Annotated in this window: 48 protein-coding genes and 3 pseudogenes (1 of these 51 running past the window's edge); 19 read left to right on the top strand and 32 right to left on the bottom strand. The window is 73.9% G+C overall.

Annotation, left to right across the window (positions count from 1 at the left end; all coding sequences use genetic code 11):
- Positions 1 to 287 precede the first annotated feature (287 nt).
- Positions 288 to 947, bottom strand: coding sequence for a helix-turn-helix domain-containing protein (locus ABZZ79_RS09185; RefSeq protein ID WP_356688085.1), 660 nt, complete (start codon positions 945 to 947; stop codon positions 288 to 290).
- A gap of 94 nt (positions 948 to 1,041) precedes the next feature.
- Between ABZZ79_RS09185 and ABZZ79_RS09180 the strand changes: the two genes are divergently transcribed.
- From ABZZ79_RS09180 to ABZZ79_RS09165, 4 genes are all read left to right on the top strand, one after another.
- Positions 1,042 to 2,250, top strand: a complete 1,209-nt coding sequence (locus tag ABZZ79_RS09180) for a pyridoxal phosphate-dependent aminotransferase (RefSeq protein WP_356688284.1) — start codon at positions 1,042 to 1,044, stop codon at positions 2,248 to 2,250.
- 126 nt (positions 2,251 to 2,376) lie between these two features.
- Positions 2,377 to 3,006: a hypothetical protein gene (locus ABZZ79_RS09175; protein WP_356688083.1), complete on the top strand. Its 630-nt coding sequence runs from the start codon at positions 2,377 to 2,379 to the stop codon at positions 3,004 to 3,006.
- A 70-nt stretch (positions 3,007 to 3,076) separates the two neighbouring features.
- Positions 3,077 to 3,499, top strand: a complete 423-nt coding sequence (locus ABZZ79_RS09170; RefSeq protein ID WP_356688282.1) for an acyl-CoA thioesterase — start codon at positions 3,077 to 3,079, stop codon at positions 3,497 to 3,499.
- Between the two features lie 242 nt (positions 3,500 to 3,741).
- Positions 3,742 to 4,341 (top strand): 3'-5' exoribonuclease, encoded by a 600-nt coding sequence (locus tag ABZZ79_RS09165; protein ID WP_356688081.1) that lies wholly within the window; start codon positions 3,742 to 3,744, stop codon positions 4,339 to 4,341.
- Here the strand turns inward: ABZZ79_RS09165 and ABZZ79_RS09160 are convergent.
- From ABZZ79_RS09160 to ABZZ79_RS09130, 7 genes and pseudogenes are all read right to left on the bottom strand, one after another.
- A pseudogene (locus ABZZ79_RS09160) lies at positions 4,310 to 4,501 on the bottom strand (purine permease); the annotation flags it as partial. The gene ABZZ79_RS09165 and the pseudogene ABZZ79_RS09160 overlap by 32 nt on opposite strands.
- A gap of 234 nt (positions 4,502 to 4,735) precedes the next feature.
- On the bottom strand, positions 4,736 to 6,115 hold the full coding sequence (locus ABZZ79_RS09155) for an 8-oxoguanine deaminase (RefSeq protein WP_356688079.1): 1,380 nt from the start codon (positions 6,113 to 6,115) through the stop codon (positions 4,736 to 4,738).
- Positions 6,116 to 6,247: 132 nt separating this feature from the next.
- Positions 6,248 to 7,177 (bottom strand): factor-independent urate hydroxylase, encoded by a 930-nt coding sequence (pucL, locus tag ABZZ79_RS09150; RefSeq protein WP_356688077.1) that lies wholly within the window; start codon positions 7,175 to 7,177, stop codon positions 6,248 to 6,250.
- Between the two features lie 4 nt (positions 7,178 to 7,181).
- Positions 7,182 to 7,583 carry a hydroxyisourate hydrolase gene (gene uraH, locus ABZZ79_RS09145; protein WP_356688075.1) on the bottom strand — a complete coding sequence of 134 codons (402 nt, stop codon included), beginning with the start codon at positions 7,581 to 7,583 and terminating at the stop codon, positions 7,182 to 7,184.
- Between the two features lie 2 nt (positions 7,584 to 7,585).
- Positions 7,586 to 8,095, bottom strand: coding sequence for a 2-oxo-4-hydroxy-4-carboxy-5-ureidoimidazoline decarboxylase (gene uraD / locus ABZZ79_RS09140; protein ID WP_356688073.1), 510 nt, complete (start codon positions 8,093 to 8,095; stop codon positions 7,586 to 7,588).
- A gap of 158 nt (positions 8,096 to 8,253) precedes the next feature.
- Complete coding sequence (locus ABZZ79_RS09135; protein ID WP_356688280.1) at positions 8,254 to 8,565, bottom strand: helix-turn-helix domain-containing protein; 312 nt, start codon at positions 8,563 to 8,565, stop codon at positions 8,254 to 8,256.
- Positions 8,566 to 8,612: 47 nt separating this feature from the next.
- Positions 8,613 to 8,864: a hypothetical protein gene (locus tag ABZZ79_RS09130; RefSeq protein WP_356688071.1), complete on the bottom strand. Its 252-nt coding sequence runs from the start codon at positions 8,862 to 8,864 to the stop codon at positions 8,613 to 8,615.
- A 255-nt stretch (positions 8,865 to 9,119) separates the two neighbouring features.
- Here ABZZ79_RS09130 and ABZZ79_RS09125 point away from each other — a divergent pair.
- Together ABZZ79_RS09125 and ABZZ79_RS09120 are read left to right on the top strand one after the other, a co-directional pair.
- Positions 9,120 to 9,374: pseudogene (locus tag ABZZ79_RS09125) on the top strand (NAD-binding protein); the annotation flags it as partial.
- A gap of 953 nt (positions 9,375 to 10,327) precedes the next feature.
- Positions 10,328 to 10,561: a hypothetical protein gene (locus tag ABZZ79_RS09120; protein WP_356688070.1), complete on the top strand. Its 234-nt coding sequence runs from the start codon at positions 10,328 to 10,330 to the stop codon at positions 10,559 to 10,561.
- Positions 10,562 to 10,649: 88 nt separating this feature from the next.
- Here the strand turns inward: ABZZ79_RS09120 and gcl are convergent, their stop codons facing one another.
- Positions 10,650 to 12,434, bottom strand: coding sequence for a glyoxylate carboligase (gcl, locus tag ABZZ79_RS09115; protein ID WP_356688068.1), 1,785 nt, complete (start codon positions 12,432 to 12,434; stop codon positions 10,650 to 10,652).
- Positions 12,435 to 12,675: 241 nt separating this feature from the next.
- Between gcl and ABZZ79_RS09110 the strand changes: the two genes are divergently transcribed.
- Positions 12,676 to 13,359 carry a hypothetical protein gene (locus ABZZ79_RS09110; RefSeq protein ID WP_356688066.1) on the top strand — a complete coding sequence of 228 codons (684 nt, stop codon included), beginning with the start codon at positions 12,676 to 12,678 and terminating at the stop codon, positions 13,357 to 13,359.
- Positions 13,360 to 13,485: 126 nt separating this feature from the next.
- Here ABZZ79_RS09110 and ABZZ79_RS09105 read toward each other — a convergent pair whose 3' ends face one another.
- Complete coding sequence (locus tag ABZZ79_RS09105; protein ID WP_356688064.1) at positions 13,486 to 15,153, bottom strand: AMP-binding protein; 1,668 nt, start codon at positions 15,151 to 15,153, stop codon at positions 13,486 to 13,488.
- Positions 15,154 to 15,347: 194 nt separating this feature from the next.
- Here ABZZ79_RS09105 and ABZZ79_RS09100 point away from each other — a divergent pair, with 194 nt between their 5' ends.
- The 3 genes from ABZZ79_RS09100 (at position 15,348) to ABZZ79_RS09090 (ending at position 20,214) form a co-directional block, all read left to right on the top strand.
- A complete protein-coding gene (locus ABZZ79_RS09100) occupies positions 15,348 to 16,211 on the top strand; it encodes a helix-turn-helix transcriptional regulator (protein ID WP_356688062.1) in 864 nt (287 codons plus the stop codon).
- 155 nt (positions 16,212 to 16,366) lie between these two features.
- Entirely contained in the window at positions 16,367 to 19,174 is a 2,808-nt protein-coding gene (locus tag ABZZ79_RS09095) for an AAA family ATPase (RefSeq protein WP_356688060.1), read from the top strand.
- Positions 19,175 to 19,407: 233 nt separating this feature from the next.
- The gene (locus tag ABZZ79_RS09090) at positions 19,408 to 20,214 is read left to right on the top strand and encodes a serine protease (RefSeq protein WP_356688058.1); all 807 of its coding nucleotides are present in this window, start codon (positions 19,408 to 19,410) and stop codon (positions 20,212 to 20,214) included.
- 92 nt (positions 20,215 to 20,306) lie between these two features.
- Here the strand turns inward: ABZZ79_RS09090 and ABZZ79_RS09085 are convergent, their stop codons facing one another.
- The 3 genes from ABZZ79_RS09085 to ABZZ79_RS09075 form a co-directional block, all read right to left on the bottom strand.
- Positions 20,307 to 21,410, bottom strand: a complete 1,104-nt coding sequence (locus tag ABZZ79_RS09085) for a winged helix DNA-binding domain-containing protein (protein ID WP_356688056.1) — start codon at positions 21,408 to 21,410, stop codon at positions 20,307 to 20,309.
- A gap of 171 nt (positions 21,411 to 21,581) precedes the next feature.
- The gene (locus ABZZ79_RS09080; protein ID WP_356688054.1) at positions 21,582 to 21,839 is read right to left on the bottom strand and encodes a LapA family protein; all 258 of its coding nucleotides are present in this window, start codon (positions 21,837 to 21,839) and stop codon (positions 21,582 to 21,584) included.
- Positions 21,840 to 21,905: 66 nt separating this feature from the next.
- Positions 21,906 to 22,379, bottom strand: a complete 474-nt coding sequence (locus ABZZ79_RS09075; protein ID WP_356688052.1) for a hypothetical protein — start codon at positions 22,377 to 22,379, stop codon at positions 21,906 to 21,908.
- Positions 22,380 to 22,587: 208 nt separating this feature from the next.
- On the opposite strand from ABZZ79_RS09075, the gene ABZZ79_RS09070 reads away from it, so the two are divergent.
- The 4 genes from ABZZ79_RS09070 (at position 22,588) to ABZZ79_RS09055 (ending at position 27,434) form a co-directional block, all read left to right on the top strand.
- Positions 22,588 to 23,076 carry a DUF1269 domain-containing protein gene (locus tag ABZZ79_RS09070; RefSeq protein ID WP_356688050.1) on the top strand — a complete coding sequence of 163 codons (489 nt, stop codon included), beginning with the start codon at positions 22,588 to 22,590 and terminating at the stop codon, positions 23,074 to 23,076.
- Between the two features lie 446 nt (positions 23,077 to 23,522).
- Positions 23,523 to 24,059 (top strand): DUF6069 family protein, encoded by a 537-nt coding sequence (locus tag ABZZ79_RS09065; RefSeq protein WP_356688048.1) that lies wholly within the window; start codon positions 23,523 to 23,525, stop codon positions 24,057 to 24,059.
- Positions 24,049 to 25,422, top strand: a complete 1,374-nt coding sequence (locus ABZZ79_RS09060) for a chloride channel protein (protein WP_356688046.1) — start codon at positions 24,049 to 24,051, stop codon at positions 25,420 to 25,422. Before ABZZ79_RS09065 ends, ABZZ79_RS09060 begins: the two co-directional genes overlap by 11 nt.
- Positions 25,419 to 27,434: a SpoIIE family protein phosphatase gene (locus ABZZ79_RS09055; protein WP_356688044.1), complete on the top strand. Its 2,016-nt coding sequence runs from the start codon at positions 25,419 to 25,421 to the stop codon at positions 27,432 to 27,434. Before ABZZ79_RS09060 ends, ABZZ79_RS09055 begins: the two co-directional genes overlap by 4 nt.
- Before the next feature lie 23 nt (positions 27,435 to 27,457).
- On the opposite strand, the gene ABZZ79_RS09050 is transcribed toward ABZZ79_RS09055, so the two are convergent.
- The 13 genes from ABZZ79_RS09050 to ABZZ79_RS08990 all read right to left on the bottom strand — a co-directional run bounded on the left by ABZZ79_RS09050 (position 27,458) and on the right by ABZZ79_RS08990 (position 44,607).
- Positions 27,458 to 29,101 carry a hypothetical protein gene (locus tag ABZZ79_RS09050; RefSeq protein WP_356688042.1) on the bottom strand — a complete coding sequence of 548 codons (1,644 nt, stop codon included), beginning with the start codon at positions 29,099 to 29,101 and terminating at the stop codon, positions 27,458 to 27,460.
- A 1-nt stretch (position 29,102) separates the two neighbouring features.
- Complete coding sequence (locus tag ABZZ79_RS09045; protein ID WP_356688040.1) at positions 29,103 to 31,673, bottom strand: GTPase-associated protein 1-related protein; 2,571 nt, start codon at positions 31,671 to 31,673, stop codon at positions 29,103 to 29,105.
- On the bottom strand, positions 31,625 to 32,827 hold the full coding sequence (locus ABZZ79_RS09040) for a hypothetical protein (RefSeq protein ID WP_356688038.1): 1,203 nt from the start codon (positions 32,825 to 32,827) through the stop codon (positions 31,625 to 31,627). Before ABZZ79_RS09040 ends, ABZZ79_RS09045 begins: the two co-directional genes overlap by 49 nt.
- Position 32,828: 1 nt before the next feature.
- Positions 32,829 to 34,649: an Hsp70 family protein gene (locus ABZZ79_RS09035; RefSeq protein WP_356688036.1), complete on the bottom strand. Its 1,821-nt coding sequence runs from the start codon at positions 34,647 to 34,649 to the stop codon at positions 32,829 to 32,831.
- 2 nt (positions 34,650 to 34,651) lie between these two features.
- Positions 34,652 to 36,802 carry an AAA family ATPase gene (locus ABZZ79_RS09030; RefSeq protein ID WP_356688034.1) on the bottom strand — a complete coding sequence of 717 codons (2,151 nt, stop codon included), beginning with the start codon at positions 36,800 to 36,802 and terminating at the stop codon, positions 34,652 to 34,654.
- The gene (locus tag ABZZ79_RS09025) at positions 36,799 to 38,229 is read right to left on the bottom strand and encodes a hypothetical protein (RefSeq protein ID WP_356688032.1); all 1,431 of its coding nucleotides are present in this window, start codon (positions 38,227 to 38,229) and stop codon (positions 36,799 to 36,801) included. The genes ABZZ79_RS09030 and ABZZ79_RS09025 overlap by 4 nt, the downstream gene beginning before the upstream one ends.
- Positions 38,226 to 38,903 (bottom strand): 4Fe-4S single cluster domain-containing protein, encoded by a 678-nt coding sequence (locus tag ABZZ79_RS09020; RefSeq protein ID WP_356688030.1) that lies wholly within the window; start codon positions 38,901 to 38,903, stop codon positions 38,226 to 38,228. The genes ABZZ79_RS09025 and ABZZ79_RS09020 overlap by 4 nt, the downstream gene beginning before the upstream one ends.
- Positions 38,900 to 39,970 (bottom strand): hypothetical protein, encoded by a 1,071-nt coding sequence (locus ABZZ79_RS09015; protein ID WP_356688028.1) that lies wholly within the window; start codon positions 39,968 to 39,970, stop codon positions 38,900 to 38,902. Before ABZZ79_RS09015 ends, ABZZ79_RS09020 begins: the two co-directional genes overlap by 4 nt.
- Before the next feature lie 2 nt (positions 39,971 to 39,972).
- The gene (locus ABZZ79_RS09010; protein WP_356688026.1) at positions 39,973 to 41,049 is read right to left on the bottom strand and encodes a protein phosphatase 2C domain-containing protein; all 1,077 of its coding nucleotides are present in this window, start codon (positions 41,047 to 41,049) and stop codon (positions 39,973 to 39,975) included.
- Positions 41,046 to 41,807 (bottom strand): hypothetical protein, encoded by a 762-nt coding sequence (locus ABZZ79_RS09005; RefSeq protein ID WP_356688024.1) that lies wholly within the window; start codon positions 41,805 to 41,807, stop codon positions 41,046 to 41,048. The genes ABZZ79_RS09010 and ABZZ79_RS09005 overlap by 4 nt, the downstream gene beginning before the upstream one ends.
- Positions 41,804 to 42,001, bottom strand: coding sequence for a hypothetical protein (locus ABZZ79_RS09000; RefSeq protein ID WP_356688022.1), 198 nt, complete (start codon positions 41,999 to 42,001; stop codon positions 41,804 to 41,806). The genes ABZZ79_RS09005 and ABZZ79_RS09000 overlap by 4 nt, the downstream gene beginning before the upstream one ends.
- Positions 42,002 to 42,146: 145 nt before the next feature.
- A complete protein-coding gene (locus ABZZ79_RS08995; RefSeq protein ID WP_356688020.1) occupies positions 42,147 to 43,268 on the bottom strand; it encodes a macro domain-containing protein in 1,122 nt (373 codons plus the stop codon).
- 481 nt (positions 43,269 to 43,749) lie between these two features.
- Complete coding sequence (locus ABZZ79_RS08990; RefSeq protein ID WP_356688018.1) at positions 43,750 to 44,607, bottom strand: LysR family transcriptional regulator; 858 nt, start codon at positions 44,605 to 44,607, stop codon at positions 43,750 to 43,752.
- A 164-nt stretch (positions 44,608 to 44,771) separates the two neighbouring features.
- Here ABZZ79_RS08990 and ABZZ79_RS08985 point away from each other — a divergent pair, with 164 nt between their 5' ends.
- The 3 genes from ABZZ79_RS08985 (at position 44,772) to ABZZ79_RS08975 (ending at position 46,988) form a co-directional block, all read left to right on the top strand.
- Positions 44,772 to 45,575: an EamA family transporter gene (locus tag ABZZ79_RS08985; RefSeq protein ID WP_356688278.1), complete on the top strand. Its 804-nt coding sequence runs from the start codon at positions 44,772 to 44,774 to the stop codon at positions 45,573 to 45,575.
- A 102-nt stretch (positions 45,576 to 45,677) separates the two neighbouring features.
- Positions 45,678 to 46,445, top strand: coding sequence for a polysaccharide deacetylase family protein (locus tag ABZZ79_RS08980; protein ID WP_356688276.1), 768 nt, complete (start codon positions 45,678 to 45,680; stop codon positions 46,443 to 46,445).
- A gap of 102 nt (positions 46,446 to 46,547) precedes the next feature.
- Positions 46,548 to 46,988 carry an SRPBCC family protein gene (locus ABZZ79_RS08975; protein ID WP_356688016.1) on the top strand — a complete coding sequence of 147 codons (441 nt, stop codon included), beginning with the start codon at positions 46,548 to 46,550 and terminating at the stop codon, positions 46,986 to 46,988.
- 25 nt (positions 46,989 to 47,013) lie between these two features.
- Here the strand turns inward: ABZZ79_RS08975 and ABZZ79_RS08970 are convergent, their stop codons facing one another.
- From ABZZ79_RS08970 to ABZZ79_RS08950, 5 genes and pseudogenes are all read right to left on the bottom strand, one after another.
- A complete protein-coding gene (locus ABZZ79_RS08970; RefSeq protein ID WP_356688014.1) occupies positions 47,014 to 48,165 on the bottom strand; it encodes an XdhC/CoxI family protein in 1,152 nt (383 codons plus the stop codon).
- 85 nt (positions 48,166 to 48,250) lie between these two features.
- Positions 48,251 to 48,568 (bottom strand): annotated as a pseudogene (locus tag ABZZ79_RS08965) (NCS2 family permease); the annotation flags it as partial.
- Between the two features lie 203 nt (positions 48,569 to 48,771).
- The gene (locus ABZZ79_RS08960; protein WP_356688012.1) at positions 48,772 to 51,156 is read right to left on the bottom strand and encodes a molybdopterin cofactor-binding domain-containing protein; all 2,385 of its coding nucleotides are present in this window, start codon (positions 51,154 to 51,156) and stop codon (positions 48,772 to 48,774) included.
- A gap of 5 nt (positions 51,157 to 51,161) precedes the next feature.
- Positions 51,162 to 51,746 carry a (2Fe-2S)-binding protein gene (locus tag ABZZ79_RS08955; RefSeq protein ID WP_356688010.1) on the bottom strand — a complete coding sequence of 195 codons (585 nt, stop codon included), beginning with the start codon at positions 51,744 to 51,746 and terminating at the stop codon, positions 51,162 to 51,164.
- Positions 51,746 to 52,636, bottom strand: coding sequence for an FAD binding domain-containing protein (locus ABZZ79_RS08950; protein ID WP_356688008.1), 891 nt, complete (start codon positions 52,634 to 52,636; stop codon positions 51,746 to 51,748). The genes ABZZ79_RS08955 and ABZZ79_RS08950 overlap by 1 nt, the downstream gene beginning before the upstream one ends.
- Before the next feature lie 369 nt (positions 52,637 to 53,005).
- Here ABZZ79_RS08950 and ABZZ79_RS08945 point away from each other — a divergent pair, with 369 nt between their 5' ends.
- Positions 53,006 to 54,706: a PucR family transcriptional regulator ligand-binding domain-containing protein gene (locus ABZZ79_RS08945; RefSeq protein WP_356688006.1), complete on the top strand. Its 1,701-nt coding sequence runs from the start codon at positions 53,006 to 53,008 to the stop codon at positions 54,704 to 54,706.
- Between the two features lie 180 nt (positions 54,707 to 54,886).
- Positions 54,887 to 55,663, top strand: a complete 777-nt coding sequence (locus ABZZ79_RS08940; protein WP_356688004.1) for a hypothetical protein — start codon at positions 54,887 to 54,889, stop codon at positions 55,661 to 55,663.
- A gap of 19 nt (positions 55,664 to 55,682) precedes the next feature.
- On the opposite strand, the gene ABZZ79_RS08935 is transcribed toward ABZZ79_RS08940, so the two are convergent.
- A protein-coding gene (locus tag ABZZ79_RS08935) for a GntR family transcriptional regulator (RefSeq protein ID WP_356688002.1) crosses the window boundary here: on the bottom strand, positions 55,683 to 56,324 show its 3' portion. 156 nt of this gene lie beyond the right edge of the window; only the last 642 of its 798 coding nucleotides appear in the window; its start codon lies beyond the right edge, outside the window; it ends in the stop codon at positions 55,683 to 55,685.

Genomic DNA, 56,324 nt, shown 5'->3' with positions numbered 1-56,324 from the left:
CTGACGGAACACCAGGGGCCCGCCGTGCGCCGACGCGCACGGCGGGCCCCGCGCTTTCTCGACCTTCCCGCACGGCGGGCACCACGCTCTCTCAGCCCTCCCGCACATCGGGCCCCGCGCTCCTCAGCCCTCCCGCACGGCGGGCACCACGCTCTCTCAGCCTTCCCGCACGGCGGGCACCACGCTCTCTCAGCCCTCCCGCACGGCGGGCATCGCGCTCTCTCAGCCCTCCCGCACATCGAGCCCCGCGCTCCCTCAGCCCTGCCGCAGGACGGGCCCCGCGCTCCTCAGCCCTCCCGCACGGCGGGCACGGCGCTTGCCCGGTCCTCCCGCAGGGACTTGGCGATCGCCCCGTCGCCGCCCACCTCGGCCCGACCGGCCCGCACGGCGTCGGTCAGGTCCAGCTCTCCCCGTACGACGGCCAGGCAGGTCCCGGCGTCCATCACCAGCCGTGCGTCCGGGTCGCGGGGCGCGGGCCCGTGACCGTACACGGGTCCGTCCACCGCACCGACGTGCAGATGGAAGTCCCCTTCCTCCAGCCGCACTTCGACCAGTCCCTCGCCCTCCAGCAGCCGCAGCAGCGGCAGGGCGAACCAGTGCGCGCGGACCGCGTCCGTGGGCCCGCGCTCGGCCAGTTCGCCCTGCCCCCACGCGCCGAGCGCGAGCAGGACGGGCAGCAGGGCGCGGCCGTGCGGGGTGAGTTCGTAGACGTAGGCCGCGCCGGGCGGGGGCAGCCGGCGTCTCGTCGTCAGGCCGTCGCGCTCCATGTCCTTCAGCCGCGAGGCGAGCACGTCCGTGCTGACGCCCGGCAGGTCCGCGTGCAGGTCCGTGTAGCGGCGGGGGCCGGCGAGCAGCTCACGGACGATCAGCAGGGTCCAGCGGTCGCCGACGGCGTCGAGCGCCCGGGCGGCGGAGCAGTACTGGTCGTAGCTTCGGCGAGGTGGCATGCGACGCAGTCTAGACATGTCGTTGGACTTTCCAAGCCGCCACTTGGTAAAACCAAGTAGCCACGTGGCGGAACCGAACCGGAGGGCGCAGCGCATGGAGTTCCGGCAGTCGAACAAGCTCAGCGAGGTCTGCTACGAGATCCGCGGCCCGGTGATCGAGCACGCCAACGCGCTGGAGGAGGCGGGGCACAGCGTGCTGCGCCTGAACACCGGCAACCCGGCCCTGTTCGGCTTCGAGGCGCCGGAGGAGATCCTCCAGGACATGATCCGGATGCTCCCGCGGGCCCACGGCTACACCGACTCGCGCGGCATCCTCTCCGCCCGCCGCGCGGTGGCCCAGCGCTACCAGACCCTCGGCCTGGAGGTCGGAGTCGACGACGTGTTCCTCGGCAACGGCGTCTCCGAGCTGGTGTCGATGGCCGTCCAGGCGCTGGTCGAGGACGGCGACGAGATCCTCATCCCCGCCCCGGACTTCCCGCTGTGGACGGCCGTCACGACGCTCGCCGGGGGCAAGGCCGTCCACTACCTGTGCGACGAGCAGTCCGACTGGAACCCGGACCTGGCCGACATGGAGTCGAAGATCACCGAACGCACCAAGGCGGTCGTGCTCATCAACCCCAACAACCCCACCGGCGCGGTCTACCCCAAGGAGATCGTCGAGGGCGTCCTCGACCTCGCCCGCCGGCACGGCCTGATGGTCTTCGCCGACGAGATCTACGACCAGATCCTGTACGACGGCGCCGTGCACCACTCTGCCGCCGCGCTCGCCCCCGACCTGGTGGTCCTCACCTTCTGCGGTCTGTCCAAGACCTACCGGGTGGCGGGTTTCCGCTCGGGCTGGCTGGTGGTCACCGGGCCGCGGCAGCACGCCAGGGACTATCTGGAGGGCCTGACCATGCTGGCCTCCATGCGGCTGTGCGCCAACGCGCCCGCCCAGTACGCCATCCAGGCGGCGCTCGGCGGCAGGCAGTCCATCGCCGAGCTCACCGCGCCGGGCGGGCGGCTGCACGAGCAGCGCGACGTCGCCTGGGAGAAGCTGAACGAGATCCCCGGCGTGTCCTGTGTGAAGCCGAAGGGCGCGCTGTACGCCTTCCCGCGTCTGGACCCCAAGGTGCACAGGATCCACGACGACGAGAAGTTCGTCCTCGACCTGCTGCTGCGCGAGAAGATCCAGGTCGTCCAGGGCACCGGCTTCAACTGGCCCGCTCCCGACCACTTCCGCATCCTCACCCTGCCGCACGCGGAGGACCTGGAGGCGGCGATCGGCCGGATCGGCCGCTTCCTGAGCGGGTACCGGCAGTAGCCGGCGGCCGCGGCCGGAGCGGACTGTCAGTGGTGGGCCGTACGCTGCGAAGTGTCCGGATCTTGCGTGGCGCGGGGGCCTTCGGAGCCGCCCGCCCGAAGCCGTGTCCCAGGAGAGGAGCACGCCGTGAGCCGACCGCCCACCGCCGCCCAGCGGCGTGTCGTGGACGCCGCCGACCCGGTCACCGGACGCCTGCGCGGGACCCCGGCGCAGCTCGCGGCGCTGGTGAGCCGGGGGCTGGCCTTCCGGCACCCGAGACCGCCGCACGACCACTTCCTCACCCCCGCGGGGCACCGGATACGCGAGGCGGTGCCCGAGGAGGCGCCGCCGCCCGTGCCGCCGCCCGCCGCCGGGGGTGTGTTCGCCGCCCGGGTGGGCGGCGAGGAGGAGCCCCCCGCCGCCGGGCCCGCCAGGGTCCGTGAGGTGCACAGTGCCTGGCAGGGGCTGCTGGAGCTGCGCCGGATGACCAACCCGGACGCGGCCGTGGACCGGCCCTGCGGCTGGGAGCGCGCGCATCTGGTGCGGGCCGCCGCGCTCGCGCTGGAGGCGGGCGGGCACGCCCCGGCCGGGCCGGACGGCCCCGGCTACCGGGTGCGGGCGACCCCGCAGCCGGACGCCGTCGCCGTGCACGAGCCGGACGAGACGGCGCTGCGGTCGTGCGCCGCCACGCTGGAGCGGGCGGGCTGGCAGGCCGGTGAGCACACGGAACCGCGGACCCGGGCACGCTATCTGCTGGCCTCGCCGCGCCGGGCCTGAGCGCATGACAGGATCGTTGCAGCGCACACACGGTGTCTGTCGCCAACGAGGGGAAACAGTGAGCGAGTCAGTGAACGAGCCGTTCTCCGTCCCGGTGACCGTCCGCGGCTACGAGACCGACGTCCAGGGCCACCTCAACCAGGCGGTCTACCTCAACTACGCCGAGCACGCCCGCTGGTCCCTGCTCCAGGCGGCAGGCATCCGTCAGGCCGATCTGGTGGGCCGGGGCATCGGCCCGGTGGCGCTGGAGACGACTATCCGCTACCGGCGCGAACTACTCGCCGGCGAAGAGGTCGAGGTGACCTGCGCCTTCCTGTGGGGCGAGGGCAAGACCTTCCGGATCGTGCAGACCGTCCGCAAGGCGGACGGCACCGTCGCCGCGGAGATCGAGGCCGTCGGCGGGCTGATGGACCTCGGCGCACGCCGTCTGGTGGCCGACCCGCGCGAGCGGTTCAAGGAACTGGCGTCGGACCCGGCGCTGTTCGGTCTCTAGCAGGGCTTCGCGTTCGGCTTCCAGGGGCTGGCGTCCGCCCTCCAAGGCCCGGCGGGAGACTGGTCGTGCGGACCGGCGCGGACGGGCGGCGCACGGCCTCGGCCGCCGGCCCGCGCGCCCGCGCCTCGAACGGCGCCCGGCCGCGCTCCCCTGTCAGAGGCCCGGCCCGCGCCGACCACGGGTGCCCGCCCGGAGGAATCTCGGATGCGCGGGCACCCCGCGGCCTGCGATGCTGCGGCCTCATGGCTCCACGACGCGTCAAGCCCAGTCTCTACATCTCCGTCGACATCGAGGCAGACGGCCCGATCCCCGGCCCCTGGTCGATGCTCAGCCTGGGCGCCGCGGTGGCCGGGGTGCAGGACGCCGACGGGTTCACCGCGGCCGATCCCGGGGAGCGGACCTTCTATCGGGAACTGCGGCCCATCAGCGAGGACTTCGTGCCCGAGGCGCTGGCGGTGAGCGGCCTGGACCGGGCCCGGCTGATCACGGAGGGCACGGAGCCGGCCGTCGCGCTCGCCGAGTTCGCCGACTGGGTCCGCGAGGTGAGTGCCGGGGCCCAGCCGGTGATGTGCGGCTATCCGGCGTCGTACGACTGGACGTTCCTGTACTGGTATCTGATCCGCTTCACCGGGCAGAGCCCGTTCGGGCACTCCGGGTGCCTGGACATGAAGACCCTCTACGCCACGAAGGCGGGGCTGCCGCTGCGGGCTGTGGCCAAGGGCACCATGCCCCGGGACCTGCTCTCACGGCGCCGCCACACGCATCACGCGCTGGACGACGCCGTGGAGCAGGCCGAGCTGTTCGCGAACCTTATGAGGTGGCCGGGGCCCGGGCCGGCGTGAGCTCCTCGCCCGCCTCCATCGGGTGGGTCACATCATGGGCGTCGCGGCCCTGGCCGAGGTGGTTGAAGACCAGGTTCAGCAGGACCGCCGCCACACAGCCGGTGGATATGCCGGAGTCGAGGACGATCTTCGCGGTCTCCGGGAAGGAGTGGTAGAACTCCTCGTCGACGGGGTGAACGGACACGGGCGGCTCCTCCGGTCGGGTAACGCATCGGCTCTGACGCGGGTTTCAGGGAGGTGGTGCTCGCGGTCGTGCGGGACCGGGGAGGGGACGGGGGACCGTCCCGGGGCGCGGGCGTGCAGCACACGCCCCGGAGACGGCCGCCATGGACCCCGCTCGGGTCCACGGCCACCGGGCGGAAGCCGTCCCTCCCGCCCGGAGATCTTCAACTGGTCAGCCCTGGGCGGCGATCCGTGCCAGGCGACGGGCCTCGTCCCGGGTGGAGCGGGCGATGGCGTCCTCGTCGGCCGTGAGCAGACGGCCGTTCTCGACGATCTGCGTTCCGTTGACGAAGGAGGCCGTGACCGGGGCCGCCGCGCCGAAGACGAGGGCGGTCACCGGGTCGGCGATCGAGGCGTGGGCGAGGGTGTCCAGCCTCCACAGCACCAGGTCGGCGAGCTTGCCCGGCTCCAGGGAGCCGATCTCGGCCGCCCGGCCCAGCACCTGGGCACCGCCGTACGTCCCCAGGCGCAGGGCCTGGCGGGCGTTGAGCGCGGCCTCGCGGTGGGCGCCCAGCCGGTTGATGAGCAGCGCGTTGCGCAGTTCGGTGTGGAGTTCGCCGGACTCGTTGGAGGCGGTGCCGTCGACGCCGAGGCCGACCGGGACGCCGGCCGCGAGCATGTCGGGGACCCGGGCGATGCCCGCGGCCAGCCGGGCGTTGGAGGACGGGCAGTGGGCCACGCCCGTCCTGGTCCGGGCGAAGGCGGCGATGTCGGAGTCGTTCATATGGACGCAGTGCGCCATCCACACGTCCTCGCCGAGCCAGCCGGTGGACTCGAAGTAGTCGGTCGGGCCCATGCCGAACAGCTCGTGGCAGAACTTCTCCTCCTCCACCGTCTCCGAGCCGTGGGTGTGCATGCGCACGCCGAGGCGGCGGGCCAGTTCGGCGCCCTGCTTGAGCAGTTCGGTGGAGATGGAGAACGGGGAGCAGGGGGCGACGGCGACCTGGGTCATCGCGCCGAAGGTGGCGTCGTGGTGCCGCTTGACGGTCTCCTCGGTCGCGGCCAGCGCGCCTTCCAGGCTCTCCACGGCGAAGTCCGGCGGCAGGCCGCCGTCCTTCTCGCTGCGGTCCATGGAGCCGCGGGCGAGGGTGAAGCGGACGCCCATGTCACGGGCGGCGCCGATGATCGCGCCGGACAGGTCGCCGGAGTTCTCCGGGTAGACGTAGTGGTGGTCCATGGCGGTGGTGACGCCGCCGCGGGCCATCATGGCCAGCGAGCCCTGCGCGGCCGCGCGGACCATCCGCTCGTCGATGCGCGCCCAGGTGGGGTAGAGGGCGACGAGCCAGTTGAAGAGGTTGTGGTCGGTGGCCAGGCCCCGGGTGATCCACTGGTAGAAGTGGTGATGGGTGTTGACCAGGCCGGGGGTGACCAGATGCCCGGTGGCGTCGATACGGCGGACGACGTTCTCCAGGCCCTCGGGGGTCCGGCCGGCGCCGAGCGCCTCGATGCGGTTGTCCGCGATGACGATATGGCCCGTGGCGTACTCGGTGTCACTCGCGTCCACGGTCGCGATCGAACAGTTCTCGATGACGATGCGCTGGGCTGCTGCCATGGTTCGCCCCTTTTCACGATGGTGCGCTGAGTTGGAGAGGGCACGGCAGGACCCCGGGAGATTTGAGTGCCGCGGCCGGGGGGCCGGGAGGTCCGCCCGCCCGGCCGCGGGTGCCGAAATTCAGTTGCCGGCCTACAGGTTGGTGAGATCCATCGGGATCCTCGGCTCGCAGCCGTCCCGCAGGATGGTCGCCTCGATCAGGCCGTACGGCCGGTCGGCGGCGTAGTAGACGGCACCGTCCTCGGTGGCGTTCTTCAGCCCGAACGGCTCCAGGTCCACCAGGAAGTGGTGCTTGTTCGGCAGGGAGAAGCGGACCTCGTCTATCTCGCTGCGGTTGTCGATGATGCGCGAGCCCATCTGGTACAGCGTCTGCTGGAGCGAGAGCGAGTAGGTCTCGGCGAAGGCCTGGAGCATGTGCTTCCTCGTCTGCTCGTAGGACTTCTCCCAGTTGGGCATCTTCTGCTCGTCGTCGGTCCAGTTGAACCGCCAGCGGCCTGACACCTGGGTGGCCAGGATGCGGTCGTAGGCCTCCTGGAGGGTCGTGTACTTGTCCTTGACGTAGCCCCAGAACTCGGAGTTGGTCGAGTTCATCACGACCAGGTCCTTCAGACCGGAGATGACCTCCCACGACGAGCCGTCGTAGGTGATCTGGGTGACGCGGACCTCCTGGCCCTTGCGTACGAAGGAGTGCTTCACCTCGTCGGCGATGAACCGGCTGTTGGCGTCCGAGGTCGCGATGCGCTCCCAGGCGTACTCCTCGATGCGGATGCGCGCCTGGCGTATGGGCTCCTGCGAGGTGACGAAGTGGCGGGCGAGGTGGATGCCGAACTGCTCGGCGGACTCGATCCCGTACTCCTTGGCGAACGCGAACACCGTGTTCTTGGTGGTGTCGGTCGGCAGGACGTTGGCGTTGGAGCCGGAGTAGTGGACCTCGTCCATGTCGCCGCTCAGCGCCACGGACACGTTCAGGTCCTTGATGTGATGGGTGGCGCCGTCCCGCGTGATCTTGACGACTCGGTTCTCGGCCTTGCCGTACTGGTTCTGTCCCAGAATGGTGGGCATCTAGCTAGCTCCCTCGGTAAACGGAGTAGCCGAACGGGTTGAGCAGCAGCGGTACGTGATAGTGCTCCCCGGGGTTCACGGTGAAGGTGATCGCCACCTCGGGGAAGAACACGGCACCGCTGTCCCGATTCGCGGGGGCGTCCTGCTGCGCATCGGCTTGCTTCTTCGCGGATTCTTCGAAGTACGGCTCCACCGCGAAGTCGAGCCGTACGTGGGTCGTCCCCTCCGGCAGGTCCGGAAGGTCCTTGCACCGGCCGTCCGCGTCGGTCGCGGAGCCGCCGAGCGCCTGCCAGTCCGCGTCCCGCCCGCCACGGGCGGAGAGCCGGACGGCGACGCCCTCGGCGGGACGGCCGACGGAGGTGTCCAGGATGTGCGTGGACACGGAGGCGACGGTGCTGGTGCTCATGCTCAGGCGTCCTCTTCGACGAGTCGGGCCAGTCGGATGCGGTTGATCCTGCCCAGCTCGGTGCGCACGATCTCGCGCTCCCGCTCCGGCGAGTTGCCGATCCGCTCCTTGACCGCGTCGCGCATCTGTTCGCCGGTCCGGCCGGTGGCGCAGATGAGGAAGACATGGCCGAACGTCTCCTGGTAGGCCAGGTTGAGTTCGAGCATCTCCGCCCGGAGCGCCTCGGAGGCGCCGGCCATGCCGCGCTGCTCGCGCGCCGAGGTGGGGTCACCCGGCTTCGGGCGGCCGATCGGCGGGTGGCCGGCCATCGCCTCGGCGAGGTCCTCGGCACTCAGCTCGGCCATGGCGGCGTCACTGGCGGTGTAGAGGTCGTCCGGGGCGGTGTACGGGCGGGCGGCGAGCAGCCGGCGCGCCCATGCCGTGGAGGCGCACGCCTCGTGGAGCGCGGCGAGGGCCGCGTCCTCCCCGAGGGTGTTGAACCGGGCCAGGCCCGGCGTGGAAGTGGAAGTCACGGGAGCCTCCGTGGCCGGAAACGGCCTTCGTGCTGAACGGCTGCGGATAGCTAACGCCCTCCGAAACGCCACGTCAACACTTTGTTGAAAATTCCGGGTTACGGAACCGGGGGCCCGGCAGTTCAGGCCCCTCTCGTGATTCAGGCCCCTCGCGTGGTTCAGGCCTGCTTCTCGCGGTTGAGGTAGTTGTAGACGGTGAACCGGCTGACGCCGAGGGCGCTCGCCACGGTCTCCACGCCGTGGCGTACGGCGAAGGCGCCGCGCACCTCCAGGACCCGTACGACCTCCTGCTTGGCCTTGCGGTCCAGGTCGGCGAGCGGCATGCCCTTCTTGCGCTCCATCGCGGCCAGGATGTGGTCCAGCGAGTCCGCGAGCTGAGGCAGCCGGACCGCGACGACATCCGCTCCCTCCCAGGAGAGCACGACATCGTCGGGACCCGCCTCGTCCGGCGGGATCAGCGCGCCGCCCATGGCGTCGACCAGCGGCTTCACCGCCGTGATGAAGGGCTCGTCCGTGCTCACTCGGCACCCTCCGCGATCACGTTGACCTGGAGCGAGACACGGGTCGCGCCGGCGTGCAGGGACCTGCGCAGCAGCGCGTCCACCGCGGCCAGCACCGCGTCGGCGCCGCCCTCCGCCGTGTTGCCGAAGGGGCCGACGTCCACCGCGTCCAGCTCCGCCGCCTCGATCACCTCACGGGCGGCCAGCGCGTGCGCCGGCGCCTCTTCGAGGTCGAACGGCTCGGTCGTGAACTCCACTCTCAATCGCACGCGCACAACCTAACGCGCGGTAGCCGGTTTCCACCGACCCCTCTTGACAAGCCGCGACACCCGACGGCAATCTTCCAATAAGCAGAAACTAACTTCCGCAATACGGAATCTCGACACGGTCCGGGCGACCGCCCCAGCGCCGAGGCCTTCGACTGGCTGCCCGCCGAGGCCCGCGCGGCCCGCTGACCACCTCCGCATTTCAGAAAGGCCCCTGCCATGAGCACCCCCGCAGCCTCTTCCAGCCCGTCCCTGCCCGCGATTGCCTGGATCGGCCTCGGCATCATGGGCTCCCCCATGTCCGAGAACCTGATCAAGGCGGGCTTCCGCATCGACCTGCACCACAAGGACATGGGCATCGTCACCGACGCCGCCCGCAACGTCGGCGCGGCCCTGCCGGTCGGCGCGGTCGTCGCCCAGCTCGTCGCGTCGCTGCGCGCCCAGGGCGACGGCGGACTGGACCACTCGGCCCTGCTGCGGGCCGTCGAGCGCCTGTCCGGCGCCCAGGTCTGAGGACCCGCCCGGCACAAGGCTTCCGGGCGGCGTCGCCGCCGACACCTGTCCTGTCGCGCCCAGGCGGGGGCGCCGCCCGGAATCAACTTCAACAAACCGTTGACGCCTTGTCCGCCCAATTCCAGGCTCCACAAAGCGGAAACATATTTCCGCTGACTCTTGACCTGAGGGAGGGGGAGCCCGGAGCCGTCGCACCCGTCGCGGTCCCGGTTCTCGCCCCAGACTCCGTCCGGCGGCGCGAAAGTTCTGTCGCGCCCAGCCTCGTGCCGTCGGGCGGCCACAACCGAAGACCTCACCGGCTGGGAAGCGCCGGGGTAAGGGCCGGGGGGGTCTCACCATCGCCCTGGCGCGGGCCGCCGCGAGCCGTTCGCGCAGGTCCCCGCGCCCCTTGACAGGGGGTCACGGCCGTCGCTCTGGTGCAGGCCGCCTTGCGTTGCTTGCGCCGTTCCCCGCGCCCCTGGGGTGAGGGGTCACGGTCGTCGCTCTGGCGCGGGCCGTCTTGGGTTGCTCGCGCCGTTCCCCGCGCCCCTGAGGTGGGGGGTCACCGCCGTCGCACTTGTGCCGGCCGCCTTGGGCTGCTCGCGCCGTTCCCCGCGCCCCTGGGGTGGGGGGTCACGGCCGTCGTTCTGGTGTGGGCCGTCTTGGGTGCTCGCGCCGTTCTCCGCGCCCCTGGGGTGGGGCTCGCGCTCACTGGGGTCGTCGGCCGCGCGGTGGCGAGAAACCCCGTCTTTGGGGGCGCGAGGAACTGCGCGACAAGCCCGCTACGGCCCGCACCCGGAGGATGGCGCGGAGCCCCGCTCGGGGGCGCGGGGAACCGCGCGACGAGACGATCGCAGGCCGCACCGGACGACGGCGCGAAGTCCCGCCCAGGGGCGCGGGGAACTGCGCGAAAGGCCTGGCATGGCTCCTCTCGCCGGGGTGCGGGGCGGGGGTGGGCGGGGCACTCCGGAGGCATGGCGCGTTCCGTACCGCACCCGCATGTCGTGGTGCACCCCCCGGCCCTGGACGGCTCCCGGAGGGTCACCGCGGACGACCGTCCGCTCGGCGTGGCATCTCACCTGGACGACGTCGTCGTGATTCTGCGGCTGGCCGACCTGGACCGGATCGAGGTCGAGGAGGAGGAACTCATCGAGTGGCAGGGGGGCGGGCCGGAGGACTGGCCGGGGCTGTCGGAGCACGACGCATAGGCATACGGAAGGGCCCGCGCCACACGGACGCTGTTGGTAAATCGAAACCAACAGCGTCCACACGGCGCGGGCCCCTCGTTTCGCCGGGTCAGACCGTCAGGGTCTTGATCGCCGTCGGCGCGTGCCCCGGCTCCGTGGCGATGTCCTCGAACTCGACGACGTCGCTGATGTCGTTCGTACCGGACATGGAGATGTTGGTGACGCGCTCCAGGATCGCCTCGACGACGACCGGCACCTGGAACTCCGCGGCGAGCTTCTTGGCCTCCTCGAAGGCCGCCCCCAGCTCGGCCGGGTCGGTGACCCGGATCGCCTTGCAGCCGAGGCCCTCGGCCACCTTGACGTGGTCGACGCCGTAGACGCCGAGCTCGGGCGAGTTGATGTTCTCGAACTCCAGCTTGACCTGGAAGTCGATGTCGAACGCCCGCTGGGCCTGGCGGATGAGGCCGAGGTAGGAGTTGTTCACCAGCACATGGACGTACGGGATCCTGTGCTGGGCGCCGACGGCCAGTTCCTCGATCATGAACTGGAAGTCGTAGTCGCCGGAGAGGGCCACGACGGACGCCTCCGGGTCGGCCTTGGCAACGCCGAGCACGGCCGGGACGGTCCAGCCGAGCGGGCCCGCCTGGCCGCAGTTGATCCAGTGGCGCGGGCGGTAGACGTGCAGCATCTGGGCGCCGGCGATCTGGGAGAGCCCGATGGTGGTGACGTAACGCGTCTCCGGTCCGAAGGCCTTGTTCATCTCCTCGTAGACACGCTGCGGCTTGATCGGGATGTTGTCGAAGTGCGTACGGCGCAGCAGGGTCGCCTTCCTCCGCTGCGCGGCCGCCGCCCAGGCGGACCGGTCGGGCAGCTCGCCGGCCGCCTTCAACTCCCGCGCCACCTCGACGAACAGCTCCAGAGCAGCCTTCGCGTCCGAGGCGATGCCGTAGTCGGGCGCGAAGATCCTGCCGATCTGGGTGGGCTCGACGTCGACGTGGACGAACGTGCGGCCGGCCGTGTAGACGTCGAGCTTGCCGGTGTGGCGGTTGGCCCAGCGGTTGCCGATGCCGAGGACGAAGTCGGACTCCAGGAAGGTCGCGTTGCCGTAGCGGTGCGAGGTCTGGAGGCCGACCATGCCGGCGTTCAGCTCGTGGTCGTCGGGGAGGGTGCCCCAGCCCATCAGGGTCGGCACGACCGGCGTGCCGGTCAGTTCGGCGAACTCCACCAGCAGATCGCTCGCGTCGGCCGTGATGACACCGCCGCCGGCCACGATCAGCGGACGCTCGGCGGCGTTCAGCATGCCGCTCGCCTTCTCGATCTGGGCGCGGGTCGCGGCCGGCTTGTAGACGGGCAGCGGCTCGTAGGTCTCGGGGTCGAACTCGATCTCGGTGAGCTGGACGTCGATCGGCAGGTCGATCAGGACCGGGCCGGGACGGCCGGAGCGCATCAGGTGGAAGGCCTGCTGGAAGACGCCGGGGACCTGGGCGGCCTCCAGGACGGTGATGGCCATCTTGGTGACGGGCTTGGCGATGGAGGCGATGTCGACGGCCTGGAAGTCCTCCTTGTGGATCACCGCGGTCGGCGCCTGGCCGGTGATGCACAGGATCGGGATCGAGTCACCGATGGCGGAGTACAGGCCGGTGATCATGTCGGTGCCGGCCGGGCCCGAAGTGCCGATGCACACACCGATGTTGCCCGGGTGGGTGCGGGTGTAGCCCTCGGCCATGTGCGAGGCGCCCTCGACATGGCGGGCGAGGGTGTGGGTCACGCCCCCGGCGGCTTTGAGCGCCGCGTAGAAGGGGTTGATCGCCGCGCCCGGGACACCGAACGCGTTGGTGACGCCCTCGCGCTTGAGGATCTCGACTGCCGCGCGGGCAGCGGTCATACGGGCCATGGAGTACTCCTGCTTCGGCTGTCGGATGGGCTCTCCGTCGCGCCCCGCGGTGAGACCGTTCCGCGCTTCTTCCGCCTTGTTTTCCACATTGCGGAAACTAATTTCTACTATCTGGAATCAATCTAGAGGGAGGGGTGAAGCCCGTCAAGAGACGGACAGAAGGGGGCCGTCGGGAGGACGATGGGTGCGCCGAGCCGACGTGCGTCACGTCCTGACATGCGTCATGTCCTGGAGTGGTCCGATGTCCCGATGCGTCCCGGTGCGCTGCCCCGCCTGCCGTCGCGAGCATCTCTACGCGGCGCAGAGCTATCCGTGCGCGTGCGGAGCAACGGTCGCGCCCGCGCTGGACCCGGGCGCGGACGCCGTCCCCGTATCGCACCGGGCCTGGTCGGAGGAGTGGCTCACGCTGAGCTGCGCCGCCTGCGGGCGCCACGCGCAGTGGCCGCGGCCGGAGCTGGGCTGCCCGTGCGGGACGGTGCTGCGGGTTCCGGTGGCCGAGGAGACCCGCGAGGCTCCCCGAGCCGCCCCGCCTCCCCCGGCGGCCCGCCCCGCCTTCCAGCCGGTCACCATCCGCACCGCGCGCGACGCGGTCACGGCCGCCGCCCTCTATCTGCACTGGCTCGGCTACCGGGGCATCCGCCGCGCCGACCAGCGCCCGCCCTTCGGCATCGGCCTCGCCGCCCGCGGACTGGTCGCCCACGTCGACCCGACCGTACGCCCGGCCTGTCCGCGGGACGTCGAGTGCCTGTGGCTCACGGCGATGACGGAGTCTGCGGGCTGCGCCTACTTCTCCCTCGCCGGGTACGCCCCCGACGCCCGGGCCCGTGCCGACGCCCTGTGCGTCCCGCTGTTCGTCCTCGACCTCACGGGCACCCCGCAGCCGGTGAACGACCACGCGGACGCCCTCGCTCACCGCGCGGGCTGACACCGCCGAGCAGGGAAGGCGCCGGCTCCCCGGAGTACGGGAGCCGGCGCCGGTCGGTTCCGGGAGGGGTCAGGCACTTCGCCGAGCAGCGGGGTGTCGCTCACCCCGTGTACGAGAGGAGAGAGCTCACCGGAAGTCCTCCTCGCGGTACTCGGCGTCCGATCCGGCGGCGGTGGCCTCGCGCAGTTCGATGCGGCGGATCTTGCCGGAGACGGTCTTGGGCAGCGCCGCGAACTCCAGCCGGCGGATGCGCTTGTAGGGGGCGAGCGTCTGGCGGGAGTGCTCGAACAGCACCTTGGCGATGTCGGGGCCCGGCTGCCAGCCCTTCGCCAGGACGACGTACGCCTTCGGCACCGCGAGGCGCAGCTCGTCCGGCGCGGGCACGACGGCGGCCTCGGCCACGGCCTCGTGCTCCAGCAGGGCGCTCTCCAGCTCGAAGGGGGAGATCTTGTAGTCGGAGGCCTTGAAGACGTCGTCGCTGCGCCCGACGTACGTCAGGTAGCCCTCCTCGTCGCGGGAGGCGACGTCCCCAGTGCGGTAGTAGCCCTCCGCCATGGCCTCGGCGGTGCGCTCCGGGTCGCCGTGGTAGCCGGTCATCAGGCCCACCGGGCGGGCGGACAGGTCGAGTGCGATCTCGCCCTCGGTGCCGCCGGGCGCTCCGGTGACGGGGTCGAGCAGCTCGACGCGGAAGCCGGGGCTGGGCCGGCCCATGGATCCGGTCTTCAGCGGCTGGCCGGGGCTGTTGGAGACCTGCACGGCCGTCTCGGTCTGCCCGAAGCCGTCCCGGACGGCCACCCCCCAGGTCCGCCGGACCTGTTCGATGACCTCGGGGTTCAGCGGCTCTCCCGCGGCGACGGCCTCGCGCGGCGGGGTGCCGAGCTGGGTGAGGTCGGCCTGGATGAGCATGCGCCACACGGTCGGCGGCGCGCAGAAGGTGGTGACGCCCGCGCGGTCCATCTCCGTCATCAGCCGGGCGGCGTCGAAGCGCGTGTAGTTGAACACGAACACGGTCGCCTCGGCGTTCCAGGGCGCGAAGAGGTTGGACCAGGCGTGCTTGGCCCAGCCGGGCGAGGAGATGTTCAGATGCACGTCGCCGGGCTTCAGGCCGATCCAGTACATGGTGGCCAGATGGCCGACCGGGTAGGTGGCGTGGGTGTGCTCGACGAGCTTGGGGCGGGCGGTCGTGCCGGAGGTGAAGTACAGCATCAGGGTGTCGTCGGCCCGGGTGGGGCCGTCGGGGGTGAAGCCGGCCGGGGCGGCGTAGGCCTCCTCGTAGGCGTGCCAGTCGCCGCCGGTGCCGCCGACCGCGATCCGGGTGTGTCCGCCGGGTACCTCGGTGAACTTCTCGGTGTCCTCGGCCCGCGCGATCACATGGCGGACCTGTCCGCGCTCGACGCGGTCGCGCAGGTCGGCGGGGCCGAGCAGCGTGGTGGCGGGGATGACGACGGCGCGCAGCTTCATCGCGGCGAGGGCGGTCTCCCACAGCTCGGCCTGGTTGCCGAGCATGACCAGGATGCGGTCGCCGGCCGCCACGCCGAGGCCGCGCAGCCAGTTCGCCACGCGGTCGGAGCGGTCGGAGAGCTCGGCGAAGGAGAGCAGGGTCTCGGTGCCGTCCTCCTCGACGATGTGCAGGGCGGTACGGTCGTTGCCGTCCGCGATGTGGTCGAACCAGTCGAGCGCCCAGTTGAACTGCTCGGGGCGCGGCCAGGCGAAGCCGTCGTACGCCGTGGCGTAGTCCTCGCGGTGCTCCAGCAGGAAATCCCGCGCCCTGCGGAAGTCCTCGGTCGCAGTCATCCGTCCTCCTCGTAGCTCCGGACCGTTGCCGGGCGGCTCTCCGCCATCGTGTAATCCGTGATGCAGGTCTCACTACCCCCGAACGGGGGTGTGCGCCGCGAGGTTGCGGCCAGGGTCCGTCCGGCGGATCGGGACGCGGGGGACGTATCGCCCCCCGCGGCCGTCGGACGGGCTCCACGGAAAGGGGCGAGCGGGTGGCGGTGGACACGAGCACGACCGGGGTGCCGGAGGCGGACCTGCGGGCCGCGCTGCTGCGGCTGCGCCGGGCCACGGGGCTGCCGGTGGCGTTCGGCGGCCCGGTGGAGCCGGGCCGGCCGCGGGTGCGGATCAGTGAGCTGAGCGGCACGGCCACGTCCGCGCTGCGCTCGCTCGCGGTGACCTCGGGCAACGGTCTGGGCGGCAAGGCGGTGGCGCTGTCCCGTCCGTGCGCGGTGACGGACTACTCCTCGTCCCGGCAGATCAGCCACGAGTACGACGCGCCGGTCGCCGCCGAGGGGCTGCGCTCGGTACTGGCCGTGCCGGTCGTCGTACGGCGCCGGGTGCGCGGGGTGCTCTACGGGGCGCTGCGTACGGCCCAGCCGCTGGGCGACCGCGCCCTGCACGCGGCGGTGGAGGTGGCGCGGGACGTGGAACAGGCCATGGTGGCGGCGGAGGAGGCGCGGGGCCTGCTGGCGGCGATGCCCGCGCGGGCGTCCGGGCAGGGTGCCGGGGACGACGACGGCTCGGCGCGGGAACGGATGCGTCAGGCCCACGCGGCGCTGCGTGCTCTGGCGCCGCGGATCAGCGACGACGCGCCGCGGGCGGAGCTGCTCGGCACGTGTGCCCTGCTGGCGCCCGGGGCACCCGGGGCACCCGGCCCCGGGACCGGCCAGGCGCCGCGTGAGGTGGACGTGCTGACGTGGGTCGCGGCGGGCGCGACCAACGCCACGGCGGCCGCCCGGCTGGGTCTGCGCCCGGAGACGATCAAGAGCTATCTGCGCTCGGCGATGCGCAAACTGGGTGCCCGCACCCGTGGGGAGGCGGTGATGGCGGCCCGCAGGGCGGGGGCACTGCCCTAGGGTGCCGCGACCATCATGAAGGCTCAGCATTCATACATCGGCGTCCTGAATATCCTTATGCTCCCCAGTTGTTATTTCCCTCACCACCTCGTGTCCCCGAACTTCAATGAGTCGTTGCCTAGAATTTGGCACGACCACGACACAGGGAGGGAGCGGTGACCGTGCACGAGGACTTCCAGGAGCCGACCCGATGCCGCCCCGACCTGGTCATCGGCAGGGAGGAGCTGTTCGGCGCGGCGCGGGAGCAGCTCGGCCGGGGCGGCAGTGTCCTGCTGCACGGCCCCGCCGGTATCGGAAAGTCGACCGTGCTGCGGGCACTGGCCGCGGAATACGGCCGCACCGCCCGGACCGTGCTGCGCTGCTCGGCCACCGAGTCCGAATCACATCTGCCCTTCCTCGCTCTGGCCGACCTGCTGGGCCTGGTGCTGCCCGAGATCTCCGACCGGCTGCCCGCCGCCCAGCGCACCGCGCTGGAGTCGGCGCTCACCGGCCGCGGCGAGTCCAGCCTCCAGCGCGACGGGCTCGCGCTGCGCCTCGCGGTGCTGTCCGCGCTGCGGGTGCTGGCCGCCGAGGGACCGGTCCTGGTCGTCGCCGACGACCTCCAGTGGCTCGACCCCGCCAGCGCCGAGCTGCTCGGCTTCGCCGCGCGCCGGCTCGGCGACTTCCCCGTGCAGCTGCTGTGCGCGGTGCGCACCGAGGGCCAGGAGTACGACCGGCATCTGCGCGCCACTCCGCCCGACACGCTCGCGCTGCGGCTCGGCCCGCTGAGCCGCACCCAGGTGTCGGCACTGCTCGACCAGGGCGGCTACACCAAGCTGCCCCGCTCCACGGTCCGCGACATCCACCGCACCAGCGGCGGCAACCCGCTGTTCGCGCTGGAGCTGGGCCGCGCCCTGGCCGAGAGCAACGCCGCGCCCCGGCCGGGCGAGCCGCTGCCGGTGCCGACCTCGCTGCGCGCCCTGGTCCTCAGCCGCCTGGAGATGCTCTCGCCGCAGGCCCGGCACACCCTGCTCGTGGCCAGCGCGGGCGCCCGTCCCACCCTGGCCCTGCTGCACGCGGCCGGCCGGGAGAACGCCGAGGCGGAGACCGCCCAGGCGGCCGCCCTCGGACTGCTGGCCACCGACCCGGAGGCGCCCGCCCTGCGCTTCGCGCACCCGCTGATCTCGGCCGCCCTGTACGCGGAGGCCCCCGCGCAGACCCGGCGGGCCGCGCACGCGGCACTGTCCACCGCGGCCTCCGACCCGATCGAACGCGCCCGGCATCTGGCACTGGCCAGCACCGGCACCGACCCGGAGGTCGCGGCCCGCCTCGGGGAGGCCGCCGCGCTGGCCCGCGACCGCGGGGCGCCCTCCGTCGCGGCCTCCCTCGGGCTGCTCACCGCCCGGCACACCCCGGCGGGCATGGTGCCCGGCCCCGACGCCCGGCGCCTGCAGGCCGCCGAGGACGCGCTGACCGCGGGCGAGGTGGACCTCGCCCGGGACATCGCCCGGGACGTGCTCACCCGCGCGACCTCCTCCGGCGACCGGGTGCGGGCCTGGATGGTGGTCATCGAGGCCGCCGGGCAGGCCCTCGGCGAGGTCGACGCCGTCTTCCCGCAGGCCCTCGCCGACGCGGGCGACGATCCCCGGCTGCTCGCCCAGGTCCACTACCAGCTGGCCTGGCGCGCCCTGATGGTCGAGGGCGACTTCGCCGAGGGTCGCGCGGAGGCCCAGCACGCCGCCGAACTGGCCGCACGGGGCGGCGACCGGCGCACCGAGCTGCTCGCACTGTCCTTCCAGGCGCAGTCCGAGACCCTGATGGGTCACCCGGACGCCCCGGCGACCATCAAGCGCGCCCTGCGCGAGCCCCAGGACCCGCAGGTGACCTGGCATCACAACGGGGCCGGGGCGGCCCGCTTCCGCTGGCTGATCATGAGCGACCAGCTCACCGAGGCCGGAGCGGCCGCGACCGGGCTGCTGCGGGAGGCCCGCCGGCGCGGTGTCGTGGAGAGCGAGGTGCACTTCGTGCGCTTCGTCGCCGAGACCGAGCTGCGCTCCGGGCACTGCGGCCGGGCGCTGGACCTGGCCCGCGAGGCCCTGAAACTGGCCCGCGACTGCGGTATCGGCGAGGGCGCCTCCGCCATGTTCACCTCCCTCGCGGAGGCCTCCGGGGGCGACACCGAGCGCGCTCAGACGCTGGCCCGGGAGGCCGTCGGTCACGCCGAGGAGGACGGCGACCCGGTCTATCTGTCCTTGGCCCTCGGCGCCCTGGGGCACGCTCAGCTGGTGGCGCGGGACGCGCCGGGCGCGGTCCTGTCGCTCCGCCGGGCGCGCCAGTTGGAGGGCGGTCTCGGCGTGACGGACCCGGCCCGCGGCCGCTGGCACGGCGACCTCGCCGAGGCGCTGGTGCTCGTCGGTGAGCCCGGCGAGGCCCAGAAGCTCATCGACGTCACCCGTGAGCACGCGCTGCGGCTGCGCCGCGAGAGCGTGCTCGCCGTGCTCGACCGGGCCGAAGCGCTGGTGCGCGCCGCGCGCGGGGAGCACGAGGCGGCGCTCGCTCAGCTGACGTCCGTTCAGGACCGCCTCGCCAAGCTGGGCTACGGCCTGGAGGAGGCGCGGGCGGCGTTCGCGCTGGCCCGGCTGCGCGCCGGGCGGGAGCCGGCGGCGTACGAGGAGGCGGAGCGGCTGTTCCGGCGGTGCCGGGCGCTGCCCTGGCTGCGTCAGGTGGAGGCGGCCATGACCGCGGGCCCCATGGACACGGCGGGCGGGGCGCCCGCCCCGGTCGACGCGCTGGAGGGGCTCGCCTCGATGGAGCGTCAGGTCGCCGCGCTGGTCATGGAGGGCGCCACCAACCGGGAGATCGCCGGCCGGCTGTTCATCAGCGTCAAGACGGTCGAGGCGACCCTGACACGGGTCTACCGCAAACTCGGGATCCGCTCGCGGGTGGACATCGTGCGGCTGGCGGCGGGGCGTCACGCGAAGTGAGCCCGCGGGCGGTTGACTTGGCCCGGCCGACTCGCACGGGCCGGCCCGACTCGTGTCACCGAGGGTTTTCCCTGCCCCAACTCCCCTAGGGGGTTCCCTCATTGGGAGCCACCGGGGCCCGGACCTAGCGTAAGTGCTGTGCCGCTCGCCGGGCACACGGGGGTCGATCCCGAGGCCCCCGTGCACACCCCCCACCCCGTGCGACCCCCCACCGGCAACCTTTTAGGAGATTCATGTTCGGGTTCACCCGTGCAGGGAGATCCGCTGTCGCGAAGAAGTCCGCCGTCGCCCTGGCCGCCACGGCCGCTGCCGCCGCCACCGCGCTCGTCGCCGCGCCGGCCTCCGCCGCCCCCAACCCGGTCGTGGGCGGCACCACGACCACGACGTCCTCATATCCGTTCGTGATGCAGATCACCGACGCCTCGCAGAACCAGTTCTGCGGCGGCACACTGGTCGCCCCCACCAAGGTCGTCACCGCCGCGCACTGCATGGTCGGCGAGAGCACGAGCTCCGTCCGGGTCGTCGGCGGCCGCACCTACCTCAACGGCACCAACGGCACGGTCAGCCGGGTCAGCCGGATCTGGATCCATCCGAGCTACACCGACGCCACCGACGGCGAGGACGTCGCGGTGCTGACGCTGTCGACGTCGATGCCGTACACCACAGCGAAGTACGTGACCTCCTCACAGACGGGTGTGTATACGGCCGGCACCACCGCCCGGGTGCTCGGCTGGGGTACCACCTCGGAGAGCGGCAACTCCTCCAACCAGCTGCGGACGGCGACCGTCCCGACCGTCTCCGACAGCAGCTGCCGCACCTCCTACGGCTCCGACTACGTCGCGAGCGAGATGGTCTGCGCCGGATACACCTCCGGCGGTGTGGACACCTGCCAGGGCGACAGCGGCGGCCCCCTGCTCATCGGGGGCGTCCTGGCAGGGATCACTTCCTGGGGCGAGGGCTGCGCGAGGGCCGGGTACCCCGGCGTCTACACCAGGCTGACGAGCTTCTCCAGCCTGATGACCGCGCAGGTCAACTCGTGAACCCAGAAGACTCCTGAGTATCCCTCAGGTGATTAACCAGGGGGCGTTGCGGGCCTCCACGAGCGGCCCGCAACGCCCCCTTTCCAATGCCCTCAACCGATCACGGTGCCGAACCGGACGTCGTACCCGCCGCCGTGCAGGGTGTCCACCACCCGGACGCCCTCCTCGGTCACCTCCGCGCGCTGCGCCCTGGTGAGGGTGCCGAACGGCTCGATCACGAGGGCGTCGTCGATGATCCGCCACACGCCCGCGAGGAAGCCGTCGACCAGGAGCGGGCAGTAGAAGGTGTTGGCCTGCCAGGTGCGGCCCCGGTTCGCGGGCGGGATCACCCGGGTGCGGTCGGCGTGCGAGAGCAGCAGATTGTCGAACTCGGGCAGGAAGCGCGGCGGCGCCGGGGTGTCCGGGTCGGGGCGGGGTGCCTCGGGGACGTCGAAGAGTTCGACCCCGTTCTCGTCACGGAAGGTGAGCAGGCGCGGGCGCAGCCGTTCGAAGGCGGGGCGCATCCGGGTCAGGCCGGACCAGGTCTGCATGTCCTTCACCGAGGCCGGGCCGAAGGCGGCGAGATAGCGCAGGACCGCGTCGTCGGGCGACGCGGCGGGCTCGGCGGGCCGGCCCAGCCAGTGCTCGACGGTGGTGAGCGCGACCTGGCCGCTACGGCCCCACAGGCCCCGCGGGGTGACCTGGACGAGCGGCAGCTTGCAGCGGGCGGCGATCGCCAGGGACTGCGGGTCGGCGTCCGGCCACTCGGCGCCGAGGGCCTCGCGCAACTGCTTCATGGTGCGCGGCTCGGCCTCGACGAACTCGCGCGCTAGGGCGGCCAGCCGGTCCAGGTCGACGCCGACGAGCCCCTTGCGGAAGTAGCCGATCTCCCGGTCCCGGGCGGGCTGCACCAGCGGGCGCAGGGTGAGGGCGTCGGCGGCGGTGTGCAGATGGATGGTGGACCGCATGGTCACGATCCGCACGACCTCTCGGCGCTCCAGCGGCCCGGCCAGCGACTCGGGCTCGAACCCGTCCAGCCGCGCGGCGAGCGCGTAGTACGGCGGCTTCACCTCCTGCGCCTGGAGCCCGGCCAGATGTTCCACCGCGGCCCGCGCGGACACCGGGGCGCGGCGCAGCAGGAACTGCCGGTCGAGGGTCGCGCGGTTGAGGGCGCGGGGGCCGAGGACGGGGGCCGACGGGGAGGGCGTCTTGGTCATACGGGCACGCTAGCGAGCGTTGCGGACGACTACTGTCCTCGATGGACGGCCGTCACCTCGGACCCGGGCGCCGTACGAGCCGGGTCGTCACCTCGGGCCCGGGCGCCGCACGAGCCGGTACCGACCGGTCGTGGGGTCACGGCGTCACAGGGGTCACCGGGGTCACCGGGGTCACCGGCGGGCGCGGCGCCGGTGGGCGACGAACAGGCCGAGGACCATGCCGACGAGCAGGGTCACCGTGAGAACGATCCACAGCGGAAGCGTGACCGTCGGGATCCACATCCTGATGGTGACCGACTCGGTGTTGGCCGCGATGAACCAGATCGCCAGGGCCGCGAGGACCACGAAGCCGATGGTCCGCAGCCGCATGTCCCGTCCCTTGACCGTCAGGGTCGACGGGCCGCCGTCTTTCGTCGCGCTGCGCCGCATGTCAGTAATTATCCCCGCCCGTGCCGGACGGGGCCACTCGCGGCCGTGCGGGCAGCGCGGGCACGGCTAGCGGTCGGAGTCTGCGCTCGCCACGCCGGCCGAGACCAGTGACCAGATCACGAACAGGTCGATGGCCATCATCACCACGGCCCAGAAGGGCTGGTACGGCAGGAACAGGAACTGCAGGACGAGGCCGAGGGAGGCGAGGACGATGCCCGCGACGCGGGCCCAGGACCTGCCGCTCAGCAGACCCCAGCCGGTGACGGCGACGAGCACGCCGAGCACGATGTGGATGACGCCCCAGCCGGTCAGGTCGAATTCGTAGACGTAGCTGCCGACGCGGCGGTAGACGTCGTCCTCGGCGACCGCGGCGATGCCCTGGAGGACGGCGAGGACACCGCCGCACAGCATCAGGACACCGGCGAAGGTGACGCCGCCGGTGACCCAGCCGCCGCGACCGCCGGTGGACTGCCGTGGCGGCCATGGACTCCCGGGGCTGTTCGACGGGGTTCCGGACGGGGTCGCTCCCTGCTGGCTCATGCGCCGTGTTCCCTTCTCGCGCGGCCCGTTCGCGTCCTCACCCGCGTACGGAGCGGGCGGCAGCGGGCGTTCTGAGCCTCGGTCGGCGCGGGGCGGGCAGCCATGCGGAGGAGCCCGAACGGGTGAAGGTCCCGAAATGCGGCTTTTGCGCCCTTTGGTTTTACTGAGACGCACCAACCCGAAGTGCCGAGACCACCGGAGGGCCGGCGTGGCGACGTTGACCGTGTGGAAGTTCGACGCCCCCGAGGGGGCGGCAGCCGTCGAGAACACCCTGCGCGACATGCAGAAGCAGGAGCTGATCAAGATCGTGGACGCGGCCGTGGTCAGCTGGCCCGAGGGCGCGAGCAAGCCGAAGACCAGGCAGATGAACAACCTCGCGGGTGTGGGCGCCCTGTCCGGCACCTTCTGGGGCATGCTCTTCGGCCTGATCTTCTTCATGCCGCTGCTGGGCGCCGCGATCGGCGCGGCGGCGGGCGCGCTCGGCGGGAAGATGGCGGACGTCGGCATCGACGACGACTTCATCGACTCGGTCAAGTCCAAGGTCACGCCCGGCACTTCGGCGCTGTTCCTGCTGTCGCAGGACGCCGTCGTGGACCGGGTGCGATCAGCGTTCCCGCCCGAGCACACCGAGCTGATCAGCACGAACCTCTCGGCCGAGAAGGAGACCAGGCTCCGCGAGGTGTTCGAGGAGAACTGACCGTCCCGGACGGCCGGTTCGGGGAGAACCGGCCGTCCGGTCGCCGGCCGGTTCCGGGGAGGGCGGCCGTCGCTCCACCGACCGGGTCGCGCAGGACGGGCCGTCTCTCCACCGGCCGGGCCGGAGAGGCGGGGAACCGACCGTCCCGGACGGCCGGTTCGCGGTGAACCGGCCGCACGGACCGGGTCACGGACAGCCGACCTGGGCACAGACAGCCGACACCGCCCCGCCGGCCAGGTCGCGCGGAACCGACCGTCTCCGCCCCCCGGTCGGCGGACGGCAGGCCGCCTCCCCCGACCGGTCCGCCGAAGAACAGCCACCCCCGCCGACCGGATCGCGGAAAGGCCCGGCCGTCCCCGCCGACCGGGTGGGCGGGGACACCCTGCCGCTCCCCGCCCACCCGATCCGCGGACAACCCCCGCTCCCGTCGACCGAGAGGAGCCCCCGTGCAGCCCACGAACCAGCCGCCCGCCGGCCCGCCCCCGACGCCGTACGCCCGTGGCGGCTCCCCCACCGGCTATCCGCAGCCGCTGCCCGGGGAGCCGACGGGCCGGCTGAACGCCGCCCGGCTGTGGTCCGGCGGGGTGATGACCGCCGGGGTGGCGGGCCTGACCGCCGTGGTCGCCGTCCTGCTGGTGCGCGGGGTGCTCGGCATCCCGGTCCTCGCGCCCGAACGCGACGGCCCCATGGCGGACACCTCCACCGCCCTGCCGGCGGCCGGCGCCGCCGTGGCCGCCCTGGTGGCGACCGCGCTGCTGCACGTGCTGATCCTGACCACACCGCAGCCCGTGCGGTTCTTCGGCTGGATCGTCGTACTCGCCACCGCCGGTGTGGTCCTGCTGCCGTTCACCACCGCGGCCGACACCGAGACCAAGGTGGGCACGGCCGCCGTCTGGCTCGCGGTCGGCCTGACCATCGCATCCCTGCTGTCCGCGGTGGGCCGGGGGGCGGTGGCCCGCGGAGTCCGGCGCCGTGGCGTCTGAGGGAACAGGGACCCCGGCGGCCGGGGACGGCGGCGCGGCCGCCCCCGCCGCCCCCGCACCCCCCGATCTGCGCGCCGTCCTGCTCAGCCGCCGCTATCTGCGGCTTCTGCTGGTGTGCGGGCTGCTGGGCGTGCCGATCGCGCTCGCCTGCTTCTTCTTCGTGAGCTTCCAGCACCAGCTCCAGCACTGGGTGTGGGAGTCGCTGCCGGAGGCCGTCGGCTACGACCGCGCCCCGTGGTGGTGGCCGCTGCCCGCGCTGCTGCTCGCCGGGCTGATCCTCGCGCCGATCGTCACCCGTGTGCCGGGAGGCGGCGGGCATGTGCCGGTGCACGGCCTCGTCGGCGGCCGCCCGCTCGGGCCGAAGGAGCTGCCCGGTGTCGTGCTCGCCGCGCTGAGCACGCTCCCGCTCGGTGTGGTCCTCGGCCCGGAGGCACCGCTGATGGCGCTCGGCAGCGGCCTCGCCCTGCTCGTCGTGCACTTCGCCCGCCGGGCGCAGGAGCCGAAGGCGAGCCTCATGCTCGCCACGGCCGGTTCCACCGCGGCCATCTCCACCATCCTGGGCGGCCCGGTGGTGGCGGCCGTGATGGTCGTCGAGGCTGCCGGGTTCGGCGGGCCGCAGCTCGTCGCCGTGCTGCTGCCCTGTCTCGTCGCCAGCGGCGCGGGCGCGCTCGTCTTCACCGGCTTCGGCGACTGGACCGGCCTGTCCATCGGCGCCCTCGCGCTGCCCCATGTGCCGCCGAACGTCAAACCGGACGCAGGCGACTTCCTGTGGGGCATCCCGGTGGCCGCGCTGGTCGCGCTCGTCGTCGCGGGCGCCCATCGGCTCGGCTACGGCACCGAGACATGGACCCAGCGGCACAAGGCCCTGCGCACCGTCGCCGTCGCGGTCGCGGTCGGTGTCTGTCTGAGCGCCTACGCCGTCATCACCGGCCGCAACCCGCAGGAGGCCGCGCTCTCCGGGCAGGCCGCGCTCGCACAGCTCGCCGCCGACCCGCAGAGCTGGTCGGTGGGGGCGCTGGTGGCGCTCGTCGCCTGCAAGGGCCTGGCCTGGGGCATCAGCCTCGGCGCGCTGCGCGGCGGCCCGATCTTCCCGTCCGTGCTGCTGGGCGGGGCGGGCGCGATGGCCTTCTCCGGCCTGGCCGGCCTCGGCCCGACGCCCGCACTCGCCCTGGGCATCACCGCGGCCGCCGCCGTCGTCACCAGGCTTCCGCTGACCAGCGCGGTGCTCACCACCCTGCTGCTGGGCGGGGACGCCTACGACCAGGCGCCGCTGATCGTCATCTCCGCGGTCGTCGCGACCGTGGTCGGGCAGTTGGTGAACCCGTCCGAACCCAAGCCGCGGCCCGAGGCCGGGAAGCCGTGAACCCTGATCCGGACGCGGAGAACCGCCGGACGCCGTCGGCCGAGGCGCTGCGTCACCTCGGGGCGGACCTGTTCGATGTCCTCACCACCGAGGTGCTGGTGGACGTGCACGTCCTGGACCGGGAGCTGGCCGTCGTACGCTCCGCGGCGAGCCCCGCGCGGCTCGAACTCGCCCTGTCGGTCCCGGACGTCCGCGAGGCGCTGCGCACGGCCCTGGCCACGGGTGAACCGGTCCGCGACCTGCACTGTCCCGTGCGGCGCGCGACGCTGTCCGTGTCGGCCTTTCCCCTGCGCGGCCCCGACGGCAGCCCGCTGGGCCTGGCCGCGACCGTCACCGACCTCACGGCCCGCGAGCGCGCCGAGCACCGCGTGGGCCTGCTGGAACAGGCGTCCGCGCTGATCGGCAGCTCGCTGGACGTCTTCCGTACGGCGGCTGAACTGGCCGATGTCACCGTGCCCGCCTTCGCGGACGCCGTCGCCGTGGACGTGCTCGACTCCGTCCTGCACGGCGAGGCACTCGCCCCAGGTCCGCTGCTGGACGCGGTCACCGTCCGGCGCGCGGCGTTCGCCGCGGTGCCGAGCGCCGACGTCTCCGCGGTGCACGACCTCGGCGGCGTACGGCTGATGCGGCGGGCCACCCCGTACGCGGACGCCCTCGCGGATCTCACGCCGCGGCTGGTGAACGACCTCGCCGGCCTGGACCAGGCGGACTGGCTGGCGCGCGATCCGCGGCGCGCCGAGCTGTTCCGGCGCAACAGGGCGCACGCCATGCTCGTGCTGCCGCTCACCGCCCGGGGCGTGGTGCTGGGCATGGTGGTGCTGTACCGGGCGGGTGACTCGGACCCGTTCGACGACGTGGACGTCGACATGGCCAAGGTGCTGGCGGCGCGGGCCGCGCTCTGTCTGGACAACGCCCGGCTCTACACCCGTGAGCGCACGCTCGCGCGGATCGCCCAGCGCGACCTCGTCCCGGCGCGGGTGCCGCACTCGCGTGCCGTCGAGACCGCCCACACCTATCTCCCGGTCGCGGCGGGCGGCACCTGGTTCGACGTGATCCCGCTGTCCGGCGCCCGGGTCGCGCTGGTCTCCGGCGACGTCCAGGGCAGCGGGCTGCGCGCCGCGACCGCGATGGGGCAACTGCGCACCGCCGTGCACGCGTTCGCCGCGATGGACCTGGAACCCGCCGAACTCCTCACCCGGCTGCACGACCTGACGGCACGTCTGGCCATGGAGCAGCAGGAGGGCGGGGCGCGGAACGAGCTCCGCGCGGGCTGCCTCTACGTCGTCCACGACCCGGTGGACCTGCGCTGCGAGGCCGCCGCCGCGGCGCACCCGGGGCCCGTGGTGGCCGCCCCGGGAGCACCGCCGTACAGCCTCGACGTCGCCCAGGGCCCCCAACTGGGCAGCGGCACCGCCTCGTACCGTACGACATCGGTCGCGATGCCGGCGGGCAGTCTGCTCGCCCTGTTCAACCGGGGCCTGGTCCCCGGCGGCGATCCGACCGCGCTGGAACGCCGGCTGGCCGCACTGCGGGACCGTCCGCTGCGGCAGCTGTGCGATGCCATGGTCGGCGCCCTGCTGCCGGACGGGCCCGAGGACGACGCGCTGCTGCTCCTGGCCCGCACCCGGTCCCTCGGCCCGGACACCAGCGCCTCCTGGACCCTGCCCGGCGACCCGCGCAGCGCCGCGCGGGCCCGGCGGCTGGTGGCCGGCCGGCTCGCGGAGTGGGGGCTGGACGGGGAGGTCGCCGCGGCCACCGAGCTGATCGTCAGCGAGCTCGTCACCAACGCCGTGCGCTACGCCTCCGGGCCGCTCGGTCTGCGGCTGATCCGCGACAACGCCCTGATCGTCGAGGTCACCGACACCAACAGCGCCTCCCCGCACCTGCGCCTGGCCGCCGACAACGACGAGGGCGGGCGCGGCATCTACCTCGTCGGCCGGTTCGCCGACCGGTGGGGCACACGGGCGCTGGCCCGGGGCAAGGCGATCTGGGCCGAGCAGCGGCTGGACTGACCCCGCCCGCAGGGGCGTGCGCCTCAGCGGCGTGAGGGGCGGAGGAACCGGCTGCGGCGTCCGGAGGGGGTCCGACGCGGTGGGCGCAGGGTCGTGCCGTTCCTCGCGCGGGCCGGCCGGTGCGGGGCGGTCGCGCCGTGCAGGCACCAGGCCACGAACGGCACGAGGCTCGGGTCGACCGCGCCGTCCTCGTCGGTCACGGCGGCCGTGAAGAAGTAGCGCACCTCCCGGAACTCCAGCTCCATCGCCTGCACGAGGTTCCCCAGGCCGAGTCCCTCGGTCAGCCAGGTGCGGGCGGCGGCGCTGTCGTCGAGCCGGTCCGGGAGCACTCCGCGCCCCGCCAGCAGGTCCGTCTTGCTGATGGCGACGGCCAGCCGGGGCCGTGTGCCGCGCTCGCCGAGCCGGGCCGCCGCCTGGGAGGCGTTGGCGAACACCGTGTCGGGCCGGTCGGTCGAGGCGAGGGTGCGGTCCACCTCGGGGCCGCCGGCGCCGTCGAGCAGCTCCCAGGTCACGTCCACGGCCAGCGGGTCCAGCACGAACACGACCGTACGGGCGGCGCGTACGTACCGCAGGGCGTCGGTGTCCTCGCCCTTGGCGAAGTGCTCGCCCGCGGCGTCGAAGAGGTGCACCAGTTGCTCGGACCGTCCCCGGCCGAGGATCGCCGAGTGCGCCCTGGCGAGGTTCCGCTGGGTGGCCCGGGTGTGCCCCTTCGTGGCCAGGACCTCGCGCAGCACGCGGTAGCCGGCCACCGAGTCCTCGTCCGCCAGCCGCAGTTCGGGCCCGCCGGCCCCGGCCGCCGACTCCAGGATCATCAGCATGGCCGCCATCAGCTGGGTCTTGCCCGCGGCCCGGCCGCCGACCAGCGGCACCGCGATCTCCCGGGCGTGCCCGGCGTCCCGGTTGAGCGGCTTGCCGCAGTGCGCGTGGGTGCAGAACGCCGCGAGCCGGTCCCCGCGGCGCATCAGGATCAGCAGGGTCGGCATCCGCGCCCCGCAGGCGCAGCGGCGCCGGACGATGCCGTACCGGCCCGGCCGGATGTCGCCGTGCCGTCGCCGGCACTCCGCGCGCGGGCAGGCGTACGACGGGTAGGGCACTCGTTCGTAGCAGTGCGGGCACAGCACGCCCCGGTCGAGGCCCTTCAGGCGCAAGCCGGCCCGGTCGAGTCCGCGCAGCACGGCCGCGAGCAGCCGCGCCGCCGTGTACAGCAGCAGTACCAGCAGCCCGTGCAGGCCGAGCAGGAGCAGCAGCAGCGGGAGCGACAGCGCGGCGCCGACGGCGAGACCGGCCAGCAGCGCCAGCGCCTGCGCCAGTTTCAGCGCGCCCGGCTCCCGGGCCTGCGTCAGCCGTTCCCCGGCCAGTGTGCGGAACCGGTCGCCGACCGACCGGCCCCACATGGCCGCGCCCAGCGTGACGATCTGGTTCAGATCGCGGGTGGCGGGCCCGAAGAGGTAGTTGCGGTACGCCGGGACGGGCTCGTCCTCGGGGCGGTGGGGCGGGATCGTCCGGAACTCGGGGGTGCGCCGGACCATGACGCCGAAGAGCAGCCGTCCGTAGCGCCACAGCAGCTCCCCCATCAGGCCGAGCGCCCGCACCACGACCGTGCACGCGCCGACGGCCAGGAAGATCCCGAGCACGGAGGCGAGGATCACCAGCCACGCCTCACCCATGTCACGCCCTCCCTTCGGGGTCGCGGCCGGACCGTCCGAACCGGCCGAGGTCGGTGAGCCGGCGCCAGCCCTTCGCCGTGGCGGCGCGCCGCTCGCGCGCCAGTTCCGCGGCGGCGTCCGCGACGGCCGCGTCGTGCGGCCGGACGAGGGCGGCGAGCCGCTCGGTGTCCTCGGCCCGCCACTCGTTGGCGGCCACGAAGACGATGTGGTTCACGAGGGTCCGGTGGCTCTCGGGCAGCCCCAGACGCCCGCGGCGGGCCAGGGCGAGGCCGCCGACATGCCCGAGCAGTCGGTCCGAGACGGTGTGCCGCCGTTCGCAGGCCCGCACGGTCCCTTTCTGGAGCTCACGCAGATAGCGGTCCGCCGTGTCGAAGGTGAGGTCGCGCAGCATCCCCGGCACCACCCCCGGCTCGGCGGGCGCGGCGAGCAGCGCCCCGGCGAGCCTCAGCCTGCGCAGCGCCCGGACCGGCGCGGGCAGCGGGTCCCCGGCGAACTCGGCCGCGAGCCGTGCGGCGTCCGAGGCCGCCTTGAGCTGCCCGTCCAGGTCGAGCGTGCGGCGCACGGTCGCGGCGGTGTCCGGCGACAGCCAGACACGGCGTTCCGGCGCGTCGAGCAGCTCGCACAGGTCGAGCAGTGTCTCCAGGCCGGCTTCGTCGGTGACCTCGCGGTGCACCACCCGGTCGAACCACTCGGCGAGCCCCTCGTCCCCGCCCCGACCCTCGGGGCTGCCCGGGGGCAGCGCCAGCGCCAGCCGGACGGCCTCCCGGTGGGTCCACGGCACGCCGCGCCACACGGCACGCAGCAGCGCGCCGTCGGGGAAGTCCTGCCCCCGCACCGCGAGAATCCGCAGCAGCGCCTGCGCCGAGGAGGCGGGGTCGCGCTCCGCCGACGCCAGCAGATGGTGCTCCTGGAGCGGCGGGCGGCCCTCCAGGTCGGCGAACGTCAGCAGTTCCGCGGGGAACTGGGCGAACAGATCGTGCTGTCCGGCGCGCCCGTCGAGGAGTTCGTCGAGCCGGCCGAGCAGCGCGGCACGGAACTCCGCGGACACGGAGACCAGCCGCTTGACGTCGGCCCGCAGAGCCGGGTCCGGCGCACGGCCGGTCGCCGCCCGCAGCAGTTCACCGGCCAGCCCGCGGCAGACCCGGGCCCGTAAGGCGGCCGACGGCAGGACCTCGGCGTCGACGGCCCACAGCAGCAGCCGCGCCCGCTCCCGGGCCGTGTCGGCCTCGCCGACCAGTCGCTCCCACAACTCGACCGCCTTCAGCGTCAGTTCGGCCGGGCCGGTCACCGGTTCGGGTGCCAACGCGGTCGGCGCGCCCCGTACGTAGGCCCGCAACCGGGTTTCGAGCAGGGCCCCTTCGAGTTCGCGGTGCAGCGCCCGGTCGCCGCCGTCGCGGGCGGCGCGGGCGAGGGCGTCGAGCTGTGTCAGCCCGCTCGCGAGGCGGGCCCGCCACAGGTCACGGGCCACCACCGCGCGGGTGGCGCCGAGATGGGCGGCCCCGGGCAGCCAGTCGAGGACGGCCGCGACGTCGGGCCGGGCCAGCCGCACCCCGCCCGCCGCGGCGGCCGCCGCGACCGGTGGGTGCCAGTCGCCCGGGTGGCGTTCGGTGCCGTCGGTGTACTCCGCCGCCCAGGACCACACCGAGCGGACCGAGCCCACCCCGATCCGGGTGAGCAGCCGCACCACGTGATGCACCGGGACCGCCTCGGGGAACCGGCCCGCCGCGAAGTCGAAGAGCAGGAAGGCGTCCTCGTCGTCCGGCCCGATCTCCGGCCGGGCCTCCGGCACACTGCCGATGAGATGGTGCCGGCCCCGGGTCGGGCGCAGCATGTACGTGGAGAAGGACAACTGCCGGGCGAGCGCGGGCGGCAGCAGGAAGCTCACCGCCGCGAACCAGTGGGCGATCCGTTCGGTCGAGCGGTCGACCAGCACGACCGAGGGCCCTCCCGCCAGCGCCTGGAACGCGGCAGCGAGCAACTGTTCCAGCTGGTCGGCGTGGCGCCGCCCGGCCAGGAACTCCCCCACCGCGCGGGCGTCGAGCGGCCCGGCGGGCACGGGGCCGCGGTCGCCGCCGAGGGGCGGCAGCTCCGGGCGGGCCGACACCGTGGCGGTCCACACCGGGGAGCCCCACAGCTCGATGGCGAGCCGTCCGCCGCAGGCGGCCGCGAAGTCCTTGGCCGACGGCGAGTGCAGCGCGTGCGCGAAGTAGTTGCCGAACCGCCGGGCCGAATCCCGGCCCACATAGCGCACGTTGACCAGCGTCGTGCCCTGCGCGGAGCCGGGTCCTGGCGGCGCCGGGGAGAAGCAGAGGGTGACCGGGCAGCGGGCCAGTTGCTCGGAGGTCTCCGACTCGGCGAGGGTGCGCGGCGGGTCGTAGCCGGCCAGCGACTCCACGGTGTGCATGGCCTCGGCCGTGACCCCGGGGCTCACGGCGTTGAACTGGAAGCCGGAGAAGCCGCTGAGGCCGCGCTCGCACGAGGTGTAGTACAGCTGCTCGACGGCGCCGGCCGCCGTACCGGGAGTCACCGGCGGCCCGTCCTCGGCACCGAGCCGTACTCGCTGAGCAGCCACAGCAGCGGGTCCGTCACCCGGTACGGCTGGATGCCGGTGCGGGCCACCCGGGCGTCCGCGGTGGGGGTGTGGCCGAGGGCGGAGACCCCGAAGTACCGGTAGCGGCTGTAGGTGTTCTCCAGCATCCGGTCGATCGGTACGCCGTCCCAGTCCTTGAGCAGCGTCCGCACCTCCTCGTGGACGCTGAGGCTGTCCTCCTCGTCGAAGCGGTCGCCGGACGGCGGGTGCGCCCGCAGCGGGCTGCCCTTGTCCAGCACGTGCCAGAAGGCGTCCAGCTTGGTGCAGACCACGGCGACGGGCGTGTCGATGCGGGAGGCGGCGGAGCGCCTCGCCATCCGGCCCTGGCCCGCCCTGGTGAGCAGCAGGTTCGTCACCTTGCTCACCAGGTTGTACGGGCTGTCGACGCCCTCGGTGCCGGGCAGCGCGGTCCCCGGGCGCGACAGCGGCCGCGCACCGGCCATCTGGAGCGGGTCCAACAGCAGCACGATGCCGTCGGCGCCCATCAGATAGCGGGTGTTGAGCTCCATGTTCTCGCGGGAGTTGAAGTCCTCGCCCGCGGTGTCGAAGAACGACAGGACGGTGTGCTGCGGCCGGTCGCCGAGCAGCCGTCGGCGGCGCAGCCCGAACCGGAAGACCAGCGGATCGACCCGGTTGTCGTTGGTCACGGCCGTCCGTGTGCCGGCGAACATCTGCCCGTCGCGGTACAGGTGTTCCTGGTAGTCGGTGTGGAAGCGCTGCATCGTGGCGTCGTCGGCGCCGACCAGGGAGGCGCCGAAGGCGGTCCCGACCCTGTTCATCATCTCGTGCAGCAGGACGGTGGTGTAGACGGTCTTGCCGGACGCCTTGGCTCCCACCATGGCGATCATCCGGTTCTCCACCATCCCGAACTGGGCGGGCAGCGTGGAGTGGCAGACCGGGCAGATCCGGAAGGTGGTCTCCCCGTCGCAGTCGGGGCACAGGGCCGTCGCCGCGCGCCCGTCCGCCGTGAAGGCCGGTCCGACCTCGCCGCGCTGGCCCATCCGGTCGGCGAGCACCTCGTCGCGGCGCCGGACGCAGCGTTTGTGGGTGCGGCTGAGCCGGCTGTTGCAGCGGAAGGCGATCTCGCGGGCGGTGCAGGTCTCGTAGCAGTAGGGGCAGGTCAGTCTGCGCGCCATGTCAGGTCACCCGCAGTCGGTGAAGCGCCGTGGGGCGCACGTCGGGAGCGGAGTCGGAGTCGGAGTCGGAGGCGGCGTCCGGGTGCGCCGGGAAGCAGACCAGCCAGGACGTGCCGCGGGTCGCGGGCAGCGGGAACTCCACGCGCAGCGGCACCCGCGCGGTGATCGGCTGCGCGGGCAGGTCGTGGACGACCGTGCCCTCGGCGGCGCTGGAGGGGCGGTAGTGGCCGACGCCGTGCACGATCCGCAGGGCGGGCAGCAGACAGCCGGAGTCGGAGGTGAAGGTGACCGTCGCGACGCGGCCGCCCAGCCGGCGCCGTACGGACGGCTCGTACTCGACGACGGGCGGCTCGGCGTCGACCAGCAGCGCGGAGGAGCCCTCGCAGTCCACGGCCGGCCCGGCGACCAGCACCTCCACGGTGAGGGTCACGGCTGCCCGCCCCACCGGGAGGTCGAGGCCGCCGTCGTGCTCGTACACCCGGCGCGAGCACCGGATGTCGCCCGTGTCCCGCGAGCCGCCCACGGTGTCCCCCTCGACCCGCCAGCGCACCCGCGCGGTACGGGAGCCGGGCGGCCAGGCCCACAGCACGAGCAGATGGGTGCCGCGGCGGATGGCCTGGAGCTCGTCGACGGGCACGGCGAAGAGGTTCTCGGGGGCGAGGGCGACCGGCGGTTCGGGGGGAGGGTCGGAGCGGGGCTGCCGCTCCGGTTCCTGATCCGCCCGGGGCGCGGCGGGGGCGGGGGCGGGGGCCGGTATCGGTTCGGCCTGAGGCTCCGGCTCCGGCTCCGGCTCCGGTTTCAGCTCCTGCTCCGGCTCCGGGTCCGCCGCGTGCGGGGCGCGCGACGCGGGCTCCGGGTCCTCGCGCCGGTTCGCTGACCGCGACGGCGGGTCCTCCGGGTGCCCGGCAGGCCAGGGCTCCGCGCCCGCCCGGCGCGCGATGGACTGCGGCTCCGGGTCCTCCCGGTGCGGGGCCGGGCCGGACCTGACCCGGAGGGCGCCGAAGTCCGCGAGGTGCAGCAGTCCGCCGACGACGGCGTGGGCGGGGTCGGCGCTGCGCACCTGGAGGGCGAGCGCGCTCTCCAGCCAGGCGTCGGTGCCCGGTGTCGCGGCCAGCCCGCCCGCGAGGAGGACCGTGTCCGGCGGGCTCGTGGTCCGCGCGCACAGGTCGGCGACCGCCCGCCGGGCCCGCTCGCGCAGCGGCCGGACGAGCCGGTCGAGGGTCTCCCGGTCGAGCACGGCCTCCGTCTCGCCGATCCGCTCGGTGGCCGCCTCCGCCCCCTGTCCGTCGAGGGCCCGGCGCAGCCGCTCGGCGGCGGCCAGGGCCGCGGAGGGCTCCAGGTCCGGTGTGCGGTGCAGCAGTTCGGCCGCGACGGCGGCGTCCCAGTCGTCCCCGCCGACGGGGTGCCGCTCCGCGTCGACGATCCGGACCGTGCGGTCGTGGGCGACGGCGAGCACGGCCAGGTCCAGCGTGGTCGCGCCCTGGTCGTATACGAGGACCGTGCGGTCCGTGCCCTCGACGACCGCGCGGTAGTGCAGGGCGACGGCCACCGGTTCGGCGATCGTGTGGAGCACGGTGAGTCCCGCGCCCTCGGCGGCCCGCAGCAGCGCGCCCTCCGCCCGCTCGCCGTCCTCGTCCAGGGGCAGCGCGAGCGCGACGGACCGCTGCGACGGCGCGTCCCGGGCGCTGGCCAGCGCCGTGACCGCGGCCGCGGCGGTGCCGGGACCGCCGGGCCCGAACGCCACCGTCGCCACGACGGGCCGGCCGTCCCCGTCGCGCCGGGCGATCCGTCCGTAGCGGTGACCGACGTCGATGCCGTACACCGTCAGGTCCTCCTCTCCGCCGTGACGCGGGGCGTGCCGTCCTCGGTGACGCCGACCAGGACGCGGTCCCCCGCGGCCGGCCGGTGCTCGACGAAGAACCGGACCACCGCCGCCCGCAGGGCCTGGAGCTCGTTGCGGATCTGCCGGCCGCCGTACGCCCGGCGCTCCGGGTCGGCCATCCGGCCGGTGATCCACGGGTGCACCCCGGCCCGGTCGACGACGAGTTCGACCTGGTGGCGCTCGCGCACGGACTCGGCGAGCTGCCCGAGGAGCCGGTCCGCGATCCGTACGACATGGTCGTGGCGCAGCATGTCGAAGACGACCACGCCGGGCCCCAGCCGCCCGTAGATCTCCGGCCGTCCGATCTCCCGGAACTTCTCCTCCACAGCCCGGGTGAAGTGCCCGCGCAGCCGGTCGTACGACAGAGCGTCACCGGCCTCGGCGAGGAGGTCCTGGACGGCGTCGGCGCCGGTGTTGGAAGTGAAGATGATCAGGCACTGGGAGAAGTGCGCGGTCTGGCCGCGGCCGTCGGTGAGGCGGCCGTCCTCCAGGATCTGCAGGAACTTGTCCAGGACCTTGGGATGGGCCTTCTCGATCTCGTCGAAGAGCAGCACGCTGAAGGGCCGTTCCTGCACCCGCCGGGTGAGCTCGCCGCCCTGCTCGTAGCCGATGTAGCCCGGCGGCGCCCCGGCCAGGCGTTCCGCGGCGTGCTCCTGCTGGTACTCGCTCATGTCGAACCGGGCGTAGGCGCTCTGGTCGCCGAACATCAACTCGGCGACCGCCTTGGCGAGTTCCGTCTTGCCGACGCCCGTGGGTCCGACGAAGAAGAAGGCACCCCGCGGGCGCGCGGCTCCGGAGTCGCCGAAGTCGACGCCCACGAAGGCCGATTGCAGGACGGCCGCGACCGCCGACACGGCCGCGGGCTGGCCCACGACCCGCTCGCCGAGCGCCTCGGCGGCCCGGCCGACGACCTCCCGGTCCAGCTGGGTCCACGGGTCCACGCTCACGTTGAGCCGGTGCAGCTCCAGGAGTTTGTCGGGCTTCTGCACGGGTGAGGAGCGCAGCCACGAGGTGCGTGAGAGGGCGTGGATGTCCCAGCCGGCCATGCCGTCGGTGGCGCCGACGAGTGCCTCGACCTCGGCGCGGCTCGCCTGCGGACCGCCGTTGAACTCCTCGCGCAGCATGCTCAGCCAGAGCCTGCGCTGGCTCGGGTCCGGCGGCCCGATGTGCAGGGTCGCGACGCGCGGGTCGTCCAGCACGAACCAGCCGGGCAGCCGGCCCACGTCCCCGACCGCGCACAGCACGGCGTTCCTGGGGTGCGGGGCGGGCCCGCTGTGCGGTCCGGGGTACGGCACCACGGCCTCGGTCATCGCGGCGCGCAGCCGCATCCAGCCGAGGTGCGCGTCGGCCCGGTCCGCCGACAGATGGTGGTCGACGTCCTGGAAGACGAACGCGGTCGCCGCCTCGGGCGAGGCGACCAGTCTGCGGACGACCGCCGTGACGTCCTCGAAGGAACTCGCCCGGCGGCCCGTCCGGGGCCGGAACAGGCCGTCCTGCGACCGGCGGCGCTCCTCACCGCGCCGGGTGGCGGGGGTGTCGGGGGACTCGGCCGGCTCCCGCTCGCCGCGCCGGAGAGTGTCGGTGGCCCGGGGGTCGGCGCGGTGCTCCTCGGCGGGTGGCGGGGTGCGGGGGTCGCGGGGCAGGGCGGCGACCAGCTCGTCGAACCGTTCGGCGTGCCCCGGCAGGGGGAAGGTGAGTCCGTCCACCGGGTCCCACCAGCCGACGACATCGGCGCCCCAGGCCTCCAGCGCGCCACTCACGAGGGAGCGGAAGGAGGCGGGCCGGTCCTCGAACCACCAGCGGTCGCGGATCCGCCCGTCCAGGATCACCTGCCGGCCGCGGCGCAGCTCCCATCGGAGCGAGACCGCCCAGAGCGGCATCATGCCGTCGGCGGGTACGGGGCCGGCCGAGGTGGCGTCGGCAACGGGCGAGGTCGTGTCGGAGCCGACGGCGGGGGCGGGGCCGACAGCGAGGGCGGGGCCGACAGCGAGGGCGGGGCCGGACGTCGCGTGACCGGAACCCGGCCGGGCCTGACCGGGCCCCTGCGGCGGGGACTTCAGGAGCCGGGGGTGCTGCGGCTCGCCCGTGGTCATCGTGCCCTCCGCCGGTCCGTGCCGGGCAGCTGCCGGGCCGTGTCGCGCGGCGGTTTGCCGTCCCAGGTCAGCTCGCCGGAGGTGAAGCCGGAGCCGTCCAGGGCGCGGTGCACCAGGTCGAGCAGTTCCTCGGGGGCGCAGACCGCCTCGCCCCGCGCCGCCGGCCTGATCGACATGTCCGGCTCCCCGTCCACGTGGTAGGTGAGCAGGGGCGTGCCGTCGGACTCGGTCCGCACGGTCGCCTCGTACACCGCGCCGCTCTGCCGCTCGAAAGACAGGACGAGCAGCTCCCCGCGGTCCTCGCCGCCGGTGAAGTCGAGGCCCGCGTCGGTCATGGCGTCCTTGAGGGCACGGGCGAGTTCGGTGCGGCGGGCATGGGCGAGCTGGAGTTCGTCGAGCTGCTCCTCGACGGACGGCAGGAGCGTCTCCAGCGCGGCGACGGCGTCCAGGGCGGCGCGCGCGTGCCGCGTGCCGAGCGCCTCGGTGGCGGTCCGCAGCGTCCGCTCGACCTCCGCCGCCAGCTCCGGCGCGCCCAGGTCCGCCGCGTCGTGCACGGCGTCGCGCGCACCGTCCTCGACGACGCCGAACCGGTCCAGGGCCTCGGCGAGGGCGGCCCGTTCGGCCTCCTCGCGTGCCGCCCGTTCCTCCTCGGCCCGCGCGGCCTCCTCCTCGGCGCGCAGGGCCTCCTCCTCGGCCCGTGCAGTGGCGTCCTCGACGGCGCGGGCGACGGTGTGGGCGTGCCGGTTCAGGGCGTGCTCCGCGCTGCCGAGCAGCGCCTCGAAACGGACCCCGGCGTCGGGCTGTGCCGCCAACGCGCCCATCCGGTCCAGCAGTTCGGCGCACTCCCGGGCCCCGGCGGCGTCATGGGCGGCCGCGTCGGCGCCCAGACCGGCGAGCCGCCACAGCAGGTCCCGCAGGACCTCCCCCGGGTCGGGGCGGACGGCGGCCGCCCGCTCGGCGGTGCCGCCCGTCGCGACGACGACCAGACCGCGCAGTTCCTCGATGTCCGCGCCGAGCGGCCGGGGGCCGCCCAGCTCGGCCCGCAGGTCCGCCAGCCGCCTTCGCAGCGAGGCGAGTTCCGCGGCGCGGTCCGACGCGCCGCGCAGCGGGGCGAGCAGGCTCTCGGCCTCGTCCAGGCGGCGGGCGTCCGCCCGGCCCTGTTCCTCGCGCAGGCCGGCCGCGTGGGTCTCCTGCCGGACGCGGCGTCGCTCGGCGAGCTCCGCCCGGCGGCGTTCGGCGGCGGCCCTCGCGCGGGCCTGGCGTTCGGCGAGCCGCCGGGCCCGCTCGGCGGCCAGCGCCTCGCGTTCGGCGCGGCGCTCGTCCTCGCGCGCCCTGCGCGCCGCCGAACGGGCGGCCCGCAGCGTCATGCCGAGGGCCATCAGCCCGGGGTCGAGGGAGACGACGCTGTACATGGGTGAGCCGCTCATGGGGTCCTCCGGCCTTCCTGTGTGCGGTCGGTGCGCGGGGCGAACCCCCTTGCCTCCAGGCTCGCTTCCAGGGTTTCCCGGAAGCCGGGCACGGGCGGCACCCCGGCCCACGAGAAGGAGCCGTCGGCGCCCATCGACACCTCGATGCCCGCGCTGGTGTCGTCCTCGGCCGCGATCCGGGCCACGAGTGCGGCGTAGCGGTCGGTGAGTGCCAGCAGCCGCTGGTTGGCCGAGCCGCGCCAGCGCAGCGGGGCGTGCCGGGTGGCGACGTAGGGGCCGTCCACCAGCAGGTCGAGCCGGTCGAGCAGGGCCTGTTGGGCCCGGGTGCCACGGCGCAGCGCCTCGTACCGGAAGCCCGAGTAGGCCATCGCGGAGAGGCCGGGCCGCCGCTGCCGTACGGCGTCCAGGAGCGCGGTGAGCGCCTCGGCCTGGGCGAACGGCTCGCCCCCGGACAGCGTGACGCCTTCCACGTCCGTCAACGCGGCTATGCGCTCGGCCAGTTCGGGTACGGCGGTCGGGGTGCCGCCGTCGAAGGGGAGGGTCTCGGCGGCCACGCAGCCCTTGCAGCGCAGCGGGCAGCCCTGCACCCAGACGACGGCCCGGACTCCGGGGCCGAGGACCGTGCAGCGGTCCAGGGTCCGCGCCACCGACAGCGTGTCCGCGGACCCGGTCACGCCGGCTCCGGGTAACTGTCCATGCCGCGCCGGGCCTGGTCGCACCAGGGGCACCAGGGCCGCTCCACGGTGTGCACATGCGTGGCTCGTACGGTGCACCGCGCAAGGCGGCCGGGTGCTCGCGCGGCCGCCAGCTCCCGAGCCCACACGGCTGCCGGAGGCCGGGAACCGGCCGCCGAGAAGGCGGCCCGCAGGAGCGCGTCGAGGGCGCGGGGCAGCAGGTCGGCGGGCGGCGCGGTGCGCGGCAGCACCACCGAGGTCCGGTCGAGCAGCCGGCACCGGTCGTGCAGCACGTTGTCGTCGAGGGAGAGGTAGTCGCCGTCGGCCGGGTGCCCGGCGAACGGGTGGAGCCCGCCCATCAGGAGCTGGTGGACGAGGACCGCGAGGGCGAAGGCGTCGGTGGACGCGTCGGGCGGCACGGGCGGGGCGGCGGGCGCTCGCGTCTCCTCCCCCGGACCGGCCGGCGCGCCGCTCGTCCCGGCGTTCGGCGCCATCCGCTCGGGTGCCGTGTACCCCGGTGTCCGCATACGGCCGGGGAACACGTCGTGGCCGTCGGTGAACTGCCACGAGTCGACGTCCGCCATGCCCACCCGGCCGTGCGCGTCGACCCAGAGGTTGTCCGGGTTCAGGTCGCCCACCACATAGCCCTCGGTGTGGAGGTCGGCGAGCAGCCGGGCCAGTGCCTCGGCGGCGGCCAGGGCCGTGGCCCAGGTGGCGCCGGGCAGCGCGTCCGGACGGCCGGCCTCGGTGAGCAGCGCGGTGAACGGCAGGAAGTCGCGCCGCAGGTCGGGCATCAGATAGCCCTCGACATCGTCCCGGAGCGTGCGTACGGCCGCGAGGGGCCAGGCGACCCGCTGCGGGGTCCCGGCGAGCAGCCGTACGGTCCGGGGTTCGCGGCGTTGCCGTACGAGCCGCTCCACCCGGCGCCGGTAGGCGACCGGGTCGGCCGGGTCGGGCACGAGCTTGGCGACCAGGGAGCCGTCGTGTCCGACGGCGTACACCAGGCCCTCGGAGCCGGCGCCGATCCGCTCGGTGAGCTGCCACTCGCGGCCGCCGCGCGAAACCACCCTCACGACCATCCCCGGTCGCCCTCCGTGAGAGCGCACAGCAGAGTCAGGTCGTCCCCGGTCCGTTCGGCGGCGGCCGGCCCGGACAGCAGGGCGTGCAGCGGCGCGGCGCTTCCGCCGCCGCGGCGCAGCGCGGCCGCCAGGGGCGGCAGGAAGCGGGGGCTGGGCAACGGCCCGGCGGCGTCGGGCAGTCCGCGTACGCAGGGGTGGTCGAGCGCGAGCGGCGCGCAGCCGTCGGTGGCGAGGACGACACCGGACAGCTCGGGCTCCCACACGGTGAAGGTGCGCACCCGCAGCCGGGCGGCCGGGGAGGTCGTGTACGCCGGAGGGGGACCGCCCGGGGCGGGCGGAGGCAGCACGAGATGGCACCGCTCGCGGGGGACGTCCGCGCGGTCCGGCGCGTTCGGGCGGTCCGGCGCGTTCGGGCAGTCCGCCGCGTTCGGGCAGTCGCGGCCGTTCGGGCAGTCGCGGCCGTTCGGGCAGTCGCGGCCGTTCGGGCAGTCGCGGCCGTTCGGGCGGTCGGGGCTTTCGGGGGCTGCCGGACCGCTCCGGCCGCTCCGGCCGCCCGGAGCGTTCCGGCCGTCCCCGCCGCTCTGGCCGTCCCAGCCGCTCTGGCCGTAGGTGGCGTGCGGGACGTCGGTGGCGTGCGGGACGTCCGGTCGGGTGAGTACGGCCGCGAAGCAGTCGCCCAGTGACACGAACGCCACCCACGGCACCCGCACACAGGCCACGAGCAGCGCGGCGCCCAGATCGTCGGGCCCGGTGCCGTCCTCGTCCCGGGTGAGCGCGCGGGCGTGGCGCAGACAGGTCTCGGCGAGGAGCGCGCCCCGGTCCGCGGTCCAGGCGGTCCATTCCGGCGCGTCGGCGTCCCGGCCGGGCGGCGGTTCGGCGGCGAGGACCCGGCAGGCGGTGTCGACCGCGAGGTGGGCGCCGAGGGCCGCGCGCGGCCGTGAGCCGACCCCGTCGGCCACCGCGAGGACCACCCCGTAGTCCGTCCGTACCGCCCGGAAGGCGTCCTCGCCGCCCCGCCCGGCGTCCAGGTGCGCGGCTCCGGCGACCGACGCGCCCGAGACGATCACTGGTACTCCCCCTCGATCTCGGCCATCCTCGCCCGGCGCGCCGCGAGGTCCGCGACCTGGGCGTGGACGGCGTCGGCGTCCTGCACCGCGCCGAACCGGTCGGAGCTGTAGAAGAGCAGGTCCAGAATCTGGCCGAAACCGAGACGGTCGAGCAGGTGCGCGCCCTTCGGCGCGAGGACGCGGAGCAGGTCGAGGTCCGCGCCGCGCACCCCGACGGCCTGGAACACCCACTCGCGGTCCCGCTCGCCCTGCCGCAGTGCCCACGCGGTGTCCTGGAGGGCCTCGGCGTCCAGCGGCCGGCCCTCGGCGTCGCTGGGCGCTCCGTCGGTCAGGACCCACAGGAACGGCCGGATCACCTGCACCCGGCGCGCCCTGAGCGTGCTCAGCCGCTCCCGGGCGAGGGCGAGCGCCGCGTCCACGGCGTCCGTCATACGGGTGTACCCGGAGGCGGCGAGCCGGGGCGGCCGCATCCCGTCCACGGGTACGAACAGCCGGTCCGCCGGGAGGGATTCCACCGGCACGAGGGTGTGTTCGCGCGGATCGTAGGCGCGCACCCGCGAGTCGAAGGTGATCAGACAGACCTCCACGCGCGAGCGCAGCCGCCCATGGCCCCGTACGCCGTCGAACCACGCGGTGAGGGCGTCGTTGAGCTCGTCGATCCGGGGCCGTTCGGCGGGCCGGGCCATGGACGCCGAGGTGTCCAGCAGCAGCACCACCGGCTGCCGCTCGTCGAACCCCTCACCGAAGGCCGTCGTCACGCGGGCCCCTGTGGCGCCGGACGGACGAGGAGGCGGCCGGTGGACGGATCGGCCCGCACCTCGGCCGCTGCGCCGGGCAGCAGTCCCGGTGCCTCCGGCAGGGCGCGCAGCAGGACTCCTTCGACGAGGACGTACACGTCGGGATCGGGCCAGGTCGTCACCCGGCCCACCGCACCGTGCGCCCATCGCGCCATTCCCCCGTCCGTGCGATTCACAGTAGGTGATGTCCTGTCAACTCAAGGAATACTCACTGCAATTGAAGTGAAGCAGCGCGCCGGGTCGGGGACGGGTCGGCGTCAGGTCGTATGCCGGCGGGGACGGGAACGCCCCCCGGCGCCGTCAGGTCGTGCGGGGGTGGCCGCTCGGGCGGACCCGTTCGGGCAGTCGCTCGACGAGCTCCGCGGCGCGTGAGTCGCGGACCACGACATGGATCTCCCAGTCCGCCCCGCGCGCGGCCTCCGCCTCGACCGCCGCCCAGATCGCGTCCAGGCTGACCTGGCGGGGCAGTCCGCCGCGGCCCGCCCCGAGCAGTGGGAAGCAGACGGAACGCAACTGCGGCCACGCCCCGTCGCGTTCCTCGGCCATCACCTCGAACACCCGGGTGGCCGCGCGGGTGATGTCGGCGGGCAGCACCTCGTAGTCGTTGGTCCCGGCCCTGGGCACGGCCACCACGGCGTGGTAGATCCGCCGCACGCCGCGGGCGGCGAGCGCCCCGCCGGGGGTGGCGGCGACCGTGCCGGGCAGCACGGGCCGGCCCGCGGTCCCGTGTCGGTCGGCCCAGGCGCGCAGTTCGTCGCTCACCGGGTCGGCCATCAGGTCGCCCGTCACCCCGCGCACCGAGCCGGCCCGGCGCAGCGAGGCGGCGACCGAGGACTTGTAGGTCTCGGGCAGCGCGAGATGGGTGTTGGCGGGTGAGACCACGACGTCCACGTCGCGCAACAGGTCCACGGGGTGGACATGGACCGTCAGCGGCAGGGTGCGGCCCCCGGCGGGCACCTCCACGACGCGGTGCGTGCGCGTGCCGCCGTCCGTCGGCGCGCCGTCCGGCGTCGTCCCGTCCGGCGTCGTCCCGTCCGGCCTCCGCCCGGGGGCCTCGGTGGTGGCGGCGAGCCGCGTGACGGCTTCCGCGATCTGTTCCAGGACCATCACCTCGTGGTCCTTGCGGAAGCGTTCCACGCTCACCCCGTACACCTCGGCCGCGCGGCGCCGCCGGTCGGCGGCCGGCCAGTCCCGGGTCCCCTGGGCGAGGCCGAGGGTGTACGCGGCGGCCGTGCGCAGTGTGCCCGCGTCCAGGGCCGAGACGGCTCGGCGGAGAAGTCCCTCGACCGACCCGTCGGGCGCGCCGAGTTCGGCCGCCCGGCGCAGCGCGGTCAGCTGCACTCCACGCAGCCTGACCAGGCCGGCCCGGCGGACGGCCTTGAGCTCGGCCACTATCGACGCGTGATCGACCCCCGTTGGCATGCCGGCCACGATGGCACCGGCCGCCACGGCCGACAAGGCGCGTGTCCGGCGTACCGCATCACTCCGGCCACGGTGGCACCACCCCGCCCGCAGCGGTGCGAGCACCCGGTCGACCTCGGCGAGCCCGGCGGGGAGCCCGGCCCGACCACGCTCCGGCCGAGCCCGTCCACCCTTTCGGTGTCCGTCGTCCCCGTGGGCGGCGCCCGTGCGCATGTCGTCGGGCGGTTCGCCGAGCCGTGCGAGGGGCGCGCCGCCCGGCCGGCGGTTCCCGCTCGGCCACGAGTCGGCCGCCCCCCAGGGGGCGATACCGGTCACCGCGACCGCCCACGCGGCCGCACCACCGGCGTGCACGGCATCCCCTTCCCGCCCTGCCGACCGGCTCCCCCGCCGTCCAGCAGAGCACACCGCACCCGCGCGGACGCCCGCCGAGCCGGGGAACGACGGCGAGGCGCCCGGGGAACGACCGGCGCGGGAACCGCTGTCACTCCGCGGCGCGGTACAGCTCCGTGAGGAGTTCGATGACCGGCCGGGCCGCGGGGTGCGGGTCGTCGCGCCACCAGGCGAGGCGGACGGCGACCGGGGCGGCGTCGCGCACCGGGCGGTAGACGACGCCTGGGCGGCGGTACTGGTGGGCGGTGGACTCGGCGGTCATGCCGGCACAGCGGCCCGAGGCGATCACCGTGAGCCAGTCGTCCACGTCGTGCGTCTCCTCGACGGCGGGCCGGGACTCCGGCGGCCACAGCTCAGGGGTGGTGGTGCCGGTACGGCGGTCCACCAGCAGGGTGCGGTCGCTGAGGTCGGAGAGACGCAGCGAGCGGCGGCGGGCCAGCGGGTCGTCGGCGGCGAGGGCGCACAGCCGGCGCTCCAGGCCGACGATCGCGCTGTCGAAGCGGCGATCCTCCAGCGGTCTGCGCACCACCGCCAGGTCGCAACTGCCCTCGGCGAGGCCCGCGGTGGCGGAGTTGACACGGACCAGATGGAGTTCGACGGCGGGCTGCGCCGCGCTCCAGCGGCGCTGGAAGGCGAGCGTGTGACGTCCGAGCGCGGCCCACGCGTAGCCCACCCGCAGCCGCTGGGAGCCCTGTCCGGCCTCCCGGACCAGGTCGTCCACCTCGGCGAGCACCCGCCGTGCGTGCGCGAGGACGCGCAGCCCGGTGGCGGTGGGCGTCACCGAGCGGGAGGTGCGCCGCAACAGCCTTACTCCCAGGGCGGTTTCGAGTGCGGCGAGGGTGCGCGAGACGGCCGCCTGGGAGACACCCAGGGCGAGCGCGGCGTCGGTGAAGGTGCCCTCCTCGACGATGGCGACCAGGCAGCGCAGATGGCGGAGTTCCACATCCATGACCTCAGCGTATGGATCGGCCTGTCGATGCATTGTGCGCAAGCCCGCGCGGACCGCACTCTCGACACATGCCGACCGCCGCCACCAGCGCCTCCGCCACCGCCGCCGACCCCCGCGCCCGCGTCACCGGCCCGCCGGGGGTGCGTCTCGCGGGCGTCGTCACGATGGCCGGCAGCGGACTGTCCAACCAGACCGGGGCGGCCCTCGGCGCGCTCGCCTTCCCGGTCATCGGGCCCGTCGGGGTCGTCGCGGTGCGCCAGTACGTCGCCGCCGCCGTGCTCTCGGCGGTGGCCCGGCCCCGGCTGCGCTCGCTGACCGGGCGGCAGTGGCGGCCAGTGCTGCTGCTGGCGCTGGTGTTCGGGACGATGAACCTGTCGCTGTACAGCGCCGTGGACCGGATCGGTCTGGGGCTCGCGGTGACACTGGAGTTCGTCGGGCCGCTGGTCATCGCGCTGACCGGGGCCCGCCGGCGTCTGGACGCCGTCTGCGCGCTTCTCGCCGCGGCCGGGGTGGTCACGCTGATGCGGCCCCGGCCCTCCGCCGACTACCTCGGGATGACACTCGGGCTGCTGGCGGCCGCGTGCTGGGCGTCGTACATCCTGCTCAACCGGACGATCGGTGAGCGCATACCGGGTGCGCGGGGCGCGTCGGCCGCGGCCGTGGTGTCGGCCGGGCTGTTCCTGCCGGTCGGTGCGGTCGTCGCGGCCGTCCGTCCGCCGACGGCCGGGGCTCTGGGGTACGCCGTGGCGGCCGGGGTGCTGTCCTCGGCGGTGCCCTATCTCGCCGACCTGTTCACCCTGCGCCGGGTGCCGGCCCAGGCGTTCGGGCTGTTCATGAGCGTCAACCCCGTGCTCGCCGCGCTGGTCGGGCTCGTCCTCCTCGGGCAGCGGCTCGGACCGGCCGACTGGGCGGGCATCGGGGCGGTGGTGGCCGCGAACGCCGTGAGCATGGCGACGCGACGGCCTTGATCAGCTGAGAAAGCGCAGCTCAGACCACTATTCACCGCGTATATAATCGCTGTGTATAGTCCCGGCATGCCTTCTCTGACCAAGAAGCTTCCGACCCGGAAGATGAAGAAAACGGGGCCCGGGTTCCGCGCCGCCGCCCGGCTCGCCACGGCCGCCACCGCCCTGACGCTCACGCTCACGGGGTGCACGGGCCTGGAGACGACCGCACCCAGCTCCGTGCGGGCGCGTGCCCTCGCGGGCGCGCCCGCGCAGTTCGGGACCGTCGACTGCCGCAGGGCCAGGTGCATCGCGCTGACCTTCGACGCGGGGCCGAGCGAGAACTCGCCGCGGCTGCTGGACATCCTGAAGCGGGAGGGGGTCCCGGCGACCTTCTTCCTGCTGGGCAAGCGGCACATCGACACCTACCCGGAGCTGGTGCGGCGGATGGCCGACGAGGGCCACGAGACAGCCAGCCACACCTGGGACCACCGCATACTCACCGAGCTGAAGCCGGACGAGATACGTGAGGAACTGAAGCGTCCCACCGAGGAGATAGCCCGGCTCACCGGACGCACCCCGACCCTGATGCGCCCGCCGCAGGGCCGCACGAACGACACCGTGCACGAGATCTGCCGCGAGCTGGGCCTGGCGGAGGTGCTCTGGAGCGTGACGGCCAAGGACTACACGACCGACGACCCGGCGCTGATCCGGCAGCGCGTCCTGGACCAGTCCTCCCGCGACTGCATCATCCTGCTGCACGACCTCTACCCGGGCACCGTCCCGGCCGTACCCGGCATCATCAAGGCCCTCAAGGAACGCGGCTACGTCTTCGTGACGGTCCCTCAGCTCCTGGCCCCCGGAAAGGCGGAGCCGGGAAGGGTCTACCGCTGACCCGGCCACAGCGGGCACCGCGCGACAAAGGCTCCGCTCCGACGCGCGTCACGTGGTGGGCCGTCACACTCCTGCGGGTGCCGGACTGCCTAGGATCCTCGCGTGGTCCTCTTCCTCCTCAGGCGCACGGTGCCGCTCCCGCCCGACGAGGCCTGGCGCCGGCTCACCCACTGGCCCCGGCACGGCGACGCCGTCCCGCTCACCCGCGTCACGGCGAGCCCGGCCCCGCCCACCCGGGAGGGCACGCTCGTCGTGGCCCGCAGCGGACTCGGGCCGCTCGGCTTCGACGACCGGATGGAGGTCACGGTGTGGCGGCCTCCGGCCGACGGCGGACCGGGGCTGTGCCGGCTGGAGAAGCGCGGCCGGGTGGTGCGCGGCTGGGCCGAGATCGAGGTGCTGCCGGAGCCGGGCGGACGTGCCCGGGTGCTGTGGCGCGAGGAGCTGGGCGTGCGGTTCCTGCCCGGGGCCCTCGACCCGCTGCTGGGGGCCGCGGCGCGGGCGGTGTTCGGCCGGGCGGTCGACCGGCTGCTCGCGGCGGCCTGATCACACCGGCGGCCGGCTCACCCCCTCACGCCACCGACCCGATCCGCGTCGCCGGCGCCGACGTCAGGTCGTGGTGGATCGGCGTGTGCGCCCCGGTGAGCGAAACCCCGCTGCCGCCACGCCGGTTGGCCACGATCTCCGCGCCGATGGACAGCGCCGTCTCCTCGGGCGTACGGGCGCCGAGGTCCAGGCCGATCGGGGACCGCAGGCGGGCCAGCTCCAGTTCGGTGACACCGACCTCGCGCAGACGGTCGTTGCGGTCGAGGTGGGTGCGGCGCGAGCCCATCGCCCCGACGTACGCCACCGGCAGCCGCAGCGCGAGCTTCAGCAGCGGCACGTCGAACTTGGCGTCGTGGGTGAGGACGCACAGGACGGTCCGGCCGTCGACGTCCGTGCGCTCCAGGTATTTGTGCGGCCACTCGACGACGATCTCGTCGGCGTCGGGGAAGCGGGCCGAGGTCGCGAACACGGGGCGGGCGTCGCACACCGTGACGTGGTAGCCGAGGAACCTGCCGACGCGGACCAGCGCCGAGGCGAAGTCGATCGCGCCGAAGACGATCATGCGCGGTGCGGGTACGGAGGACTCGACCAGCAGCGTGAGCGGTGCTCCGCACCGCGAGCCCTGCTCTCCGATCTCCAGGGTGCCGGTGCGGCCGGCGTCCAGGAAGGCGCCTGCCTCGGCGACGACCGTGCGGTCCAGCTCGGGGTGGCCGCCGAGGCCGCCCTCCCAGGTGCCGTCGGCGCGCACCAGCAGCCCGCGGCCCCTCAGATCCGCGGGGCCGGACACGATCCGCGCCACCGCCGCCGCCTCCCCTCGCGCGGCGGCGGTGAGCGCGGACGCGACCACCGGCCGGACGGGGTCGCCCGCCCGGACCGGGGTGACCAGGATGTCGATGACGCCGCCGCAGGTGAGCCCCACGGCGAAGGCGTCGTCGTCGCTGTACCCGAAGCGCTCCAGGACGGTCTCGCCGTCCGCGAGGGCCTGTTGGCACAGCTCGTACACCGCGCCCTCCACACAGCCGCCGGACACCGAGCCGATCGCCGTGCCGTCGGCGTCCACCGCGAGGGCGGCGCCGGGCTGGCGCGGGGCGCTGCCGCCGACCGCCACCACCGTGGCGACGGCGAAGTCGCGGCCCTGCTCGACCCACCGGTTCAGCTCCTCGGCGATGTCCAGCATGTCTCGGTCTCCTTAACAGCGTTTGTGTGAAGGGGCGTTGAGCGACCCGGGCGAGTGGGGCGTCCGGGACGGTGATCACTCCGGGCTAGTGGACGCCGAGCCAGCCCTCGATCGGGTTCAGGGCGAAGTAGACCAGGAAGATCACGGTCAGGCCCCACATGAAGAGGCCGATCTCGCGTGCCTTGCCCTGGGCGATCTTGATGGCGACATAGGCGATGACACCGGCCGCCACACCCGTGGTGATGGTGTACGTGAACGGCATCAGCACGACCGTGAGGAACACCGGGATCGCGGTGGCCCGGTCGGACCAGTCCACGTGCCGGGCGTTCATCATCATCATCGCTCCGATGACCACCAGGGCCGCCGCCGCGACCTCGCCGGGCACGATCGCGGTGAGCGGGCTGAGGGGGGACGGCCCGAGGCGAACGTTCGGTCTGCTTCCGGCCCGCCGCGAGCGGGGCGGCGGGCCGGGGAGTACTCCGGGCGGCGCGGGGAGCTGTGACGTTCCGTGCGCCGCCCGGAGGGTCTAGGACCTGTCCGACGGAACATGCCGGCGTCGCGGCGGCTGACCCCTACAGCCGGCCCGATCCGCCGGACAGGCCCTGCTCACGCCGTACCGGTGAGGTGTTCCGGTCGTACCGGCGTGCGGTCCAGCTCCAGCCCGGTCGCGTCGCGGATGGCCGCGAGCACGGCCGGCGTCGACGAGAGGGTGGGGGCCTCACCGGCGCCGCGCAGCCCGTACGGGGCGTGCTCGTCGGCGAGTTCGAGCACGTCGACGGGGATGGTCGGCGTGTCGAGAATCGTGGGGATCAGGTAGTCCGTGAAGGAGGGGTTCCTGACCTTGGCCGTCTTGGGGTCGACCACGATCTCTTCCATGACCGCCACACCCAGACCCTGGGTGGTGCCGCCCTGGATCTGGCCGATGACGGACAGCGGGTTGAGGGCCTTGCCGACGTCCTGGGCGCAGGCCAGCTCGATGACCTTGACCAGGCCGAGTTCGGTGTCGACCTCGACGACCGCGCGGTGCGCGGCGAAGGAGTACTGGACGTGGCCGTTGCCCTGGCCGGTGCGCAGGTCGAAGGCCTCGGTGGGGCGGTGCCGCCACTCCTCCTCCAGCTCGACGGCCTCGTCCTCCAGCACGTCCACGAGGTCGGCGAGGACCTCGCCGCCGTCGGTGACGACCTTGCCGCCCTCCAGCAGCAGCTCCGCGGTCGCCCAGGCGGGGTGGTAGGAGCCGAACTTGCGGCGGCCGATCTCCAGCACCCGTTCCCGGACCAGCTCGCACGTGTTCTTCACGGCGCCGCCGGTCACATAGGTCTGCCGGGAGGCCGAGGTCGAACCCGCCGAGCCCACCCGGGTGTCGGCGGGGTGGATGGTCACCTGGGCGACGCCCAGTTCGGTGCGGGCGATCTGCGCGTGGACGGTGACACCGCCCTGGCCGACCTCCGCCATGGCCGTGTGGACGGTCACGACGGGCTCGCCCGCGACGACCTCCATGCGGACCTTCGCCGTGGAGTAGTCGTCGAAGCCCTCGGAGAAGCCGACGTTCTTGATGCCGACCGCGTAGCCGATCCCGCGCACGACGCCCTCGCCGTGGGTGGTGTTGGACAGACCGCCCGGCAGCTGCCGTACGTCCGGGCCCTCGCTGGACTCCCACTGGCGCTCCGGCGGTAGCGGCATCGCCTTGACGCGGCGCAGCAGTTCGGCGACCGGGGCCGGGGAGTCGACCGGCTGTCCTGTCGGCATGATCGTGCCCTGTTCCATGGCGTTGAGCTGCCGGAACTCCACCGGGTCCATGCCGAGCCGCTTCGCCAGCTTGTCCATCTGCGCCTCGTAGGCGAAGCACGCCTGGACCGCGCCGAAGCCGCGCATGGCGCCGCAGGGCGGGTTGTTGGTGTAGAGCGCGAGGGCCTCGATGTCCACGTCGTCGAGGACGTAGGGGCCGACGGACAGCGAGGCGGCGTTGCCGACCACGGCCGGGGAGGTGGAGGCGTAGGCGCCGCCGTCCAGGACGATCCGGCACTTGAGGTGGGTGAGCTTGCCGTCCTTGGTGGCGCCGTGCTCGTAGTAGAGCTTGGCGGGGTGCCGGTGGACGTGTCCGAAGAAGGACTCGAACCGGTTGTAGACGATCTTGACCGGCTTGTTCGTGCGAAGTGCCAGCAGACAGGCGTGGATCTGCATCGACAGGTCCTCGCGGCCGCCGAAGGCGCCGCCGACGCCGGACAGCGTCATGCGCACCTTCTTCTCGGGCAGGCCGAGGACGGGCGCGATCTGGCGCAGGTCGGCGTGCAGCCACTGGGTGGCGATGTAGAGGTGGACGCCGCCGTCCTCCTCGGGCACGGCGAGGCCGGACTCGGGGCCGAGGAAGGCCTGGTCCTGCATGCCGAAGGTGTACTCGCCCGTGACGATCACATCGGCCCGCTTCGCGGCCTCGTCCGCGTCGCCGCGGACGATCGGCTGGCGGTGGACGATGTTCGGGTGCGGGACGTGGCCCGAGTGGCGGTCGTCGCGGCCCTCGTGGATGAGGATCGCGTCGGGGGCGGTGGCGGTGGCCTCGTCGGTGATGACGGGCAGTTCCCGGTACTCCACCTTGATCTTCGCGGCGGCGCGGCGGGCGGTCTCCGGGTGGTCGGCGGCGACGATCGCCACCGGCTCGCCGTGGTGGCGCACCTTGCCGTGGGCGAGGACCGGGGTGTCCTGGATCTCCAGGCCGTAGTTCTTCACCTCGGTCGGCAGGTCGTCGTACGTCATGACGGCGTACACGCCGGGCATGGCGAGGGCCTCGCCGGTGTCGATGGACACGATCTCGGCGTGGGCGACCGGGGAGCGCAGGATCTGGCCCCAGAGCATGTCCTCGTGCCACATGTCGGACGAGTACGCGAACTCGCCGGTGACCTTGAGGGTGCCGTCCGGGCGGAGCGTGGACTCGCCGATGCCGCCCTTGGTCTCGGACGCCTGTGTGATCTTCGTGGGAGCGCCGTTGGTCGGCATGGTGGTCAGACCCCCTCGGACTGGCGGGCGGCGGCCAGGCGGACCGCGTCCATGATCTTCTCGTAGCCCGTGCAGCGGCACAGGTTGCCCGACAGGGCCTCGCGGATGTCCGCGTCGGTCGGGTTGGGGTTGCGCTCCAGCATCTCGTCGGCGGCGACGAGCAGGCCGGGGGTGCAGAACCCGCACTGGACGGCGCCGGCGTCGATGAACGCCTGCTGGACGGGAGAGAGCTCGTCGCCCTCGCCGGTCTGCGAGTCGGTGCCCTTGGCGCTCCAGTCCCGGGCGTCCTGGAGGGTGGTGCCCAAGGCGCCGGTCGCGCAGCCGCCGTGCTCGGCGCGCTGCTTGGCGAAGTCGGCCAGGCCCTCGACGGTGACGACCTCGCGGCCCTCGACCTGGCCGGCCGCTACCAGGCAGGAGCAGACCGGCACGCCGTCCAGGCGGACCGTGCAGGAGCCGCACTCGCCCTGCTCGCAGGCGTTCTTGGAGCCGGGCAGGCCGAGCCGCTCGCGCAGGACGTAGAGCAGGCTCTCGCCCTCCCAGACGTCGTCGGCCTCCTGCGGACGTCCGTTGACGGTGAAGTTGACGCGCATTACGCAGCTCCCTCCGAGATGCGGCGGGCGCCGCGGTACGACTCCCAGGTCCAGGTGAGCGTCCGGCGGGCCATGACGCCGACCGCGTGGCGGCGGTAGCTCGCGGTGCCCCGGACGTCGTCGATCGGGTTGCAGGCGGCGGAGCACAGCTGCGCGAACTGCTTGGCGACCGACGGGGTGATGATCTTTCCGTTGTCCCAGAAGCCGCCCTCTTCCAGCGCCGCGTTCAAGAACTCCTCGGCTGTCTTCGCCCGGACGGGTGTCGGGGCGGCGGAGCCGATGCCGGTGCGGACGGTGCGCGTCTCGGGGTGCAGGGCGAGACCGAAGGCGCACACGGCGATGACCATGGCGTTGCGGGTGCCGACCTTGGAGAACTGCTGGGGGCCGTCGGCCTTCCTGACGTGCACGGCCCGGATCAGCTCGTCGGCGGCGAGGGCGTTGCGCTTGACGCCGGTGTAGAACGCGTCGATCGGGATCAGCCGGGAGCCCCGTACGGACTCCACCTCGACCTCGGCGCCCGCCGCGAGCAGGGCCGGATGGGCGTCGCCGGCCGGGGAGGCGGTGCCGAGGTTGCCGCCGACGCCGCCGCGGTTGCGGATCTGCGGGGAGGCCACCGTGTGCGAGGCGAGCGCGAGGCCCGGCAGCTCGGCACGGAGGTTCTCCATGATCTTCGTGTAGGGCACGGAGGCGCCGAGCCGCACGCTCGCCTCGCCGACCTCCCACTCGTAGAGGTCGCCGATGCGGTTGAGGTCCAGGAGGTACTCGGGCCGGCGGTGGTCGAAGTTGATCTCGACCATCACGTCGGTGCCACCCGCAATCGGCACAGCGGTGGGGTGCTCCGCCTTCGCGGCGAGCGCCTCCTCCCAGCTGGCGGGGCGAAGGAAGTCCATGACCGGCTCTCTTCTTCGTCTGTGGGTCGTTCAGATTGAGCCAATCCGTGTGCGGCGGGCCCGGCTCGTTCATGTCCTGTTAACGCGGAGTGGAGCCAGTACACAGCGCGGTGCTCCGGTCGGGTCAGTCACCGAAACCATGAAGGAGTTGGCTGGTCGCGGTAGGCATCTTGTAGATTCGTATGAACGGAGGTCATCAGTAACCTCCCTGCTCTCCTGCGGAAACGTGAGACACAGCCCACGTGACCTGGGACACGGCCCGGACCGGCGGTCCGGCGACCCGCGAGCACGGCCGCTCCGCCCGGCGGACGGGCCCTACCCGTCAAGAATCATCGTAGTTTTCGAGACAGAAGAACGGCGGCGACGAGAATGCGGTTGCGCGCACTGCTGGACACGGACGCGCTGGGCCTCAGGCTGCTCGGCGGCGAGGACGAGCTGGACCGCACCGTGCGCGGCGTCATGACGACCGACCTGAAGGACCCCAGCCGCTACCTGTCCGGAGGCGAGCTGGTCCTGACGGGCCTGGCCTGGCGCCGGGACACCGACGACTCCGAGCCGTTCGTACGGATCCTCGCCCAGGCCGGTGTCGCCGGCCTCGCGGCCGGCGAGGCCGAGCTCGGGGACGTGCCCGACGATCTGGTCCTGGCCTGCGCCCGGCACCGGCTGCCCCTGTTCGCCGTGCACGAGTCGGTGGCCTTCGCGACCATCACCGAGCATGTCGTACGGCAGGTCAGCGGCGAGCGCGCCGGGGACCTGGCGGCCGTCGTGGACCGGCACCGGCGGATGATGACCTCCGGCCCCGCGGGCGGCGGCCCCGACGTGGTCCTGGACCTGCTCGGCTCCGACCTCGATCTGCGCGCCTGGGTGCTGTCCCCGGCCGGACGGCTGATCGCGGGCCCCAAGGTCGGCGGACCCGCGCTGCCGGCCGAGACGTGCGCGACGCTCGCGGGCGAGCATCTGGCGGCCGTCCGCACCGGGCGGCGCGGCCCGCACCGGATGCTGGTCGGCTCGACGCCGTACAGCCTGTTCCCGATCCGCAGCTGGGGCCACCGTCCGCCGGGAGCCGGGGCCGGGCGGCCCCCGCAGGCCTCGCGGGACGTGCGCGAGAGCGTGCTGTCGGACTGGCTGCTGGCCGTCGAGGCGGACGCGGGCGACTGGCCCGAGGAGCGCCTGGACCTGGTGCACGGTGTCACCCAGCTGATCGCGGTCGAGCGCGACCGCCGCGACGCCGCCCGCACGGTCCGGCGCCGCCTCGCCCAGGAAGTGCTGGAGCTGGTCCAGACGGGCGCGGCGCCCGCCGAGATCGCGGCCCGGCTGCGGGTCGCGGCGCCGGTGCTGCTGCCCGGCCTCGGGGCCGCGCCGCACTGGCAGGTGGTCGTGGCCCGCGTGGAGTGGGAGGGCGGCGAGCTGGAGGGGGGCCCGGTCGCCCAGTCGCTCCTGGAGGAGATCCTCGTCGACCCCAGCAGCACCGGTCCCGAGCCCTCCGACCGCATCGCCGTCGCCCACACCGGCGACGAGGCCATCGCCCTGGTGCCGCTCCCTGCGGTCGGCGGCGAGTCCGACGGCGCCGACCCCGGCGTCATGGCCGACGCGCTGCTGAAGGCCGTACGGGAGCCGCTGGCGGCCGGTCTGGACGACGACGGGCGCCTCACACTCGGGGTCAGCGCGGCCGTGCACTCGGCCGAGGGGCTGCGCGGCGCGCTGGAGGAGGCGCGGCACGCGCGGCGGGTCGCGGCGGCCCGCCCCGGCCGGGTGTGCGCGGCCGGCCACCAGGAGCTGGCCTCGCACGTCCTGCTGCTGCCCTTCGTCCCCGACGACGTCCGCCGCGCCTTCACCGCCCGTCTGCTGGACCCCCTGCGCGACTACGACCGCCGCCACCGCGCCGAGCTCGTCCCGACCCTGGAGGCCTTCCTGGAGTGCGACGGCTCCTGGACCCGGTGCGCCTCCCGGCTCCACCTCCACGTCAACACCCTGCGCTACCGCGTCGGCCGGATCGAGCAGCTGACGAGCCGTGATCTGTCCCGCCTGGAGGACAAGCTGGACTTCTTCCTGGCGCTGCGGATGAGCTGAGCGCCCTGGGGGTAAGTGCCGGGCATCGCGTGGCGGGCGGGAATCACCGGACGGCCCCCGGGCGGGTGGGCGACCCACGACTTTGTGAAATCCTTCACCCACCCTCTTGGCCGAGCGCCTTGATCCGTGCTGAGATGCGGCCACCACTCAAGGCTCGATGGCGTGCTCGGGGAGGGCGAGGTGGCGTATACCGCCATGTCTGGTTACGGAACGACCGCCGGTGACGATCCACTCCAGACCGCGGTATGGCGGCTGCGCTCGCGGGCCTGCTGGGCCGACGCGGCCGCGCTGCTCCAACCGTCCTCCGCGGCGGCCGCGTTGCAGCGGGCCGCGCTGCTGGTGGAGCGGTGTCTGTACACCGAACAGGGCTGGGGCGCGGCGGAGGACGCGCTGCGGGTCGCCGAGGCGGTCGCGCACAGCGACGAGGAGCGCGGCGCCGCGGCTTGTGAACGCGGGCACTTGGCCTACGCCGCCACCCTGCTCAAGGTGCGCGACCGGGCCGACGAGGCGCGGGCCGCGCTCGGCCGGGCGGCCGCGCTGATCAGTCCCGACACCGCCGGGCGGGCCCTGCTGGACTACCGGCGCGGGCTGGTCGCCCAGAACCTGAGCGGCTCGGCGCAGGCCGCGCGGGCCGCGTTCCGGCGGGCCCACGCGGGCGCCGCCGCGCACGCGGACCCGCTGCTGCTGTCCTCCACCTGGCGGCACCTGGCCGGGCTGGCGCTGCGGGAGGGCGAGTTGGCCGAGGCCCGGCACGGCTTCGCCGAATCGCTGCGGCTGCGCGAGGAGTTGGGCTACCTGGTCGGCACGGCTCCGGCGCTGGCGTCCCTCGCCGACGCCGAGACCGAGCCGGAGGCGTCCCGGTTGCGGGAGGAGGCGCGGCGGCTGTTCCGGCTGCTGGGCGGTGTGCCCACGTGGCTGGCGGGGCAGTTGGCGCCACCGCCCGCGGCGACGGCGTGACGGCCGGGGGCGGCCCGCCTCAGATCGCGGGCCTGAAGTGCTCCCGCAGCAGCGCCCGCACCCGCTCCCCGTCCCCGCACATCAGGGCGTCCAGCAGGGCGGCGTGCTGGGCGGCGTCGGCCATCAGCTCGGTGCGCAGGTGGCGGCCGGTGGTCAGCGGCCACTGGGCGCGGCGGTGCAGATCGTCGGCGACGCGGACGAGCTGGTCGTTGCCCGCGAGGGAGAGCAGGGCCCGATGGAAGGCGCGGTCGGCCTCGGCGTAGGTCGCCCGGCAGCCGGCGGAGGCGGCGAGGACGGTGGCCTCGGCGAGGGGGCGCAGCTCGGCCCAGCGCTCGGCTGGGGCGGCCGTGGCGAGCCGCAGCAGCACCGGCACCTCCAGCAGGGAGCGCACCTCGGCCAGCTCGGCGAGCTCGCGGGCGTCGCGCCGCACGACGCGGAAGCCGCGGTTGGGCACGACCTCGACGGCGCCCTCCTGGGCTAGCTGCTGCATGGCCTCGCGCACGGGTGTGGCGGAGACGCCGAAGCGGTCGCCGAGCGCGGGCGCGGAGTACACGGTGCCGGGGGTCAGCTCGCCGGTGACGAGGGCGGTGCGCAGCGCGTCGAGGATCTGGCCGCGCACGGAGGAGCGCTGCACGACGGGCCTGAGCCCCGGGATGGGCGC

The sequence above is a fragment of the Streptomyces sp. NPDC006458 genome (assembly GCF_040612135.1).
Taxonomy (GTDB): domain Bacteria; phylum Actinomycetota; class Actinomycetes; order Streptomycetales; family Streptomycetaceae; genus Streptomyces.
Note: the sequence above shows the minus strand (reverse complement) of the source record. Positions and strands in the feature narration are given on the sequence as shown.

Excerpts from the sequence above, each read along its gene's own strand:
- ABZZ79_RS08950 (WP_356688008.1), bottom strand. The coding sequence starts at position 52,636 with ATGGACTTCCTTCGCCCCGCCAGCTGGGAGGAGGCGCTCGCCGCGAAG.
- ABZZ79_RS09120 (WP_356688070.1), top strand. The coding sequence starts at position 10,328 with ATGGCGCGTTCCGTACCGCACCCGCATGTCGTGGTGCACCCCCCGGCC.
- ABZZ79_RS08955 (WP_356688010.1), bottom strand. The coding sequence starts at position 51,746 with ATGCGCGTCAACTTCACCGTCAACGGACGTCCGCAGGAGGCCGACGAC.
- ABZZ79_RS09155 (WP_356688079.1), bottom strand. The coding sequence starts at position 6,115 with ATGGCAGCAGCCCAGCGCATCGTCATCGAGAACTGTTCGATCGCGACC.
- ABZZ79_RS09075 (WP_356688052.1), bottom strand. The coding sequence starts at position 22,379 with ATGAGCCAGCAGGGAGCGACCCCGTCCGGAACCCCGTCGAACAGCCCC.
- ABZZ79_RS09050 (WP_356688042.1), bottom strand. The coding sequence starts at position 29,101 with ATGGGTGAGGCGTGGCTGGTGATCCTCGCCTCCGTGCTCGGGATCTTC.
- ABZZ79_RS09080 (WP_356688054.1), bottom strand. The coding sequence starts at position 21,839 with ATGCGGCGCAGCGCGACGAAAGACGGCGGCCCGTCGACCCTGACGGTC.
- ABZZ79_RS08980 (WP_356688276.1), top strand. The coding sequence starts at position 45,678 with ATGAAGAAAACGGGGCCCGGGTTCCGCGCCGCCGCCCGGCTCGCCACG.
- ABZZ79_RS09110 (WP_356688066.1), top strand. The coding sequence starts at position 12,676 with ATGTCCCGATGCGTCCCGGTGCGCTGCCCCGCCTGCCGTCGCGAGCAT.
- gcl (WP_356688068.1), bottom strand. The coding sequence starts at position 12,434 with ATGGCCCGTATGACCGCTGCCCGCGCGGCAGTCGAGATCCTCAAGCGC.
- ABZZ79_RS09000 (WP_356688022.1), bottom strand. The coding sequence starts at position 42,001 with ATGGCGCGATGGGCGCACGGTGCGGTGGGCCGGGTGACGACCTGGCCC.
- ABZZ79_RS09165 (WP_356688081.1), top strand. The coding sequence starts at position 3,742 with ATGGCTCCACGACGCGTCAAGCCCAGTCTCTACATCTCCGTCGACATC.
- ABZZ79_RS08945 (WP_356688006.1), top strand. The coding sequence starts at position 53,006 with ATGCGGTTGCGCGCACTGCTGGACACGGACGCGCTGGGCCTCAGGCTG.
- ABZZ79_RS09030 (WP_356688034.1), bottom strand. The coding sequence starts at position 36,802 with ATGACCACGGGCGAGCCGCAGCACCCCCGGCTCCTGAAGTCCCCGCCG.
- ABZZ79_RS09090 (WP_356688058.1), top strand. The coding sequence starts at position 19,408 with ATGTTCGGGTTCACCCGTGCAGGGAGATCCGCTGTCGCGAAGAAGTCC.
- ABZZ79_RS09185 (WP_356688085.1), bottom strand. The coding sequence starts at position 947 with ATGCCACCTCGCCGAAGCTACGACCAGTACTGCTCCGCCGCCCGGGCG.
- uraH (WP_356688075.1), bottom strand. The coding sequence starts at position 7,583 with ATGAGCACCAGCACCGTCGCCTCCGTGTCCACGCACATCCTGGACACC.
- ABZZ79_RS09040 (WP_356688038.1), bottom strand. The coding sequence starts at position 32,827 with ATGGCGCGCAGACTGACCTGCCCCTACTGCTACGAGACCTGCACCGCC.
- ABZZ79_RS08970 (WP_356688014.1), bottom strand. The coding sequence starts at position 48,165 with ATGCTGGACATCGCCGAGGAGCTGAACCGGTGGGTCGAGCAGGGCCGC.
- ABZZ79_RS09085 (WP_356688056.1), bottom strand. The coding sequence starts at position 21,410 with ATGACCAAGACGCCCTCCCCGTCGGCCCCCGTCCTCGGCCCCCGCGCC.
- ABZZ79_RS08990 (WP_356688018.1), bottom strand. The coding sequence starts at position 44,607 with ATGGATGTGGAACTCCGCCATCTGCGCTGCCTGGTCGCCATCGTCGAG.
- ABZZ79_RS08995 (WP_356688020.1), bottom strand. The coding sequence starts at position 43,268 with ATGCCAACGGGGGTCGATCACGCGTCGATAGTGGCCGAGCTCAAGGCC.
- pucL (WP_356688077.1), bottom strand. The coding sequence starts at position 7,177 with ATGCCCACCATTCTGGGACAGAACCAGTACGGCAAGGCCGAGAACCGA.
- ABZZ79_RS09025 (WP_356688032.1), bottom strand. The coding sequence starts at position 38,229 with ATGAGCGGCTCACCCATGTACAGCGTCGTCTCCCTCGACCCCGGGCTG.
- ABZZ79_RS08960 (WP_356688012.1), bottom strand. The coding sequence starts at position 51,156 with ATGCCGACCAACGGCGCTCCCACGAAGATCACACAGGCGTCCGAGACC.
- ABZZ79_RS08985 (WP_356688278.1), top strand. The coding sequence starts at position 44,772 with ATGGCCGGCAGCGGACTGTCCAACCAGACCGGGGCGGCCCTCGGCGCG.
- ABZZ79_RS09135 (WP_356688280.1), bottom strand. The coding sequence starts at position 8,565 with ATGGGCGGCGCGCTGATCCCGCCGGACGAGGCGGGTCCCGACGATGTC.
- ABZZ79_RS09180 (WP_356688284.1), top strand. The coding sequence starts at position 1,042 with ATGGAGTTCCGGCAGTCGAACAAGCTCAGCGAGGTCTGCTACGAGATC.
- ABZZ79_RS09105 (WP_356688064.1), bottom strand. The coding sequence starts at position 15,153 with ATGACTGCGACCGAGGACTTCCGCAGGGCGCGGGATTTCCTGCTGGAG.